General features: G+C 56.1%; 55 protein-coding genes, 2 tRNA genes and 3 rRNA genes (2 of these 60 running past the window's edge). 40 read left to right on the top strand and 20 right to left on the bottom strand.

Annotation, left to right across the window (positions count from 1 at the left end):
- Positions 1-37: the final stretch of a fumarate reductase subunit FrdC gene (frdC, locus tag SP99_RS01920; protein ID WP_025758238.1), read on the top strand. Its footprint begins 359 nt before the window's first position; the window shows 37 of its 396 coding nt (coding positions 360-396); its start codon lies off the left edge, out of view; the stop codon is at positions 35-37.
- Between the two features lie 10 nt (positions 38-47).
- Complete coding sequence (frdD, locus tag SP99_RS01915) at positions 48-407, top strand: fumarate reductase subunit FrdD (protein ID WP_000609653.1); 360 nt, start codon at positions 48-50, stop codon at positions 405-407.
- Between the two features lie 29 nt (positions 408-436).
- Here the strand turns inward: frdD and ampR are convergent, their stop codons facing one another.
- A complete protein-coding gene (gene ampR / locus SP99_RS01910) occupies positions 437-1,312 on the bottom strand; it encodes a LysR family transcriptional regulator AmpR (protein ID WP_047957584.1) in 876 nt (291 codons plus the stop codon).
- A gap of 132 nt (positions 1,313-1,444) precedes the next feature.
- Between ampR and blaACT the strand changes: the two genes are divergently transcribed.
- A complete protein-coding gene (gene blaACT / locus SP99_RS01905; protein ID WP_047957583.1) occupies positions 1,445-2,590 on the top strand; it encodes an ACT family cephalosporin-hydrolyzing class C beta-lactamase in 1,146 nt (381 codons plus the stop codon).
- A gap of 106 nt (positions 2,591-2,696) precedes the next feature.
- On the top strand, positions 2,697-3,227 hold the full coding sequence (locus SP99_RS01900; protein ID WP_047957582.1) for a lipocalin family protein: 531 nt from the start codon (positions 2,697-2,699) through the stop codon (positions 3,225-3,227).
- Here SP99_RS01900 and sugE read toward each other — a convergent pair.
- A complete protein-coding gene (sugE, locus tag SP99_RS01895; protein ID WP_006178944.1) occupies positions 3,224-3,541 on the bottom strand; it encodes a quaternary ammonium compound efflux SMR transporter SugE in 318 nt (105 codons plus the stop codon). The two genes, SP99_RS01900 and sugE, sit on opposite strands and share 4 nt — an antisense overlap.
- Positions 3,542-3,802: 261 nt before the next feature.
- On the opposite strand from sugE, the gene SP99_RS01890 reads away from it, so the two are divergent.
- Positions 3,803-4,402: a helix-turn-helix transcriptional regulator gene (locus tag SP99_RS01890; RefSeq protein WP_025758234.1), complete on the top strand. Its 600-nt coding sequence runs from the start codon at positions 3,803-3,805 to the stop codon at positions 4,400-4,402.
- A 37-nt stretch (positions 4,403-4,439) separates the two neighbouring features.
- Here SP99_RS01890 and ecnB read toward each other — a convergent pair whose 3' ends face one another.
- The 3 genes from ecnB to efp all read right to left on the bottom strand — a co-directional run bounded on the left by ecnB (position 4,440) and on the right by efp (position 5,441).
- Positions 4,440-4,586: a lipoprotein toxin entericidin B gene (ecnB, locus tag SP99_RS01885; RefSeq protein WP_003025482.1), complete on the bottom strand. Its 147-nt coding sequence runs from the start codon at positions 4,584-4,586 to the stop codon at positions 4,440-4,442.
- 108 nt (positions 4,587-4,694) lie between these two features.
- The gene (locus tag SP99_RS01880) at positions 4,695-4,826 is read right to left on the bottom strand and encodes an entericidin A/B family lipoprotein (protein WP_045286609.1); all 132 of its coding nucleotides are present in this window, start codon (positions 4,824-4,826) and stop codon (positions 4,695-4,697) included.
- Positions 4,827-4,874: 48 nt separating this feature from the next.
- The gene (efp, locus tag SP99_RS01875) at positions 4,875-5,441 is read right to left on the bottom strand and encodes an elongation factor P (RefSeq protein WP_025758229.1); all 567 of its coding nucleotides are present in this window, start codon (positions 5,439-5,441) and stop codon (positions 4,875-4,877) included.
- 40 nt (positions 5,442-5,481) lie between these two features.
- On the opposite strand from efp, the gene epmB reads away from it, so the two are divergent.
- Positions 5,482-6,510: an EF-P beta-lysylation protein EpmB gene (epmB, locus tag SP99_RS01870; RefSeq protein ID WP_047957581.1), complete on the top strand. Its 1,029-nt coding sequence runs from the start codon at positions 5,482-5,484 to the stop codon at positions 6,508-6,510.
- A 61-nt stretch (positions 6,511-6,571) separates the two neighbouring features.
- On the opposite strand, the gene SP99_RS01865 is transcribed toward epmB, so the two are convergent.
- From SP99_RS01865 to SP99_RS01855, 3 genes are all read right to left on the bottom strand, one after another.
- Positions 6,572-6,925, bottom strand: a complete 354-nt coding sequence (locus SP99_RS01865; protein WP_025758226.1) for a DUF4156 domain-containing protein — start codon at positions 6,923-6,925, stop codon at positions 6,572-6,574.
- A 134-nt stretch (positions 6,926-7,059) separates the two neighbouring features.
- Complete coding sequence (gene groL, locus SP99_RS01860) at positions 7,060-8,703, bottom strand: chaperonin GroEL (protein WP_025758225.1); 1,644 nt, start codon at positions 8,701-8,703, stop codon at positions 7,060-7,062.
- A 31-nt stretch (positions 8,704-8,734) separates the two neighbouring features.
- The gene (locus SP99_RS01855) at positions 8,735-9,028 is read right to left on the bottom strand and encodes a co-chaperone GroES (protein WP_003855929.1); all 294 of its coding nucleotides are present in this window, start codon (positions 9,026-9,028) and stop codon (positions 8,735-8,737) included.
- 179 nt (positions 9,029-9,207) lie between these two features.
- On the opposite strand from SP99_RS01855, the gene yjeH reads away from it, so the two are divergent.
- Positions 9,208-10,428, top strand: a complete 1,221-nt coding sequence (yjeH, locus tag SP99_RS01850) for an L-methionine/branched-chain amino acid transporter (protein ID WP_047957580.1) — start codon at positions 9,208-9,210, stop codon at positions 10,426-10,428.
- A gap of 36 nt (positions 10,429-10,464) precedes the next feature.
- Here yjeH and SP99_RS01845 read toward each other — a convergent pair whose 3' ends face one another.
- Positions 10,465-10,929, bottom strand: coding sequence for an FxsA family protein (locus SP99_RS01845; RefSeq protein WP_025758222.1), 465 nt, complete (start codon positions 10,927-10,929; stop codon positions 10,465-10,467).
- A 335-nt stretch (positions 10,930-11,264) separates the two neighbouring features.
- Here SP99_RS01845 and aspA point away from each other — a divergent pair, with 335 nt between their 5' ends.
- The 6 genes from aspA (at position 11,265) to SP99_RS01810 (ending at position 17,060) form a co-directional block, all read left to right on the top strand.
- Positions 11,265-12,701, top strand: a complete 1,437-nt coding sequence (gene aspA, locus SP99_RS01835) for an aspartate ammonia-lyase (protein WP_003855923.1) — start codon at positions 11,265-11,267, stop codon at positions 12,699-12,701.
- 116 nt (positions 12,702-12,817) lie between these two features.
- Positions 12,818-14,119 carry an anaerobic C4-dicarboxylate transporter gene (locus SP99_RS01830; RefSeq protein ID WP_013095257.1) on the top strand — a complete coding sequence of 434 codons (1,302 nt, stop codon included), beginning with the start codon at positions 12,818-12,820 and terminating at the stop codon, positions 14,117-14,119.
- 113 nt (positions 14,120-14,232) lie between these two features.
- A complete protein-coding gene (gene cutA / locus SP99_RS01825; RefSeq protein WP_025758221.1) occupies positions 14,233-14,556 on the top strand; it encodes a divalent cation tolerance protein CutA in 324 nt (107 codons plus the stop codon).
- Positions 14,532-16,241 (top strand): protein-disulfide reductase DsbD, encoded by a 1,710-nt coding sequence (locus SP99_RS01820; RefSeq protein WP_047957579.1) that lies wholly within the window; start codon positions 14,532-14,534, stop codon positions 16,239-16,241. The genes cutA and SP99_RS01820 overlap by 25 nt, the downstream gene beginning before the upstream one ends.
- Before the next feature lie 49 nt (positions 16,242-16,290).
- The gene (locus tag SP99_RS01815) at positions 16,291-16,866 is read left to right on the top strand and encodes a transcriptional regulator (protein ID WP_025758219.1); all 576 of its coding nucleotides are present in this window, start codon (positions 16,291-16,293) and stop codon (positions 16,864-16,866) included.
- 118 nt (positions 16,867-16,984) lie between these two features.
- Positions 16,985-17,060 (top strand) — tRNA-Phe (locus SP99_RS01810).
- Between the two features lie 229 nt (positions 17,061-17,289).
- Here SP99_RS01810 and rrf read toward each other — a convergent pair.
- From rrf to SP99_RS01790, 4 genes are all read right to left on the bottom strand, one after another.
- Positions 17,290-17,405 (bottom strand): 5S ribosomal RNA (rrf, locus tag SP99_RS01805).
- A gap of 70 nt (positions 17,406-17,475) precedes the next feature.
- A 23S ribosomal RNA gene (locus SP99_RS01800) occupies positions 17,476-20,379 on the bottom strand.
- Between the two features lie 182 nt (positions 20,380-20,561).
- A tRNA-Glu gene (locus SP99_RS01795) sits at positions 20,562-20,637 on the bottom strand.
- Between the two features lie 85 nt (positions 20,638-20,722).
- Positions 20,723-22,262, bottom strand: a 16S ribosomal RNA gene (locus SP99_RS01790).
- The 16S, 23S and 5S rRNA genes sit together here with 1 tRNA gene alongside, the layout of an rRNA operon.
- A gap of 500 nt (positions 22,263-22,762) precedes the next feature.
- Here SP99_RS01790 and SP99_RS01785 point away from each other — a divergent pair.
- Positions 22,763-23,716 (top strand): nickel/cobalt transporter, encoded by a 954-nt coding sequence (locus tag SP99_RS01785; protein ID WP_047957578.1) that lies wholly within the window; start codon positions 22,763-22,765, stop codon positions 23,714-23,716.
- A 34-nt stretch (positions 23,717-23,750) separates the two neighbouring features.
- Here SP99_RS01785 and proP read toward each other — a convergent pair whose 3' ends face one another.
- The gene (gene proP, locus SP99_RS01780; protein ID WP_045285521.1) at positions 23,751-25,253 is read right to left on the bottom strand and encodes a glycine betaine/L-proline transporter ProP; all 1,503 of its coding nucleotides are present in this window, start codon (positions 25,251-25,253) and stop codon (positions 23,751-23,753) included.
- A gap of 649 nt (positions 25,254-25,902) precedes the next feature.
- Here proP and kdgT point away from each other — a divergent pair.
- Entirely contained in the window at positions 25,903-26,895 is a 993-nt protein-coding gene (gene kdgT / locus SP99_RS01775; RefSeq protein WP_047957577.1) for a 2-keto-3-deoxygluconate transporter, read from the top strand.
- Between the two features lie 64 nt (positions 26,896-26,959).
- Here the strand turns inward: kdgT and SP99_RS01770 are convergent, their stop codons facing one another.
- Together SP99_RS01770 and crfC are read right to left on the bottom strand one after the other, a co-directional pair.
- Positions 26,960-27,835 (bottom strand): diguanylate cyclase regulator RdcB family protein, encoded by an 876-nt coding sequence (locus SP99_RS01770; RefSeq protein WP_047957576.1) that lies wholly within the window; start codon positions 27,833-27,835, stop codon positions 26,960-26,962.
- On the bottom strand, positions 27,832-30,186 hold the full coding sequence (gene crfC / locus SP99_RS01765; protein WP_047957575.1) for a clamp-binding protein CrfC: 2,355 nt from the start codon (positions 30,184-30,186) through the stop codon (positions 27,832-27,834). The genes SP99_RS01770 and crfC overlap by 4 nt, the downstream gene beginning before the upstream one ends.
- A 596-nt stretch (positions 30,187-30,782) precedes the next feature.
- Between crfC and SP99_RS01760 the strand changes: the two genes are divergently transcribed.
- The 16 genes from SP99_RS01760 (at position 30,783) to phnP (ending at position 42,583) form a co-directional block, all read left to right on the top strand.
- A complete protein-coding gene (locus SP99_RS01760; RefSeq protein ID WP_047957574.1) occupies positions 30,783-31,118 on the top strand; it encodes a zinc ribbon domain-containing protein YjdM in 336 nt (111 codons plus the stop codon).
- A 123-nt stretch (positions 31,119-31,241) separates the two neighbouring features.
- Positions 31,242-31,685, top strand: a complete 444-nt coding sequence (gene yjdN / locus SP99_RS01755; RefSeq protein ID WP_047957573.1) for a VOC family metalloprotein YjdN — start codon at positions 31,242-31,244, stop codon at positions 31,683-31,685.
- 173 nt (positions 31,686-31,858) lie between these two features.
- A complete protein-coding gene (phnC, locus tag SP99_RS01750; RefSeq protein ID WP_047957572.1) occupies positions 31,859-32,647 on the top strand; it encodes a phosphonate ABC transporter ATP-binding protein in 789 nt (262 codons plus the stop codon).
- Between the two features lie 24 nt (positions 32,648-32,671).
- Positions 32,672-33,688 (top strand): phosphonate ABC transporter substrate-binding protein, encoded by a 1,017-nt coding sequence (phnD, locus tag SP99_RS01745; protein ID WP_047957571.1) that lies wholly within the window; start codon positions 32,672-32,674, stop codon positions 33,686-33,688.
- A gap of 115 nt (positions 33,689-33,803) precedes the next feature.
- Positions 33,804-34,583, top strand: coding sequence for a phosphonate ABC transporter, permease protein PhnE (gene phnE, locus SP99_RS01740; RefSeq protein WP_008500063.1), 780 nt, complete (start codon positions 33,804-33,806; stop codon positions 34,581-34,583).
- A gap of 20 nt (positions 34,584-34,603) precedes the next feature.
- Positions 34,604-35,329 carry a phosphonate metabolism transcriptional regulator PhnF gene (gene phnF, locus SP99_RS01735; RefSeq protein ID WP_047957570.1) on the top strand — a complete coding sequence of 242 codons (726 nt, stop codon included), beginning with the start codon at positions 34,604-34,606 and terminating at the stop codon, positions 35,327-35,329.
- Positions 35,330-35,782 (top strand): phosphonate C-P lyase system protein PhnG, encoded by a 453-nt coding sequence (gene phnG / locus SP99_RS01730; RefSeq protein WP_047957569.1) that lies wholly within the window; start codon positions 35,330-35,332, stop codon positions 35,780-35,782.
- On the top strand, positions 35,779-36,363 hold the full coding sequence (phnH, locus tag SP99_RS01725) for a phosphonate C-P lyase system protein PhnH (RefSeq protein ID WP_025757892.1): 585 nt from the start codon (positions 35,779-35,781) through the stop codon (positions 36,361-36,363). The genes phnG and phnH overlap by 4 nt, the downstream gene beginning before the upstream one ends.
- Positions 36,363-37,427: a carbon-phosphorus lyase complex subunit gene (locus SP99_RS01720; protein WP_025757891.1), complete on the top strand. Its 1,065-nt coding sequence runs from the start codon at positions 36,363-36,365 to the stop codon at positions 37,425-37,427. Before phnH ends, SP99_RS01720 begins: the two co-directional genes overlap by 1 nt.
- Positions 37,420-38,265 carry an alpha-D-ribose 1-methylphosphonate 5-phosphate C-P-lyase PhnJ gene (gene phnJ / locus SP99_RS01715; RefSeq protein ID WP_045285529.1) on the top strand — a complete coding sequence of 282 codons (846 nt, stop codon included), beginning with the start codon at positions 37,420-37,422 and terminating at the stop codon, positions 38,263-38,265. Before SP99_RS01720 ends, phnJ begins: the two co-directional genes overlap by 8 nt.
- Positions 38,262-39,017 carry a phosphonate C-P lyase system protein PhnK gene (phnK, locus tag SP99_RS01710; protein WP_047957568.1) on the top strand — a complete coding sequence of 252 codons (756 nt, stop codon included), beginning with the start codon at positions 38,262-38,264 and terminating at the stop codon, positions 39,015-39,017. Before phnJ ends, phnK begins: the two co-directional genes overlap by 4 nt.
- A 9-nt stretch (positions 39,018-39,026) precedes the next feature.
- On the top strand, positions 39,027-39,707 hold the full coding sequence (gene phnL / locus SP99_RS01705) for a phosphonate C-P lyase system protein PhnL (RefSeq protein ID WP_047957567.1): 681 nt from the start codon (positions 39,027-39,029) through the stop codon (positions 39,705-39,707).
- On the top strand, positions 39,704-40,840 hold the full coding sequence (phnM, locus tag SP99_RS01700) for an alpha-D-ribose 1-methylphosphonate 5-triphosphate diphosphatase (protein ID WP_047957566.1): 1,137 nt from the start codon (positions 39,704-39,706) through the stop codon (positions 40,838-40,840). The genes phnL and phnM overlap by 4 nt, the downstream gene beginning before the upstream one ends.
- Entirely contained in the window at positions 40,837-41,388 is a 552-nt protein-coding gene (phnN, locus tag SP99_RS01695) for a ribose 1,5-bisphosphokinase (RefSeq protein ID WP_095441883.1), read from the top strand. Before phnM ends, phnN begins: the two co-directional genes overlap by 4 nt.
- Positions 41,381-41,815, top strand: coding sequence for an aminoalkylphosphonate N-acetyltransferase (phnO, locus tag SP99_RS01690; RefSeq protein WP_047957564.1), 435 nt, complete (start codon positions 41,381-41,383; stop codon positions 41,813-41,815). The genes phnN and phnO overlap by 8 nt, the downstream gene beginning before the upstream one ends.
- Before the next feature lie 9 nt (positions 41,816-41,824).
- Complete coding sequence (gene phnP, locus SP99_RS01685; RefSeq protein ID WP_047957563.1) at positions 41,825-42,583, top strand: phosphonate metabolism protein PhnP; 759 nt, start codon at positions 41,825-41,827, stop codon at positions 42,581-42,583.
- 52 nt (positions 42,584-42,635) lie between these two features.
- Here phnP and yjdP read toward each other — a convergent pair whose 3' ends face one another.
- From yjdP to SP99_RS01670, 3 genes are all read right to left on the bottom strand, one after another.
- Positions 42,636-42,959 (bottom strand): DDRRRQL repeat protein YjdP, encoded by a 324-nt coding sequence (gene yjdP / locus SP99_RS01680; protein ID WP_021242926.1) that lies wholly within the window; start codon positions 42,957-42,959, stop codon positions 42,636-42,638.
- Positions 42,960-43,028: 69 nt separating this feature from the next.
- Positions 43,029-43,661, bottom strand: a complete 633-nt coding sequence (locus SP99_RS01675; protein WP_047959752.1) for a GNAT family N-acetyltransferase — start codon at positions 43,659-43,661, stop codon at positions 43,029-43,031.
- Between the two features lie 120 nt (positions 43,662-43,781).
- Entirely contained in the window at positions 43,782-46,058 is a 2,277-nt protein-coding gene (locus SP99_RS01670) for a hybrid sensor histidine kinase/response regulator (RefSeq protein ID WP_047957562.1), read from the bottom strand.
- A gap of 189 nt (positions 46,059-46,247) precedes the next feature.
- Here SP99_RS01670 and SP99_RS01665 point away from each other — a divergent pair, with 189 nt between their 5' ends.
- The 6 genes from SP99_RS01665 (at position 46,248) to SP99_RS01640 (ending at position 52,376) form a co-directional block, all read left to right on the top strand.
- Positions 46,248-47,768, top strand: coding sequence for a sugar ABC transporter ATP-binding protein (locus tag SP99_RS01665; protein WP_047957561.1), 1,521 nt, complete (start codon positions 46,248-46,250; stop codon positions 47,766-47,768).
- Positions 47,765-48,760, top strand: a complete 996-nt coding sequence (locus tag SP99_RS01660; protein WP_047957560.1) for an ABC transporter permease subunit — start codon at positions 47,765-47,767, stop codon at positions 48,758-48,760. Before SP99_RS01665 ends, SP99_RS01660 begins: the two co-directional genes overlap by 4 nt.
- A 30-nt stretch (positions 48,761-48,790) precedes the next feature.
- A complete protein-coding gene (locus tag SP99_RS01655) occupies positions 48,791-49,732 on the top strand; it encodes an ABC transporter substrate-binding protein (protein WP_025757875.1) in 942 nt (313 codons plus the stop codon).
- A gap of 82 nt (positions 49,733-49,814) precedes the next feature.
- Complete coding sequence (locus SP99_RS01650) at positions 49,815-50,501, top strand: D-lyxose/D-mannose isomerase (RefSeq protein WP_047957559.1); 687 nt, start codon at positions 49,815-49,817, stop codon at positions 50,499-50,501.
- 10 nt (positions 50,502-50,511) lie between these two features.
- A complete protein-coding gene (locus tag SP99_RS01645; RefSeq protein WP_047957558.1) occupies positions 50,512-51,372 on the top strand; it encodes a ketose 1,6-bisphosphate aldolase in 861 nt (286 codons plus the stop codon).
- Entirely contained in the window at positions 51,369-52,376 is a 1,008-nt protein-coding gene (locus tag SP99_RS01640) for a carbohydrate kinase family protein (RefSeq protein ID WP_156167782.1), read from the top strand. Before SP99_RS01645 ends, SP99_RS01640 begins: the two co-directional genes overlap by 4 nt.
- Here SP99_RS01640 and SP99_RS01635 read toward each other — a convergent pair.
- Complete coding sequence (locus tag SP99_RS01635) at positions 52,373-53,104, bottom strand: response regulator (RefSeq protein ID WP_047957556.1); 732 nt, start codon at positions 53,102-53,104, stop codon at positions 52,373-52,375. The genes SP99_RS01640 and SP99_RS01635 overlap by 4 nt on opposite strands.
- 257 nt (positions 53,105-53,361) lie before the next feature.
- Here SP99_RS01635 and fdhF point away from each other — a divergent pair, with 257 nt between their 5' ends.
- The 3 genes from fdhF to SP99_RS01615 all read left to right on the top strand — a co-directional run.
- Complete coding sequence (gene fdhF, locus SP99_RS01625) at positions 53,362-55,509, top strand: formate dehydrogenase subunit alpha (RefSeq protein WP_082137882.1); 2,148 nt, start codon at positions 53,362-53,364, stop codon at positions 55,507-55,509.
- Positions 55,510-55,833: 324 nt separating this feature from the next.
- Positions 55,834-55,986, top strand: a complete 153-nt coding sequence (locus SP99_RS01620) for a Hok/Gef family protein (RefSeq protein WP_028015189.1) — start codon at positions 55,834-55,836, stop codon at positions 55,984-55,986.
- A 121-nt stretch (positions 55,987-56,107) separates the two neighbouring features.
- Positions 56,108-56,273, top strand: the beginning of a protein-coding gene (locus tag SP99_RS01615) for a tetratricopeptide repeat protein (protein ID WP_047957554.1). 509 nt of this gene lie beyond the right edge of the window; 166 of the gene's 675 nt are visible here — the first part of the coding sequence; its start codon is at positions 56,108-56,110; the stop codon falls past the right edge of the window.

Here is a 56,273-nt window from a genome sequence, read left to right as displayed (position 1 = left end):
CACTGTGGTCATTCTGTTTGTCGCACTGTTCTGGTAAGGAGACTACTGTGATCAATCCAAATCCAAAACGTTCTGACGAGCCGGTTTTCTGGGGTCTGTTTGGCGCAGGCGGCATGTGGAGTGCCATCATCGCTCCCGTCATCATCCTGCTGGTGGGCATTATGCTGCCACTGGGGCTGTTTCCGGGCGATGCGCTGAGCTACGAACGCGTCCTGGCGTTCGCGAGCAGCTTTATCGGTCGCGTGTTCATCTTCCTGATGATCGTCCTGCCGCTGTGGTGTGGACTGCACCGTATTCACCATGCGATGCATGACCTGAAAATCCATGTTCCGAGCGGCAAATGGGTGTTCTACGGTCTGGCGACCATCCTGACCGTAGTGACGCTGATTGCCGTGGTCACGATCTGACTCCTCTGGCCCGCCGTCCGGCGGGCCTGTTATTTCTGCATTTTCCCCACCAGCCACTGGGTAAACTCACACATTGCCGGGGTTTCGGCTCGTGACTGCAGCCTCGTGAGCCAGTAACTGCCGAGGTCAATCTGCGTCGTAAAAGGTTGTACAATGCGCTCGCTGTTAAGCAGATGGGTAAACATATTAACAGGGGCAATAGCAATACCGGTGCCTGCCTGCGCGGCTTCCAGCATGGTCACTGACGAATCAAACACCATCACGCGGTGCGTTGGTGAAGGAGAGTTTTCTCCTGCCGCCTGCATCCAGGCGCTCCACTCATCGCGCCGGTAAGAGCGCAGCAGGGTAAACTTCAGGATATCGGCCGGGGTCTGCAACGCGGCAGCGATGTCAGGCGTGCAAAGCGGCGCCAGCGGCGCAGAACAAAGAAACGTCGCTTCCGTACCGTGCCACGCTCCCCCGCCATAACGGATGGTGTAATCAAGCCCTTCGGCTGCCGGATCGACGCGATTGTTGTGAGTCGAAAGTTGAAGATCAATATGCGGATAGCAGCGGCGAAAATCGTCCAGCTGCGACAATAACATTCCGGTGGCAAACGTCCCCACCACGCCAATTTTCAGCTTCTCCTGCGCCCGATGGCTGGCAAAACGATCCAGCATACCGGCGATACGGTCGAACGAATCATTCAGTACCGGCAGCAGGTTCTCGCCTTCTGTGGTCAACATCAGCCCGCGCGAAACGCGGACAAACAGCTGGCAGTTCAGATGCTGCTCCAGCGCCTTCACATGCTGGCTGATCGCGGAATGGGTGACATTCAGTTCGATAGCGGCATGCGTAAAACTAAGGTGCCTGGCGGCAGCTTCGAACGCCCGAAGCGAATTGAGGGGAAGATAGCTGCGTGTCATGGTCTCGTCCGTTAGAAAAATTAACATCTAATGCTAAATTTAACCGTTTGTCAGCCACAGTCAAATCCAACAGACTACAGTGGTCTGACGGGCCCGGACACTCCCCTGAACTGCGATTATGGAAGATAACTGATGATGAAAAAATCCCTAAGTTGTGCCCTGCTGCTCACTGTTGCCTGCTCTGCCTTCGCCGCCCCCATGTCAGAAAAACAGCTGGCTAAAGTGGTGGAGCGTGCCGTTACGCCGCTGATGAACGCGCAGGCTATTCCGGGTATGGCGGTGGCGGTAATTTATCAGGGCCAGCCGCACTACTTTACCTTCGGCAAAGCGGATGTCGCGGCGAATAAACCTGTTACGCCTCAAACTTTGTTCGAGCTGGGCTCTATAAGTAAAACCTTCACCGGCGTATTGGGTGGCGATGCGATTGCCCGCGGTGAAATCTCGCTGGGCGATCCAGTGACAAGGTACTGGCCTGAGCTGACAGGAAAACAGTGGCAGGGCATTCGCATGCTGGATCTGGCAACCTATACCGCAGGGGGGTTGCCGTTACAGGTACCGGATGACGTCACTGATAACGCCTCTCTGCTGCGCTTTTATCAAAACTGGCAGCCGCAGTGGAAGCCGGGCACCACGCGTCTTTATGCCAACGCCAGCATCGGTCTTTTTGGTGCTCTCGCGGTTAAACCTTCCGACATGAGTTTTGAAGAAGCCATGACGAAGCGGGTCTTTAAGCCGCTCAGGCTCGACCATACGTGGATTAACGTACCAAAAGCGGAAGAGACGCATTACGCCTGGGGATACCGTGACGGTAAAGCGGTACACGTTTCTCCAGGGATGCTGGACGCTGAAGCCTATGGCATAAAAACCAACGTGAAAGATATGGCGAGCTGGGTGATGGCAAACATGGCTCCTGATGCCCTTCAGGATAGCTCTCTCAAACAAGGGATTGCCCTGGCGCAATCCCGCTACTGGTGCGTAGGTGCCATGTATCAGGGGTTAGGCTGGGAAATGCTGAACTGGCCGGTCGATGCCAAAACCGTGGTCGGGGGCAGCGACAATAAGGTGGCGCTGGCACCGTTGCCTGCCAGAGAAGTCAATCCCCCGGTACCGCCGGTTAAGGCCTCCTGGGTACACAAAACGGGCTCAACCGGTGGGTTTGGGAGCTACGTGGCATTTATTCCTGAAAAACAGCTCGGCATTGTGATGCTGGCGAATAAAAGCTATCCGAATCCGGCACGCGTTGAGACGGCATACCGTATTCTCGACGCGCTGCAGTAAAACATTGCCGGGTGGCGACTTCGCCACCCGGTGAAACACACCGCACAATCCGCCGCATTTTTCCTGCTGTCATCTACACTTAACAAAAAACAGTAAGGAAACTCCTATGCGCATTCTGCCTGTTATCGCCGCGGTGACAGCCGCGTTTTTAGTGGTTGCCTGCAGTTCCCCTACCCCGCCTCCCGGCGTAACCGTCGTTACGCCTTTTGATGCACAACGCTTCCTCGGAACATGGTATGAAATCGCGCGTCTCGACCATCGGTTTGAGCAGGGCTTAGAGAAGGTTACGGCGCATTACAGCCCGCTGGATGATGGCGGTATTCAGGTGATCAACCGTGGCTATAATCCCGACAGAGAGATGTGGCAACAGTCGGTTGGGAAAGCGTACTTCACCGGCGACCCGCGAAGAGCCGCGCTCAAAGTCTCGTTCTTTGGACCCTTCTATGGCGGGTATAACGTGATCGCCCTCGACAGAGAGTATCGCCATGCCCTGGTCTGCGGGCCAGATCGCAACTACCTGTGGATACTCTCCCGCACGCCAACGATTTCATCGGCGATGAAACAGCAGATGCTGGACGTCGCGACCCGGCAAGGGTTTGATGTGTCAAAACTCATCTGGGTAAAACAACCCCATTAATGGGTGCTGAGTTTCAGCCCAATGATCCCGGCAACAATCAGCGCGAGGCTGGCAATACGTGCCAGACTCGCTGACTCACCGAGCAGCAGGATCCCCGTGATGGCAGCGCCAACCGCACCAATGCCCGTCCAGACGGCATACGCGGTCCCCACAGGCAGCGATCGCATCGCCCAGGACAACAATACAATGCTCACTATCATCGCGGTCACAGTAATGACGCTGGGCGTCAGGCGGGTAAAGCCGTGGGTGTATTTGAGGCCAATCGCCCATACCACTTCGAGCAGACCGGCAATGAAAAGAATGATCCAGGACATTTCAGGCACCTTAACTTAATGCAAGTTGGGGCCGTCCCCGGTGAAAGAAACGCTTACGGGTCGTCCCGTAAGGCAGAGATTACGCCCCCTATTGTGGTTAGCGAGCGATTTTTTTTCAATCCCTTTTTGCTGAACACGTTAAGGCAAGAAATAGCCGCAGTATGGCGCGTAGTTCCGGCATTTAGCACTCATCCGACTTCTCTATGATGATATGCTTTCTGATGGCAGGAAGCCAAACCACTAGCCGACTGCGAATAAAATATGTTCAAAATTCTTTTGATTGACCGTTGTCACTTCACCCGCGCGGGGTTTGAAGCATGGCTCAATCATTCCGGTTTGTTCCCGGGACACTATGTTGTGACCGGCCTGAATAATTTATTCCTGGCCAGGGAGCATATTCTGCAATGGAAACCCACGCTGGTTATCGCTGACCTGTACGGCTTCAGGCAGGAGATTCACCATTTTCAGCAGCTCTCTTCTTTGCTTAACGCCAGTGAACGGTTACCGTTTATTTTGCTGCAATCGGGCGAGGACAGCGGCATGACAGACTGGCTCGGGCAGTTCCCGGTATGGTCGTCGTTGCTGAAAAACGCCAGTCTTGAAGAGGTAGCTACGGCCATCAACGATGCATTAATCTCGCGCGCAAGCGCCGACAGACCAACGATGGCGGCTCCCTTGCTGACCCGACAGGAAGAGAAAGTACTGACGTTATGGATGGATGGCGCCAGCAATCAGAAGATTGCCGCTCACCTGAGTATCAACGGCAAAACGGTCTATACCTATAAACGCAATATTCGTATGAAGTTGCATATGGATACGCGTTTTTCACCGTTTTTATCCCTGCAGGAATCGGAAAGCTGACGGTACGAAACCCGTGTGGTCCCGTACCGTTTATGCATTACTGCTGAGCTTTTGTTGCCGCACCAGAGATTGCGCTACCACCTTCAGAAATATCCTGACCGACGCCGCGCGTGGTATTACAGGCTGTTAATACTGAAGAAAGTACCAGGACTGAAAAGATCGCTGCAATTGTCTTCTTAACCATAATATCTTCCTTTTATAGCCAAAGTTGTTTTGTGTATAGCAACTTAAGAATAGACAAGATCCCGCCACTTGACGGAAAAGGAAGCATTTTTAGGAAAATTAGACGAACTTAGCTGGCGGCGTGCGAAATGATATGACCGAGATCCTGGATGTCTTGTCCCATGCCACGCGTGGTGTTGCAGCCGGAAAGCAATACAGCGGAGAGCGCTAACAGAAGCAGAATTTTAACGGTACGTTTCATCATCCCTGCCTGCAAAAAACAGGCGCAGCGGGCGCTGCGCCCTTATGATTACTTCACGCGTGATACGTATTCGCCGGAGCGGGTATCCACTTTGATCACTTCGCCAGTCTGTACGAACAGAGGAACCTTAACCACAGCGCCGGTAGACAGCGTTGCTGGTTTACCGCCGGTACCTGCGGTGTCACCTTTCAGGCCTGGATCGGTTTCAACGATTTCCAGCTCAACAAAGTTAGGTGGAGTCACTGCGATAGGCTGGCCGTTCCACAGGGTAACGATGCACTCAGCCTGATCCAGCAGCCATTTGGCATTGTCGCCAATGGCTTTCGCGTCAGCAGACAGCTGCTCGAAGGTTTCGTTGTTCATGAAGTGCCAGAACTCACCGTCGTTGTACAGGTAAGTCAGGTTCATATCAACAACATCAGCGCCTTCTGCGGAGTCAGTAGACTTGAAGGTTTTCTCAACACGGGTACCGGTCAGCAGGCGGCGCAGCTTAACGCGTGCGAATGCCTGGCCTTTACCTGGTTTAACGAATTCGCTGGCTTCAACCGCGTACGGTTCGCCGTCCATCATGATTTTAAGACCAGCACGAAAATCGTTGCTATAGTACGTTGCCATAAGGCCCTCTAAATTTGTTAACTGGTAGCTAAGCCACAAAATGGCGCATATTGTAACCCTAAACACCCCGTCCAGAGAAGATTGGTTATCGCAACTTGCCGATGTAATCACCAGTCCTGATGAATTGCTGCGTCTTTTAGACCTCGATCAGCACCCAGAGTTGCTTGCAGGCCGGGAGGCTAAGCGCCTCTTTGCCCTGCGCGTTCCCCGCGCGTTTGTTGCCAGAATGGAGAAAGGCAACCCAGACGATCCTTTGTTAAAACAGACGCTTACTTCTCAGGATGAGTTCATTACCGCGCCGGGCTACAGTACCGATCCGCTGGAAGAACAGAACAGCGTGGTGCCAGGTTTATTGCACAAATACCTCAACCGCGCCCTGCTGCTGGTAAAAGGCGGCTGTGCGGTAAATTGTCGTTATTGCTTCCGTCGCCACTTCCCGTATGCCGAAAACCAGGGCAATAAACGCAACTGGCAGGTCGCGCTGGACTATATCACCGCCCATCCGGAGCTGGATGAGATTATTTTTTCCGGTGGCGACCCGCTGATGGCGAAAGATCATGAGCTGGACTGGCTACTGACTCAGCTTGAAGCCATCCCGCACATTAAGCGTCTGCGCATTCACAGCCGTTTACCGATTGTCATTCCGGCACGTGTCACTGACGCTCTGGTGGCGCGACTGGAGCAGTCCCGGTTGCAGGTGCTGCTGGTAAATCATATTAACCACGCCAATGAAATTGACGATGCATTTCGCACGGCGATGTCACGTCTGCGTAAGGCGGGGGTAACGCTGTTGAACCAGAGCGTTCTGCTGCGTGGCGTGAACGATAGCGCCCGCGTGCTGGCAGACCTGAGCAATGCCCTGTTTGATGCAGGCGTGTTGCCCTATTACCTGCACGTGCTGGATCGCGTTCAGGGCGCAGCCCATTTCATGGTGACGGATGAAGAGGCCCGGCAGATCGTGCGTGAACTGCTAACGCTGGTGTCAGGCTATATGGTGCCGAAGCTGGCACGTGAGATTGGCGGTGAGCCGAGCAAGACGCCGCTGGATTTGCAGCTAAGGCAGAGCTAAAAAGGCAGGTGGCGCTACGCTTACCTGCCCTACAGGTGCTAAGGGAGAGAGTAGAAGGCGATCAGTTCGGGCACTTGTAGACCTGGCCGCTCATCTGGCTGGCCGTGGGCACGAAGCTGGACAGCATTCCCTGCGTTGGGCTGCTCACGCCGTAAATCACGTTCCCGCCCATTGCCGCAGCCTGGTTACGCAGGGCATTCGCCGCACCGCGCATTGAACCGCCCTCTTCGCCATGCTGGCCTGACATCCAGTTACTTTGCTCCCCGGTTGCCGTGCCTAACAGCTGGCATTCGTTGCCCGGCTTATCTTCTACAAAGCGAACACCCTGGCCCGCTGCCGACAGCTCATTGCTGGAACTACAACCTGCCAGCAGCAACGCTGCCCCTACGATCCCTGCACAGACTTTTACGCGCATGTTATTCCTCGTTTTCAATAAGCTGGACAGTAGTTGTCCGTGTGTAAATCTTATACCTAAAAGATGACCAAAAGAAAAACCCCCGAGCATTTCTGCCCGGGGGTTTTTCACATTCTAAGCGGTAAAGCGCACGATTACATCATGCCGCCCATACCGCCCATGCCGCCCATACCTGCAGCACCTAAGTCTGGTGCGTCGCCTTTAGGCAGGTCGGTCACCATGCACTCGGTAGTGATCATCAGGCCCGCTACAGATGCCGCGTACTGCAGAGCAGAACGGGTCACTTTAGTTGGGTCCAGGATACCGAAGTCGATCATGTTGCCGTATTCTTCAGTGGCTGCGTTGTAACCGTAGTTACCTTCGCCCGCTTTCACTTTGTTCGCCACGACTGATGGCTCTTCACCGGCGTTGGACACGATCTGACGCAGAGGAGCTTCCATTGCGCGCAGCGCAACTTTGATACCCACGTTCTGATCTTCGTTCTGCGCAGTCAGGCCAGCCAGTTTCGCGGCAACGCGCACCAGCGCAACACCACCACCCGCAACAACGCCTTCTTCTACCGCAGCACGGGTCGCGTGCAGGGCATCGTCAACGCGCGCTTTCTTCTCTTTCATTTCAACTTCGGTCGCAGCACCTACTTTGATTACCGCAACACCGCCTGCCAGTTTCGCTACGCGCTCCTGCAGTTTTTCACGGTCGTAATCGGAAGTCGCTTCTTCGATCTGCTTACGGATCTGACCCACACGGCCCTGAATAGCGGCTTCTTCACCCACGCCATCGATGATGGTGGTGGTGTCTTTGTTGATCACAACGCGTTTTGCCTGGCCCAGGTCTTCCAGGGTCGCTTTTTCCAGCTCCATACCGATCTCTTCAGAGATTACGGTACCGCCGGTCAGGGTAGCGATATCCTGCAGCATCGCTTTACGGCGATCGCCGAAGCCAGGTGCTTTAACCGCAGCCACTTTCACGATGCCGCGCATGGTGTTGACCACCAGCGTTGCCAGCGCTTCGCCTTCAACATCTTCAGCGATGATAACCAGCGGTTTGCCTGCTTTTGCAACGGCTTCCAGCACTGGCAGCATTTCACGGATGTTGGAGATTTTCTTGTCAGCCAGCAGGATGAACGGGCTTTCCAGCTCAACAGCGCCAGTTTCAGGCTTGTTGATGAAGTATGGAGACAGGTAACCGCGGTCGAACTGCATACCTTCAACCACGTCCAGTTCGTCTTCCAGACCGGTACCGTCTTCAACGGTGATAACGCCTTCTTTACCGACTTTGTCCATCGCTTCTGCGATCAGTTTACCTACGGTTTCGTCGGAGTTAGCGGAGATAGTACCTACCTGAGCAATGGCTTTAGAGTCAGAGCACGGTACGGACAGCGCTTTCAGTTCTTCAACAGCAGCAGCGACAGCTTTGTCGATACCACGTTTCAGATCCATTGGGTTCATGCCTGCCGCAACGGCTTTCAGACCTTCGGTGATGATCGCCTGCGCCAGTACGGTCGCGGTGGTGGTACCGTCGCCTGCAGCGTCGTTCGCTTTAGAGGCAACTTCTTTCACCATCTGCGCACCCATGTTTTCGAACTTGTCTTCCAGCTCGATTTCACGTGCAACAGACACACCATCTTTAGTGATGGTTGGCGCGCCGAAGGATTTATCCAGCACTACGTTGCGGCCTTTTGGGCCCAGGGTCACTTTAACTGCATCTGCCAGTACGTTTACGCCGCGGAGCATTTTTACACGAGCGTCGTTACCGAATTTTACGTCTTTAGCTGCCATGTTCTTATTTCCTCAAATTCTCGTGCGTAAATTACGCTTCAACAATTGCCAGAATGTCGCTCTCGGACATGATCAACACTTCTTCATTGTCGATCTTCTCGGATTTCACGCCGTAGCCATCGTTGAAAATTACGATGTCACCAACTTTAACGTCCAGTGGCTGCACAGTTCCGTTTTCCAGGATGCGGCCCTTACCGACAGCGATGATTTCGCCACGCGTTGATTTGGCTGCTGCAGAACCGGTCAGAACGATACCGCCAGCAGACTTGGTTTCAACTTCTTTACGTTTGACGATCACACGATCATGTAACGGACGAATACTCATTGATAGCTCTCCTTTGAGAAAGTCATTATCAGTTATGGATGACGCCGGCCCGCATGCGGTTTTCCGACTAGTGCCCTGAGAGATGGGGATAGCTTTTTACCCCTTCAAGGGGGAGTTGAAAAAAAAATTTGCGAAAGTGTTACCATCGCCTCTCTTTTAGTATTGGCTGGGCGATGTCAATGAGTGGACTCAAGCAGGAACTGGGGCTGGCGCAAGGCGTTGGCCTGCTCTCAACCTCCTTGTTAGGAACAGGCGTGTTCGCCGTACCCGCGCTGGCGGCACTGGTAGCCGGCAATAACAGTCTGTGGGCGTGGCCCGTTCTGATTGTGCTGGTTTTCCCGATTGCCATTGTGTTTGCCATCCTGGGGCGGCATTTCCCCAGCGCGGGCGGCGTGGCGCATTTTGTCGGGCTGGCCTTTGGCCCGCGACTGGAGCGTGTGACCGGCTGGCTGTTTCTCTCCGTCATTCCGGTTGGGCTGCCTGCGGCGTTGCATATTGCGACCGGCTTTGGCCAGGCGCTGTTTGGCTGGCATGACGAGCAACTGCTGCTGGCCGAACTGGGTACGCTGGCTATCGTCTGGTGGGTGGGTTCACGCGGAGCCAGCTCCAGCGCCAACCTGCAGACACTGGTTGCGGTGCTGATTGTCGCGCTCGTTGCCGCTATCTGGTGGGCTGGCGATATCACCGTAAAAGAGATTCCCTTCCCGGCCGTGACGGACGTCAATCACTCACAGCTTTTTGCCGCGCTCTCCGTCATGTTCTGGTGTTTTGTCGGTCTGGAAGCCTTTGCCCATCTGGCGTCGGAATTTAAGCAGCCTGAACGTGATTTTCCCCGCGCGCTGATGATAGGCCTGCTGCTGGCAGGCACGGTCTACTGGGCTTGTACCGTGCTGGTGTTGCACTTCAACGCTTTCGGAGCGGATCTCGCCGCCGCGGCATCACTGCCGGGTATCGTGGTTGAACTGTTTGGCGTGAAGGCGCTGTGGATCGCCTGCGTTATTGGCTATCTGGCCTGTTTTGCCAGCCTGAATATTTACATCCAGAGCTTTGCCCGTCTGGTGTGGTCACAGGCGCGCGAGAAGCCCCGGAGCCGCCTTGCGCGTCTGTCTAAACGTCAGCTTCCCTTGAATGCTCTGAATGCCGTGCTGGGCTGCTGCGTGGTGAGTACGCTGTGCATTTACGCACTGAAGATCAATCTGGACGCGCTCATCGTCTACGCCAACGGTATTTTCATCATGATCTATCTGCTGTGCATGCTGGCGGGTTGTCGTCTGATGAGCGGTCGCTATAAAGCCCTGGCCGCGGTGGGAGGTATGCTTTGCCTGCTGTTACTGGCGATGGTGGGATGGAAAAGTCTGTACGCCATTATCATGCTGGCGGGGCTGTGGCTGGTGCTTTAACAGGCCCGGTAAGCGAAGCGCCACCGGGCAACAAAATCACCGATCGTCTTTGTGATCTAAACGGTCGTGTTGTTCATCCTTACGCTGATACTCCCCTTCAAAGGTATCCCCTGGCCCGGTACTAAAACCACCGCCCGGCATACGGCTAAAGCGCAGATGCGGCAGCAGCTTCATGGTCAGGTGCTTTTGCACTGGCGGCAGAAGCAGCAGAAGGCCGAGGAAGTCGGTGAAGAATCCCGGCAGGATCAGCAGCAGACCGGCAATAATCAGCGATACGCTTTTGATCATCTCTGCTGCCGGGCTTTCGCCTGCGGCCATCTTCTGCTGCATTATCAGGAAATTTTTGAAGCCCTGGTTACGCACCAGCGACATGCCGATGACGGAGGTGAAAATCACCAGAATCAGGGTCAGCAGGACGCCCAGCACATGGGCGACCTGGATGAAAATGGAAATCTCAATGTAAACATAGAGAAAGAAAGCGATAAACGGTATCCAGCGCACTGGCATCTCCTGTGTGGCAGAGGCCATCAAGCCCCTGTCTGAATGTGTTCGCGACGCGCGTTTGTATGAGATGGTGACGGTTAGCGAAAATTCAATCAGTTTGCACGGATATTTTTTTTGGAAATATTAAAGCGGTGACTCATTTCACAGATTAATAATTATCATGGAATCGGGTCGATAATAAGTGATCCAGATTACGGCAATTCGCTATCATCAGCATATGATCTCGGGCATCTGGCTGATTGAGGGAATAATCGTCGGCCAGAAAATATTCAAAACCACATAAATACTGTGTGTTTAGTACAATCCATCGGCAGCTTGAAAAGAAGGTTCACATGTTAAACAACATTCGTATCGAAGAAGACTTGTTGGGTACCAGGGAAGTTCCAGCGGATGCCTACTACGGTGTTCACACTCTGAGAGCGATTGAAAACTTCTACATCAGCAACAGCAAAATCAGCGACATCCCTGAGTTTGTCCGTGGCATGGTGATGGTGAAGAAAGCCGCAGCACTGGCCAACAAAGAGCTGCAAACCATTCCTAAAAGCGCGGCAAATGCGATTATCGCGGCCTGCGATGAAGTGCTGAACAACGGCAAATGCATGGACCAGTTCCCGGTTGACGTCTATCAGGGCGGCGCGGGCACCTCCGTCAACATGAATACCAACGAAGTACTGGCAAACATTGGCCTGGAGCTGATGGGTCACCAGAAAGGTGAATACCAGTACCTGAACCCGAACGACCACGTGAACAAATGCCAGTCCACCAACGACGCCTACCCTACCGGCTTCCGTATCGCGGTGTATGCCTCTGTGGTGAAACTGGTGGACGCGATCAACCAGCTGGGCGATGGCTTCCAGCGCAAAGCGGTTGAGTTCCAGGATATCCTGAAAATGGGTCGTACCCAGCTGCAGGACGCGGTGCCAATGACCCTCGGTCAGGAGTTCCACGCGTTTAACGTGCTGCTGAACGAAGAAACTAAAAACCTGCTGCGCACCTCCGAACTGCTGCTGGAAGTGAACCTGGGCGCCACCGCCATCGGTACACGTCTGAACACCCCGGACGGCTATCAGCAGCTGGCGGTACAGAAGCTGGCGGAAGTCTCTAACCTGCCGGTGGTGCCTGCAGAAGACCTGATTGAAGCCACCTCAGACTGCGGCGCCTACGTCATGGTACACAGTGCCCTGAAACGTCTGGCGGTGAAACTGTCCAAAATTTGTAATGACCTGCGCCTGCTCTCTTCCGGCCCGCGCGCTGGCCTGAACGAAATCAACCTGCCAGAACTGCAGGCGGGTTCCTCCATCATGCCGGCCAAAGTAAACCCGGTAGTGCCAGAAGTGGTGAACCAGGTGTGCTTCAAAGTCATCGGTAACGATACGACCGTGACCATGGCCTCCGAAGCGGGTCAGCTGCAGCTGAACGTAATGGAGCCAGTGATTGGTCAGGCGATGTTCGAATCCATCCACATCCTGACTAACGCCTGCTACAACCTGCTGGAAAAATGCATTAACGGCATCACAGCGAATAAAGAAGTCTGTGAAGGTTATGTTTATAACTCCATCGGGATCGTCACTTACCTCAACCCGTTCATCGGTCACCACAACGGCGACATCGTCGGTAAGATTTGTGCCGAAACCGGTAAGAGCGTGCGTGAAGTGGTGCTGGAGCGCGGGCTGTTGACCGAAGCCGAGCTGGACGATATCTTCTCGGCCCAGAATCTGATGCACCCGGCATATAAAGCGAAACGATATACCGATGAAAGCGAACAGTAACCGTTCAGGCTAAGCTTCCGAAAGGCACGTCACTTGTGACGTGCCTTTTTTCTTTTTAGGCGTTACCAAAATACAACAATTCAATATCAACTTGTTAATAAGCAAGGCAGGTCCTTATGTTTGGAGCAGAACTCGTCATCGTCCTGTTGGCGATTTATTTGGGAGCAAGACTCGGGGGTATCGGCATCGGTTTTGCCGGCGGTCTCGGGGTGCTCGTTCTTACCCTTATCTTTCAGATTAAACCCGGCGCTATCCCGTTTGACGTTATCGAAATCATCATGGCCGTTATTGCCGCTATCGCCGCCATGCAGGTGGCTGGCGGCATGGACTATCTGGTCAGTCTGGCGGAGCGTATGCTGCGCCGTCATCCAAAATACATTACCTTCCTTGCCCCGCTGGTGACCTGGTTTATGACCATTCTCGCCGGTACTGGCCACACCGCCTTCTCCACGCTGCCGGTGATTACCGAAGTGGCAAAAGAGCAGGGCATTCGTCCGTCTCGCCCACTCTCTATTGCGGTGGTGGCGTCCCAGATTGCGATAACCGCCTCGCCTATTTCCGCGGCGGTGGTGTTCTTTGCCGGTATCCTGGAACCCATGGGCGTGAGCTACCTGACACTGCTGGCGATCTGTATTCCGGTAACGCTGATTGCGGTGATGATCACCGCTGTGCTGTGTAACTTCCTTGGCGCTGAACTGAAAGACGATCCGGTTTATCAGGAACGCCTTGCCAAGGGTGAAGTGAGCCTGCGCGGCAGCCAGGTCTTCAAGCTGAAGCCGCACGCAAAACGTTCTGTGGTGCTGTTCCTGATCGGTATCGTCGCCGTCATGTTCTACGCGACCGCCATCAGTGACACCGTAGGTCTGATCCAGAACCCGGTCCTGCCGCGTAACGAAGCGATCGTTGTATTCATGCTGACCATCGCCACGCTGATTAGCATCACCTGTAAAATTGATACCAGCGAAGTGCTGAACGCCAGCACCTTCAAATCCGGTATGAGCGCCTGTGTGTGCGTGCTGGGTGTAGCCTGGCTGGGTGATACCTTCGTGAAAGCGCACATCAGTGATATCCAGACCGTCGCTGGCGACCTGCTGCACAACTATCCGTGGCTGCTGGCGGTCGTGCTGTTCTTTGCTGCCACCCTGCTTTACTCTCAGGCGGCGACCACCAAAGCGCTGATGCCTGCGGCACTGATGCTGGGCGTAACGCCGTTAACCGCCATCGCCTCGTTTGCTGCCGTCTCTGCCCTGTTCGTGCTGCCAACCTACCCAACCCTGCTGGCGGCGGTAGAGATGGATGACACCGGCTCTACCCGTATCGGTAAGTACGTGTTTAACCATGCATTCCTGATCCCAGGTGTGGTCGCGATTACGCTGTGCGTCATCCTCGGCTTTATCATCGGGGGCGTGGTGCTGTAAACCGTTGCGGGTTGTAAAAATAGTTAAAATTGGGCCGCTCTGCGGCCCGTTTCATTAATGACCTATTGTCTTGCGTGATATAGTGAAGCCTTTCGTGATGAGGAGGTCGACTTATGAACACGCCTGATGCTGTTGTCGTACTGTGTACCGCCCCTGATGAAGCTTCCGCCCAGGATCTCGCCGCCAAAGTGCTGGCCGAAAAACTGGCCGCCTGTGTAACACTCCTTCCCGGTGCCACTTCCCTTTACTACTGGGAGGGCAAACTGGAGCAGGAGTACGAAGTCCAGATGTTGCTCAAAACCAATCAGGCGAATCAGCAGGCACTGCTCGACTGCCTCAAATCTCATCATCCTTACCAAACTCCGGAGCTGCTGGTATTGCCCGTGCTCCACGGTGATAACGACTATCTCTCATGGCTCAACGCTTCCTTACGCTGATCCTGCTGCTGTGCAGCACATCAGTCTTTGCCGGGTTGTTTGACGCGCCCGGCCGTTCGAACTTCATTCCGGCCGATCAGGCGTTTGTTTTTGATTTTCAACAAAACCAGCACGACCTGACCCTCACCTGGCAGGTGAAAGAGGGCTATTATCTCTACCGCAAGCAGGTAAGCATTACCCCTGCCCAGGCAAACGTAGGGGCTTTACAACTGCCTGCTGGCGAGTGGCACAAGGACGAGTTTTACGGCAAGAGTGAGATCTACCGCCAGCGCTTAAGCGTGCCTGTTACCGTGAATCAGGCGGATAAAGGCGCGACCCTGACGGTGACCTATCAGGGCTGTGCGGATGCCGGATTCTGCTATCCGCCAGAAACGAAGATCGTTCCGCTCAGCGAAGTGAAGGCGGCGGCTGCCTTTTCCCCTCTCCCCTCTGGGGAGAGGGCCAGGGTGAGGGGAGAAGGCGAAGCCGCGTCAGACCTTCCATTCTCAGCGCTTTGGGCCTTACTGATTGGCATTGGCATTGCCTTTACTCCCTGCGTACTGCCGATGTATCCGCTTATCTCCGGCATCGTGCTGGGGGGTAAGCAACGCCTTTCCACCGCACGCGCCCTGCTGTTGGCCTTTATTTATGTGCAGGGGATGGCGTTAACCTATACCGCCCTTGGCCTTGTGGTTGCCGCTGCGGGGTTACAGTTCCAGGCCGCCCTTCAGCACCCTTACGTGCTGATTGGCTTGTCGGTTGTCTTCATCCTGCTGGCATTGTCGATGTTCGGCCTGTTTACCCTGCAGCTGCCGTCGGCGCTGCAAACCCGTCTAACGTTGATGAGTAACCGTCAGCAAGGGGGGTCGGCAGGTGGCGTGTTTGTCATGGGGGCCATCGCCGGATTAATTTGCTCTCCCTGTACCACCGCCCCGCTGAGCGCCATCCTGCTCTATATCGCCCAGAGCGGTAATATGTGGCTTGGGGGCGGAACACTTTATCTCTATGCGCTGGGCATGGGCCTGCCGCTGGTGCTGGTGACAGTATTTGGCAACCGCCTGCTGCCAAAGAGCGGCCCGTGGATGGAGACGGTGAAAACCGCGTTTGGCTTTGTCATTCTCGCGCTGCCCGTTTTCCTTCTCGAACGCATCATCGGTGACGTCTGGGGTATGCGCCTGTGGGCGATGCTCGGTGTGACCTTCTTTGCCTGGGCGTTTATCGTCAGCCTGGGGGCGAAAAAAGCGTGGATGCGCCTGGTGCAAATTCTTCTTCTCGCGGCCGCGCTGGTGAGCGTACGCCCGCTGCAGGACTGGGCGTTTGGTTCACCCGTGGGTCAGACGCAGGCGCATCTAAACTTCACCCAGATTAAGAACGTGGAAGAACTCAACAGCGCCCTGGCGGAGGCGAAAGGTAAACCGGTGATGCTCGATCTCTATGCAGACTGGTGTGTCGCCTGCAAAGAGTTTGAAAAATACACCTTTAGCGATCCACAGGTGCAACGCGGGCTGAATGAGACGCTGCTGCTCCAGGCAAACGTCACCGCCAACAGTGCGCAGGACAAGGCGCTGTTGAAACACCTTAACGTTCTTGGTCTGCCCACCATTTTGTTCTTCAATGAACAGGGGGAAGAGCAGCCAGAACAGCGTGTCACCGGGTTTATGGATGCAACGGCATTCAGCGCGCATTTGCGCAATCGCCAACCGTAAACAACACTTTAGACGGGACAAACCGTTGGGAATAGCGGAGGAGAAAACCGTGCAACGCGAAGACGTACTGGGACAAGCCCTGCAATTACTTGAGATTCAAGGGATCGCCAGCACCACGCTTGAGATGGTAGCCGACCGTATCGATTACCCCGTAGATGAACTTAAGCGCTTCTGGCCGGATAAAGAGGCACTGCTTTATGATGCCCTGCGCTATCTCAGCCAGCAGGTTGATGTCTGGCGCAGGCAGCTGATGCTGAATGAAGAGCTGACCGCGGAACAAAAGTTGCTGGCGCGCTATACGGCCCTGACCGAATGCGTCAGCAACAACCGCTATCCGGGTTGTCTGTTCATCGCCGCCTGTACCTATTTCCCCGATCCTGGTCACCCTATCCATCAGTTGGCGGATCAGCAAAAACGGGCAGCGCATGACTTCACTCACGAGCTGCTGACCCGTCTGGAAGTGGATGACCCGGCAATGGTAGCTAAACAGATGGAGCTGGTGCTGGAAGGCTGCCTGAGCCGTATGCTGGTGAACCGTAGCCAGGCCGATGTGGATACGGCCCACCGCCTGGCGGAAGATATTCTGCGCTTTGCCCAGTGCCGAATGGGTGGGGCGTTGACGTAAGTGTAGTTTAGCTTTTTGCTGCAGAAGCCAGCACATTGCCGTAAAGTTAAGCAGTTGAACCGTTTTTCCCGAAATAGTGTTGACGCCCGGTCGCGATTACGGTTTAATGCGCTCCGTTGCCCGGATAGCTCAGTCGGTAGAGCAGGGGATTGAAAATCCCCGTGTCCTTGGTTCGATTCCGAGTCCGGGCACCACTATTTAAAGAACCCAGCCTATGGCTGGGTTTTTGCTTTTCTGCGTTTATAAATCCCTTCTTTAGTATTCTTGTTTCTCTTTGCTGTGCGATCCATACCCGGTGGCGCTGCGCTTACCGGGCCGGCAGGTTTCGTCGGCCGGATAAGGCGAAGCCGTCATCCGACGTGTTTTCTAACGCCCAAAGCAAAAAACCCCGCACCTTACGGTACGGGGTTCTTCTTGATTGATGCCTGGCAGTTCCCTACTCTCACATGGGGAGACCCCACACTACCATCGGCGCTACGGCGTTTCACTTCTGAGTTCGGCATGGGGTCAGGTGGGACCACCGCGCTAAAGCCGCCAGGCAAATTCTGTTTAATCTGTATCAAAGCTGAATCTTGTGTCGTCTCTTCGCCAAAACATCTTCGGCGTTGTAAGGTTAAGCCTCACGGTTCATTAGTATCGGTTAGCTCAACGCATCGCTGCGCTTACACACCCGACCTATCAACGTCGTCGTCTTCAACGTTCCTTCAGGAGCCTTAAAGGCTCAGGGAGAACTCATCTCGGGGCAAGTTTCGTGCTTAGATGCTTTCAGCACTTATCTCTTCCGCATTTAGCTACCGGGCAGTGCCATTGGCATGACAACCCGAACACCAGTGATGCGTCCACTCCGGTCCTCTCGTACTAGGAGCAGCCCCCCTCAATTCTCCAGCGCCCACGGCAGATAGGGACCGAACTGTCTCACGACGTTCTAAACCCAGCTCGCGTACCACTTTAAATGGCGAACAGCCATACCCTTGGGACCTACTTCAGCCCCAGGATGTGATGAGCCGACATCGAGGTGCCAAACACCGCCGTCGATATGAACTCTTGGGCGGTATCAGCCTGTTATCCCCGGAGTACCTTTTATCCGTTGAGCGATGGCCCTTCCATTCAGAACCACCGGATCACTATGACCTGCTTTCGCACCTGCTCGAGCCGTCACTCTCGCAGTCAAGCTAGCTTATGCCATTGCACTAACCTCCTGATGTCCGACCAGGATTAGCTAACCTTCGTGCTCCTCCGTTACTCTTTGGGAGGAGACCGCCCCAGTCAAACTACCCACCAGACACTGTCCGCAACCCGGATTACGGGTCTACGTTAGAACACCAGCCATTAAAGGGTGGTATTTCAAGGACGGCTCCATGCAGACTGGCGTCCACACTTCAAAGCCTCCCACCTATCCTACACATCAAGGACCAGTGTTCAGTGTCAAGCTATAGTAAAGGTTCACGGGGTCTTTCCGTCTTGCCGCGGGTACACTGCATCTTCACAGCGAGTTCAATTTCACTGAGTCTCGGGTGGAGACAGCCTGGCCATCATTACGCCATTCGTGCAGGTCGGAACTTACCCGACAAGGAATTTCGCTACCTTAGGACCGTTATAGTTACGGCCGCCGTTTACCGGGGCTTCGATCAAGAGCTTCGCGTTGCCGCTAACCCCATCAATTAACCTTCCGGCACCGGGCAGGCGTCACACCGTATACGTCCACTTTCGTGTTTGCACAGTGCTGTGTTTTTAATAAACAGTTGCAGCCAGCTGGTATCTTCGACTGATTTCAGCTCCACCCGCAGGGGCTTCACCTACATATCAGCGTGCCTTCTCCCGAAGTTACGGCACCATTTTGCCTAGTTCCTTCACCCGAGTTCTCTCAAGCGCCTTGGTATTCTCTACCTGACCACCTGTGTCGGTTTGGGGTACGATTTGATGTTACCTGATGCTTAGAGGCTTTTCCTGGAAGCAGGGCATTTGTTACTTCAGCACCGTAGTGCCTCGTCATCACACCTCAGCGTTAAAAAACGACCGGATTTACCTAATCGTTCCGCCTACATGCTTAAACCGGGACAACCGTCGCCCGGCTAACATAGCCTTCTCCGTCCCCCCTTCGCAGTAACACCAAGTACAGGAATATTAACCTGTTTCCCATCGACTACGCCTTTCGGCCTCGCCTTAGGGGTCGACTCACCCTGCCCCGATTAACGTTGGACAGGAACCCTTGGTCTTCCGGCGAGCGGGCTTTTCACCCGCTTTATCGTTACTTATGTCAGCATTCGCACTTCTGATACCTCCAGCAACCCTCACAGGCCACCTTCAACGGCTTACAGAACGCTCCCCTACCCAACAACACATAGTGTCGCTGCCGCAGCTTCGGTGCATGGTTTAGCCCCGTTACATCTTCCGCGCAGGCCGACTCGACCAGTGAGCTATTACGCTTTCTTTAAATGATGGCTGCTTCTAAGCCAACATCCTGGCTGTCTGTGCCTTCCCACATCGTTTCCCACTTAACCATGACTTTGGGACCTTAGCTGGCGGTCTGGGTTGTTTCCCTCTTCACGACGGACGTTAGCACCCGCCGTGTGTCTCCCGTGATAACATTCTTCGGTATTCGTAGTTTGCATCGGGTTGGTAAGCCGGGATGGCCCCCTAGCCGAAACAGTGCTCTACCCCCGAAGATGAGTTCACGAGGCGCTACCTAAATAGCTTTCGGGGAGAACCAGCTATCTCCCGGTTTGATTGGCCTTTCACCCCCAGCCACAAGTCATCCGCTAATTTTTCAACATTAGTCGGTTCGGTCCTCCAGTTAGTGTTACCCAACCTTCAACCTGCCCATGGCTAGATCACCGGGTTTCGGGTCTATACCCTGCAACTTAACGCCCAGTTAAGACTCGGTTTCCCTTCGGCTCCCCTATACGGTTAACCTTGCTACAGAATATAAGTCGCTGACCCATTATACAAAAGGTACGCAGTCACACCCGAAGGTGCTCCCACTGCTTGTACGTACACGGTTTCAGGTTCTTTTTCACTCCCCTCGCCGGGGTTCTTTTCGCCTTTCCCTCACGGTACTGGTTCACTATCGGTCAGTCAGGAGTATTTAGCCTTGGAGGATGGTCCCCCCATATTCAGACAGGATACCACGTGTCCCGCCCTACTCTTCGAGTTCACAGCCTGTGCATTTTCGTGTACGGGACTATCACCCTGTACCGTCGGACTTTCCAGACCGTTCCACTAACACACAAGCTGATTCAGACTCTGGGCTGCTCCCCGTTCGCTCGCCGCTACTGGGGGAATCTCGGTTGATTTCTTTTCCTCGGGGTACTTAGATGTTTCAGTTCCCCCGGTTCGCCTCGTTAACCTATGTATTCAGTTAACGATAGTGTGTCGGAACACACTGGGTTTCCCCATTCGGACATCGCCGGGTCAAAGGTTCATATCACCTCGCCGGCGCTTTTCGCAGATTAGCACGTCCTTCATCGCCTCTGACTGCCAGGGCATCCACCGTGTACGCTTAGTCGCTTAACCTCACAACCCGAAGATGTTTCACTTCTGATTGCGAAAATTTGAGAGACTCGAACACACATAACATGTGTGTCGTTTCAATTTTCAGCTTGATCCAGATTTTTAAAGAGCAAATATCTCAAACGTGACTCGTAAGTCAGTTTTGAGATATGACGGCAGGTGACTTTCACTCACGAACCAGCAAGTGGCGTCCCCTAGGGGATTCGAACCCCTGTTACCGCCGTGAAAGGGCGGTGTCCTGGGCCTCTAGACGAAGGGGACGTGTCAGTCTCAATCGCAAGACGCCTTGCTATTTACTTTTCATCAGACAATCTGTGTGAGCACTACAAAGGCAGGTTCTTTAAGGTAAGGAGGTGATCCAACCGCAGGTTCCCCTACGGTTACCTTGTTACGACTTCACCCCAGTCATGAATCACAAAGTGGTAAGCGCCCTCCCGAAGGTTAAGCTACCTACTTCTTTTGCAACCCACTCCCATGGTGTGACGGGCGGTGTGTACAAGGCCCGGGAACGTATTCACCGTAGCATTCTGATCTACGATTACTAGCGATTCCGACTTCATGGAGTCGAGTTGCAGACTCCAATCCGGACTACGACGCACTTTATGAGGTCCGCTTGCTCTCGCGAGGTCGCTTCTCTTTGTATGCGCCATTGTAGCACGTGTGTAGCCCTACTCGTAAGGGCCATGATGACTTGACGTCATCCCCACCTTCCTCCAGTTTATCACTGGCAGTCTCCTTTGAGTTCCCGGCCTAACCGCTGGCAACAAAGGATAAGGGTTGCGCTCGTTGCGGGACTTAACCCAACATTTCACAACACGAGCTGACGACAGCCATGCAGCACCTGTCTCAGAGTTCCCGAAGGCACCAAAGCATCTCTGCTAAGTTCTCTGGATGTCAAGAGTAGGTAAGGTTCTTCGCGTTGCATCGAATTAAACCACATGCTCCACCGCTTGTGCGGGCCCCCGTCAATTCATTTGAGTTTTAACCTTGCGGCCGTACTCCCCAGGCGGTCGACTTAACGCGTTAGCTCCGGAAGCCACGCCTCAAGGGCACAACCTCCAAGTCGACATCGTTTACGGCGTGGACTACCAGGGTATCTAATCCTGTTTGCTCCCCACGCTTTCGCACCTGAGCGTCAGTCTTTGACCAGGGGGCCGCCTTCGCCACCGGTATTCCTCCAGATCTCTACGCATTTCACCGCTACACCTGGAATTCTACCCCCCTCTACAAGACTCTAGCCTGCCAGTTTCGAATGCAGTTCCCAGGTTGAGCCCGGGGATTTCACATCCGACTTGACAGACCGCCTGCGTGCGCTTTACGCCCAGTAATTCCGATTAACGCTTGCACCCTCCGTATTACCGCGGCTGCTGGCACGGAGTTAGCCGGTGCTTCTTCTGCGGGTAACGTCAATTGCTGAGGTTATTAACCTCAACACCTTCCTCCCCGCTGAAAGTACTTTACAACCCGAAGGCCTTCTTCATACACGCGGCATGGCTGCATCAGGCTTGCGCCCATTGTGCAATATTCCCCACTGCTGCCTCCCGTAGGAGTCTGGACCGTGTCTCAGTTCCAGTGTGGCTGGTCATCCTCTCAGACCAGCTAGGGATCGTCGCCTAGGTGAGCCGTTACCCCACCTACTAGCTAATCCCATCTGGGCACATCTGATGGCAAGAGGCCCGAAGGTCCCCCTCTTTGGTCTTGCGACGTTATGCGGTATTAGCTACCGTTTCCAGTAGTTATCCCCCTCCATCAGGCAGTTTCCCAGACATTACTCACCCGTCCGCCACTCGTCACCCGAGAGCAAGCTCTCTGTGCTACCGTTCGACTTGCATGTGTTAGGCCTGCCGCCAGCGTTCAATCTGAGCCATGATCAAACTCTTCAATTTAAAAGTTTGATGCTCATTGAATTAAACTTCGTAATGAATTACGTGTTCACTCGTTGAGACTTGGTATTCATTTTTCGTCTTTCGACGTTAAGAATCCATGTCACTTTGAGTGCCCACACAGATTGTCTGATAAATTGTTAAAGAGCAGTTGCAACGCGGCTTTCGCTCACCGTTGCGAGGTGGCGTATATTACGCTTTCCTCTTTCAGAGTCAACCCGTTATTGCAGGATTTTTTCTCTTCAACCGACCGGGCTGTTTGTGAAGTGATTCACATCCGCCGTGTCGATGGAGGCGCATTATAGGGAGTTACCGAGCGACCGCAACCGAAAAGTTGCAAAAAAATGACTGACTGCTGCATTCCCCAGCAAAACCCCGCCTTATACCCTTTTATGCACAAAGTTATCCACAATCATAAACGGATCCCGATGCGATCCCACGAATTGAACAGGAAGATCAACTATACTAGCGGCAAATACTCTCCTCTGTGCAGGCTCATCCTCATGACCACACAACGCCTCGCCCGTGACTGGCGTCTCCCTACAGCGGGGTTGATGCTGCTGGCGATCCTCTTTGCCGGATTTACCCTGCATAGCCACTGGAACGCTTTTATCCAGTGGTGTCTTGCCACGCAAATTACGCTGCACCGTTATCTGGTGATGTATCTGCTGCAGCTTAATAACCACCAGTACAGCGGCGGATTATGGTTACTAACGGGGGCTTTCCTTTATGGCGTTCTGCACGCCATTGGTCCCGGACACGGAAAGTTCATCGTGACGACCTACCTGACGACAAATAAAGAAAGCGAGCTGGCCGCCCGGGTCATCCCCTTCCTGGGTAGCCTGATGCAAGGCGTCAGCGCCATACTGTTTGTCTTTATTCTGGCTGTCGGGTTTAACCTTGCGTCCGGGGATATCAGTACCAGCCGCTGGTATGTTGAGAAGATAAGCGCTGTGCTTATTGGCGCATTTGGGGCCTTCGTCATTTACCAGGCGCTGAAGAGCCTGCGCCCGCGCAGGATGACGGTGTCCGCCATTAAGCCTCTTCATCAGCATGATGAACACTGTGGCTGCGGCCATCACGGTGTAGGCGCAGACCTGACGCAGGGCGACTGGAAAACCCGTCTGGGGGTGATCCTGGCGATCGGCGCGCGTCCGTGTAGCGGGGCAATCATGATCCTGATGTTCTCGAACGCGCTGGGCATAGTCACCTGGGGAATGGCCGCGGTCATGACCATGTCGCTGGGCACAGCGCTGTCGATTATGGGGCTTTCACTGGCTGTACGTTACGCCCGTGAACGCACGGTGACCTGGTTCGGAGAAAGCACGTCATTAAGATGGCTGGTGCCGGCAGTCAAAATAGCCGGAGGGATAGCCCTGATCCTGTTCGCGACGGTGCTGTTCCTGACGGTGATCCCCATAAGCGCCAATGGCGACTACATCGCCGCAGGATGCTAATAAAAGAAAAACCCGCCAGCGGCGGGTTTTTTTATTACTCGTTGATGCGTGGATGCTGGTCCACCAGTCGGGAGCGTTTCTTCTGCAGTTCTTCAATCTCTGCGTCAATATCCTCGATCTTCTGCTCTACGCTATCGTAGTGCTCACGGAGGATCTCTTTCGCTTCCTGTATATCCGATGCCGCAGGCGTTGCGCCTTTCAGAGGTCGATTCGCGGTCTCCTTCATGGTAAGACCCGTAATCAAACCAATCACCGCGATCACCATCAGGTAATAAGCTGGCATCATCAGGTTCTGCGTGCTCTCCACCAGTGAAGCGGCAAGCGTCGGGGTCAGACCGGCAATCAGTACCGAGATATTAAAGGCCGCAGCCAGCGCACTGTAGCGAATGTGCGTCGGGAACATCGCAGGCAATGTTGAGGCCATCACCCCGATAAAGCAGTTAAGGATCACCGCCAACATCAGCAAACCGGCAAAAATCAGCCCCAGGACATTACTGTTGATCAGAATAAATGCCGGGATGGCGAGGGCAAACAGCGCAACGCTTCCCAGAATAATGAACGGTCGACGACCAAAGCGGTCACTCAACAGGCCCATAATCGGCTGCACAAACAGCATACCCACCATGATGGCGATAATGATCAGCACACCGTGATCTTCCGAGTAATGCAGGTTATGCGACAGATAGCTCGGCATGTAGGTCAGCAGCATGTAATAGGTCACGTTGGTGGAGATCACCAGACCGATACAGACCAGCAGGCTCCGCCAGTGCTTAGTGGCGATCTCTTTGAACGACACCTTCGGACCATCCTGCAGCCCTTCGCGATCGCCCTGCTCAAGCTTATCAACGTGCTGCTGGAACGCAGGCGTCTCTTCAAGCGCATGACGGAGATAGAGGCCAATGATCCCCAGCGGCAGCGCCAGGAAGAATGGAATACGCCAGCCCCAGTCGAGGAAGTTCTCTTCCCCCACCACGGTTGAAATCAGTACCACCACGCCCGCGCCCAGAACAAACCCGGCAATCGAGCCGAAGTCCAGCCAGCTTCCCATAAACCCGCGCTTACGGTCCGGGGAGTATTCAGCAACAAAGATCGATGCCCCGGTATATTCCCCCCCTACCGAGAAGCCCTGCGCCATCTTACAAATCAGCAGCAGAATCGGTGCCCAGATGCCGATGGAGGCATAAGACGGGATAAGGCCGATACAGAATGTACTGATCGACATAATGACGATGGTAATGGCCAGGATCTTCTGGCGACCATATTTATCGCCGAGCATACCGAAAAACAGACCGCCCAGCGGACGGATCAGGAAGGGAACGGAGAACGTACCCAGGGCGGCAATCATCTGCAGGCTGGGGTCGGCACCGGGGAAAAATACTTTACCTAACGCGTAGGCCACAAAGCCGTAGACACCAAAATCGAACCATTCCATCGCATTACCGAGCGAGGCTGCGGTAATGGCTTTACGCAGTTTTGCGTCATCAATAATGGTGACGTCGCGAAGCGTAATGGGTTTAATCTTTTTCCTTCTCAGCATAGCTATCCTCGTTGACTCGGCCCTGTCTGTTTCACAGTCCAGTTTGCGTTCTGTGAACCATGGGATCCGCTCCATGCGAATCGCCTTATTCAAGCGTAGCAGGTTTACTTACATTGACGTTTTACGTCGATACAACCGAACCTGTTGACGCCTGTCTGGGCAGTTAATGACCTTTTTACCCTACCAGCGTTTATATTTGTGATCAACTTCACACATATTTCTGTGCTCGGTCAACCCACGCTAATTTTTGTCAAGGAGCGCAAATAGGCACTTTCTCAGTCCGCCTGAAAAGCAGCCTCACACACGTTATTAATCCCTTCTCATCAAAAAAACGAACCCCATTAATTCATACCCAACTCACATAATTTTCCATCGTCAGGAATCTGCCCTTAGCTTTGCATTGAATATGTGACAAAGATAACTAAAACGATGTTTTATTTTCATTGAATCGATATTCCAATGATCGCATGATAAATCCGAACATAACGTTTTATCTCTTTTCGGCTGAGGTTACGCGAGCGTACTCAGTTCATTTTGTTGCCGGGCCATTAAAAACACGATCGCGGACACAAACGGCAACAGATTGAATTTAATGACTAATTTTTAACACCTATCACCCGCCATGCGGGATCAGATGTGAGGTTTGTCTATGAAGATTAAAGCCACGATAGAACGCATACCTGGCGGTATGATGCTGGTTCCGCTGGTACTGGGAGCCATCCTGAATACCCTGGCTCCTGATACCGGGGCTTATTTCGGTGGTTTTACAAAAGGAATGATTACGGGTACGGTTCCCATTCTTGCCGTCTGGTTTTTTTGTATTGGCGCATCCATTAATTTGCGGGCGACGGGTACGGTATTACGGAAATCCGGTACGCTGGTGATAACCAAAATAGCGGTTGCCTGGAGTGTGGCAATGATATGCGCGATGTTCATTCCGGAGAATGGAATTCAGAACGGATTCTTTGCCGGTTTATCGGTGCTGGCGATTGTCTCCGCGATGGATATGACCAACGGCGGGTTGTACGCCAGCCTGATGAACCAGTACGGGACGAAAGAAGAGTCTGGTGCCTTTGTCCTGATGTCTCTGGAGTCCGGCCCGCTGGTGACGATGCTTATACTGGGCTCTGCAGGCCTGGCCTCTTTTGAACCCCACCATTTTGTCGGCGCGATCCTGCCTTTCCTGGTCGGTTTCGCACTGGGCAATCTGGACCACGATCTGCGTGATTTCTTCAGCAAAGCCACGCCGGTGCTGATCCCGTTCTTCGGCTTCGCGCTGGGGAATACCATCAACCTGAAGGTCATTCTCGATACCGGACTGCTGGGTATTGTGCTGGGTGTTGCCGTGATCGTCATCACCGGTATTCCGCTGGTGATTGCTGACCGCGTTATCGGGGGAGGAAACGGTACGGCGGGCGTCGCCGCCTCTTCAGCCGCAGGCGCAGCCGTCGCCAATCCGGTGATTATTGCCCAGATTAACCCGGCTTTCGAACCGGTGGCCGCTTCCGCGACAGCACTGGTTGCCGCCAGCGTGATTGTCACTGCGATTCTGGTGCCCATCATCACCGCGCTGTATGCGAAACGCTACGCAAGTGTCCCGGAACAGGACATCGAACGAAAAGCGGTAGAACTCCGCCATTAACACACCGCACCAGGCCATCCCCTCTCCCCTCCGGGGAGAGGGTCAGGGTGAGGGGGTAAAGAATTCACCCAAAAATCTCGTCCACCATCCCGTCCACCAGCCGTTTTGCTGAACAGAGCCTCGGCATCCCCAGCGCGACGGTCTGCCAGTTCTGCGTCACTGACCAGCTCACCGGATGTTTATCCGCCTGACACCAGTCCCCCAGCCAGCCCAGCATGTCTTTATGATCGATTAAGCCCGGAGACGCCGGTGTTGTCAGCCACTGGTGATAGAAATGGCGGGTCGTGGGAGAGGCATTAATCCCCTGTGCCAGATAGTTTGCCGCCATACTGCGCAGGTTATCCTTGAGCATGGCCGCCACATCTTCGTTAGCGAGGCGGCAGGCGTCGCCAAATGGCCCCCAGCAAAGCTCTTTCAGGACGATAAAACAGCGACCAGCCAGCGACCAGCCATCATAGTGCCCGGCCCGCCAGCGGGTAAAAATCTGCTCGCTGTGCTCACCCGCCTGCACCGTTAGCCCGCGCTGGGTCAGGGCCTTTTCTTTATAAGCTGCCCGTTGGGTAAAATGAGTAGAAAGTTCGGCGTACTGCTGCATCAGCCCCGGTGCCTGCTGGGCACGCGGATGAGCCTGCTGGCGCAGCGCCATCAGCTTCTCCGCCATCAGCGTCAGGGCGAGATGGCCCGGGTCCAGCATGCCGGCCAGTTTTTCCGCCAGGCCGAGACGCAGCGCCGCATTTTCATTGAGCATCCCCGCCATCGCCCACGGGCGTAGCCGGGTACGGGTCATAATTTCCTGCGTCAACCGCTCACGAAACTGCAGCTGTTGTGGTCCAGGGTGGGGATGACGCGCTGCGTCTACCCCCTGCACCAGATCGACCATAAATTTTGGATGAATACACTCCAGCGTTCGCCCGGGGCCATCCAGTAGTGGTGTTGTCATGGTTGCTCTGCCGCGAATAGAGTTTGAATATCATCGCGTAACAGTCGGGTATCTTCCTGAATCCACGTCGCAGTAGTGATACTTTGCTTCAACAACTGGCAGAGCGCTCGGGTTGAATGCTCATTTTGTTGGCGCACTGCGAGGCTATCACGCAAGCTTTCCTGTAACCCGGTCAGGCACAACGAAAATTCTGCAAAGAACGTTGCCATTCCTGCCGTAACAGAGACATCGACCTGCGCGGACAAAGCTTTACGTATTTGTTCACAAAACTGCTCAATATGTTGCTTAACTTTTTCATGAAGCTGTGCAATGTCGATAACATAGCGCGTGCGCGTTTCCACATAATCATCCCAGCCCCAGCCCGGATTATTGAGCCAGCGAGAGACCGTTTCACGCATACCGCCCCCGCCGGATGGCTGACCTGCCTGGCTGTCATCCTGGGCAATGGCATCGTTAAACAGTGCCTGCGTATTAAAGTTGAGCTGGCTCGCCTGAAACGCCGGGAAACTGATCCGCGCCCGAAAACCCGCATGGCTCAGGTGCTCTTTGATACGCGTTTCAATGGGACGCATCGCTTCATTCAGGGACCTCGCCAGCGTCGACTCCAGCTGATCGAAGCGTAACGCCAGTTCCCGGCCGATCTTCCTCTGCGCATCCAGCATGATAAGCTCGCAGGAAGAGCGGATTTTACTCAGCGCGATCTGCGCCTGCCCCTCGTCGTCCAGCACCAGCTGCTTCAGCTCGTGCGGCTCGTCAATACGGTGATTCAACCCGTCGATACCGGCTAACTCAAGAATATGGTGCGCGCTGAATACATCACCCATCGCCTGATGCAGCGCCGTTTTTTGCGACACCATAAAGTCCGCGGTAGCGTTTAGCGCCTGCTCAACCTCATGTTTCACCTCATCGCTCACCACGCGCTGACGGGTCTGCAGAAGCGCCATGTCCTCTTCCAGGCGTGCGATATTGAGTTCCAGCGCCTCAAAGGCTACCGTCAGCCCCTGATAGCGGAAGTCGAGATACTCCCGGGCATTTTGGGCGTAGTTGAGCAACTTATGCGAGGCCGAACGCAGAGCGAATAGCGAGGCATTAGCATAGGCGGCGTAAATCAGCTTGCGGATCGGTTGTTCAAAGAGCGAATCTTCCCAGAGCAAATCGGCAGAATGACGAACATGATCAATATCGTCCAGGTCCGCCGTGCGCCAGCGACGTCCCAGCGCCGCTTCGGCAAAATCCTGCACCCACGGTTGCTCCTGATGATCCGGCAGTTGCCCGTGCGTATTCATCTCGTTGCGAGCGCGGTTCGCCAGATACGCCCACATGGACGAAACGGGGTAGATTTGGCCGGGCGAAATATTGCCTTTCATTAAGGTACCGGAGATCATCGCCCGGACCTGTTCTTCATCGTCGCTGTTACGATCTTTCTGATCGAATTTATTGACCAGCGCATACAGCGGCACGGATTTACCCGCCGCGGAAATCGCCTGACGGACCTCTTCATCTGATATGGATTTAAGCTGGGTATAATCCATCACCGCCAGCACCGCCGACGCGCGGGACAACTGTTCGCTGAGCATTTTTTGCAGATGCGGTTGTCCGGCCTCATTAGGCCCGGGCGTATCGAGCAGCGTCAGTTGCCCGAGATGTGCATCCAGCCCCGCGAGATGCACGAACTCCACTTCAATCACCGGGATATGTTCGATAGCCGCATATTCAGAGAACGGAAATTCGACCCCTAACGCTTGGGAGAGCCTCACCAGATCGTTAAGGCTTTTCAGACAATGGAAGATCGGCTGTGCCCCCAGGTGATGCTTCTCAAAGGCTTCCCCTTTTTCAATACGCTCCAGCAGCGTATTCATGTCTTTATCAATTTCCAGACGCTGGGCCAGCTTCGCGCGATCGTAATCGCAAAGCTTTTTCTGCAGCAGTTGGATCAGTTCATCGATAGGCGAGGCGTGTGAGAAATGCAGCACCGGCTCCTTCTGACCCGGCGTATGGCGAATCAACGTCGGAAGCGCCGTCATGGGACGATTGCGGTTAGGCAATACTTCGGTACCCACAATTGCATTAATGGTGGTCGATTTGCCCGCTTTCATGGTGCCGACAATCGCCAGGACCATTTCCAGCCGGGTTATTTTTCGTAATTCATTATTCAGCATCGCCTGCTGCGCATCGACACCGCGCGCACTAAAATGCAAAGGTAAAACGTTGTTCTTTTCACCCGTGATGGCAGCCGTTGTGCTTTCCAGCATCGCAGTCGGCATTGATTTCAACGTATCAAGATTTTGCAGAGCAAGCTGTAACAAACGCTCAGCTTCCTGGCTTAATTCAAAAATGGTCTGTGTGTGCATGATAAAAGCCTTTCCTTAACGCAAATTTATTACTTTTATTAAGCCACTGGTTTTAATTATGTTGTTCAGGCTTATATGATTACGTGTGGAAAACATGTTCGCCGAAATATAACTGATTGAAGATAATCAGGAATAATTCACTATCCTTGCATGGCGTGTAGAACTCTTCTCCAGGCCTGATAGCCAAAAGAAAAAAGCGTAGCCCATTTTTAAGAAACTTCAGGATATATCACCATTATTTACCCACCTAAAAAGAGAGGTAATGTTCTACAGCCATAAGATATGTATGGCAGCAAAGTCCGGAGATAAATAACAATGTGTTGCTTCACCTTATCCGAAATGGAGGTGCGTAGCAATTTGCTGCAATAAAATATTCGATATATTTCGCGCCATTTCTTCCCAACGTGTTAATGACGTCAGCATCGCTTAACTGACTGACATAAAGTGTCACTCCCGACACGCTTGTGGCATTTTTTTTAATTCACAATATCACCGACAACCGTGTGGATTTGCGTTATACTTGCCGCCTTTTTCGGCACGCTGCCGTCATTTTGCTGGCACTTTCCAGCGCGTTTACACTTTCTGAGGATACCGATATGCAACTCCCACACTGCCCGAAATGCAATTCTGAATACACCTATGAAGATAATGGCATGTACATCTGCCCGGAATGCGCGCACGAATGGAATGATGCCGAGCCAGCACAGGACGCCGATGCGCTTGTTGTAAAAGATGCGAACGGCAATCTGCTGGCGGACGGCGACAGTGTTACCGTCATTAAAGATCTGAAGGTTAAAGGCAGCTCCTCCATGCTGAAGATCGGCACCAAAGTGAAGAATATCCGTCTGGTTGAAGGCGATCATAATATCGACTGTAAAATTGACGGTTTTGGCCCGATGAAACTGAAATCGGAGTTTGTGAAAAAGAACTGATTTTTCACCTCCAGGACCGGTAAGCGCAGCGCCACCGGGCGCTTTTGCTGGATGCGCTACGCTTATCCGGCCTACTAAAAAAGAACTAAACTTAATGGGCTTTTCTTACGTGAGGTAAAGATTATGCCGTTAAGTCCCTACATCTCTTTCGCCGGCAACTGTGCAGAGGCCACTGCCTTTTATCAGCAAGCCGTCGGCGCGGAGCTCCTCTACAAGATCACTTTCGGCGAAATGCCAAAAAGCGATAACAGCGAAGAAGGTTGCCCGTCCGGTATGCAATTTCCGGATTCGGCTATCGCCCACTCCAACGTCCGCATTGCGGGCAGCGATATCATGATGAGCGACGGGATGCCGCCCGGCAGCAACGCGCAGTATGCCGGTTTTACGCTGGTTCTCGACACCCAGGACGTCAATGAAGGCAAACGCTGGTTCGACAACCTTGCCGCAGGCGGCAATGTCGATATGCCCTGGCAGGAAACCTTCTGGGCTCACGGTTTCGGTAAAGTCACCGACAAATACGGCGTGCCGTGGATGATTAATGTCGTGAAGCAACACCAAACGTCGTAGGCCGGATAAGCGCAGCGCAGCCGGCAACAGCGTCCGGTGGCGCTGCGCTGACCGGGCCTACAGTGACTGTCATCGCTTTCACTTCAACTCTTCAAACTCCCGCAACCTGCACTTAACCCAAATGTCACATTGATGCGCCAGCATGAGGCCACATTTATCGTGAGGCCCAGCACATGCAAACCGTCATCCGCGTCGAGAAACTGAGCAAGACCTTCAATCACAACAAGGCTCTGCACGCCGTTGATCTCACCGTCCGGCAGGGCGAGATGGTGGCGCTGCTGGGGCCATCCGGTTCAGGTAAATCCACCCTTCTGCGCCATTTAAGCGGGCTTATTACCGGCGATAACACGCCGGAAAGCCACGTCGAGCTGCTGGGTAATACCGTACAGCGCGCCGGTCGTCTGGCGAGCGATATCCGCAAGAGCCGCGCCCGGACCGGCTACATCTTCCAGCAGTTCAACCTGGTAAACCGCCTGACGGTGCTGGAGAACGTGCTGATTGGTGCACTCGGCAGCACCCCGTTCTGGCGCACCTGTCTGCGCTGGTTCTCTCCGTCCCAGAAGCAGGAAGCCTTACAGGCGCTGACCCGCGTCGGCATGGCGCATTTCGCCCACCAGCGCGTCTCCACCCTGTCCGGTGGACAACAGCAGCGCGTCGCCATCGCCCGCGCCCTGATGCAGAAAGCGCACATCATTCTCGCTGACGAACCCATCGCCTCGCTGGACCCGGAGTCCGCCCGCATCGTGATGGAGACCCTGTACGACATTAACCAGAACGACGGCATCACCGTGGTGGTCACGCTGCATCAGGTGGATTACGCCCTGCGCTACTGCCAACGCATCGTCGCCCTGCGTCAGGGACACGTGTTCTTTGATGGCGCGAGCCATCAGTTTGATAACGACCGTTTTGACCATCTCTACCGCAGCATGAACCGCGTCGAAGAGAACGCGCAGGCTGCTTAATTAAACCCGATCCGAGGAAAGTACATGAGCTACAAAGCCGTTGCCGCGCTGGCCTTTACCAGCATGTTCAGCATCAGCACCCTGTTAAGCCCAGCGTATGCACAGGAGCAGGAAAAAGAGCTGAACTTCGGCATTATTTCGACGGAATCACAGCAGAACCTGAAACCTCAGTGGGAACCGTTCCTGAAAGATATGGAAACCAAACTGGGGATCAAAGTGAACGCCTTCTTCGCCCCGGACTACGCGGGCATCATCCAGGGGATGCGCTTTAACAAAGTGGACATCGCCTGGTACGGCAACCTCTCCGCCATGGAAGCGGTGGATCGCGCCAACGGTCAGGTCTTTGCCCAGACCGTCGCGGCAGATGGCTCCCCGGGCTACTGGAGCGTGCTGATCGTGAACAAAGACAGCCCAATCAACAACCTTAACGACATGCTTGCCAAACGCAAAGAGCTGACCTTTGGCAATGGCGATCCCAACTCCACCTCAGGCTACCTTGTCCCTGGCTACTACGTCTTCGCCAAAAACAACGCCTCCGCCAGCGACTTCAAACGCACGGTAAACGCCAGCCATGAAACCAACGCCCTGGCCGTGGCCAACAAGCAGGTGGATGTCGCGACCAACAACACCGAGAACCTCGACAAACTGAAGACCTCAGCACCGGACAAGCTGAAAGAGATCAAGGTTATCTGGAAATCACCGCTCATCCCCGGTGACCCGATTGTCTGGCGTAAAAACCTGTCTGAAAGCACCAAGGACAAGGTGTACGACTTCTTTATGACCTACGGCAAAACGCCGGAAGAGAAAGCGGTTCTGACGCGTCTGGGCTGGGCTCCGTTCCGCCCGTCCAGCGACCTGCAGCTGGTCCCGATTCGCCAGCTGGCGCTGTTTAAAGAGATGCAGGGCGTGAAGGATAACAAGGGGCTGAAGGACGAGGAGAAGACCAGCAAAGTGGCTGCGATTCAGGCCCAGCTGGAAGACCTGGACCGCCTGACCGCCGCGCTCGGCGCGATGACCAGCGTGAATAAAGCGGTGCAGTAACACAAGTTCCCTATCCCTTGAGGGAGAGGGTTAGGGTGAGGGGGAAATGCGCACGCTGATGCCCTCACCCCGGCCCTCTCCCAGAGGGAGAGGGAGAACAGATTAAGGAGCCAACATGCAAACCATCACCCTCCCGCCGCCGAAGCGCAGCTGGTTCTCGCTGATAAGCTGGGCCATCCTGCTGGCGGTGCTGGTTATCTCCTGGAAGGGCGCGGAAATGGACCCGCTGCTGCTCTTCAAAGACGCGGGCAATATGGCGACCTTCGCCGCCGATTTCTTCCCGCCGGACTTCAGTCAGTGGCAGGACTACCTCAGTGAAATGGCGGTCACCCTGCAAATTGCCGTCTGGGGCACCGCCCTGGCCGTCATTCTTTCCATTCCCTTTGGCCTGATGAGCGCCGAGAACATCGTGCCGTGGTGGGTCTACCAGCCCATGCGTCGCCTGATGGACGCCTGTCGCGCCATCAACGAGATGGTCTTCGCGATGCTTTTCGTGGTCGCCGTCGGTCTGGGACCGTTCGCGGGCGTGATGGCGCTGTTCATCCACACCACCGGCGTGCTCTCCAAGCTGCTTTCTGAGGCGGTCGAAGCCATCGAGCCCGGTCCGGTGGAAGGTATCCGCGCGACCGGTGCCAACAAAATCGAAGAGATCCTCTACGGCGTCCTGCCGCAGGTGATGCCGCTGTTGATCTCCTACTCCCTGTACCGGTTTGAGTCCAACGTCCGCTCCGCCACCGTCGTCGGCATGGTCGGCGCAGGCGGGATTGGCGTCACCCTGTGGGAAGCGATTCGCGGTTTCCAGTTCCAGCAAACCTGCGCCCTGATGGTGCTCATCATCGTCACCGTCAGCCTGCTGGATTTCCTCTCTCAACGTTTGCGTAAGCACTTTATCTGAGAAGCGAGGCGTTGTTTTTTATGCACTTATCCAGACATCCGACCAGTTACCCCACCCGCTGGCAAGAGATTGCGGCAAAGCTCGAAGTGGAGCTGCGCACGCACTACCGCTGCGGAGACTACCTGCCTGCGGAACAGCAGCTTGCCGACCGCTATGAAGTGAACCGCCACACCCTGCGCCGCGCCATTGATCAACTGGTTGAGCGCGGCTGGGTCCAGCGCCGTCAGGGCATCGGTGTGCTGGTGCTGATGCGCCCGTTCGACTACCCGCTAAACGCCCAGGCGCGCTTTAGCCAGAACCTGCTGGACCAGGGCAGCCACCCGACCAGTGAAAAACTGCTCTCGGTATTGCGTCCGGCCTCCAGCCACGTGGCGGACGCGCTGGGGATTCAGGAGGGCGATAACGTTATCCACCTGCGCACCTTGCGCCGGGTTAACGGTGTCGCGGTCTGCCAGATAGATCACTACTTCGCGGACCTCGCCCTCTGGCCAGTGCTGCAACATTTCACCAGTGGCTCGCTGCATGACTTTCTGCAGGAAGCGACAGGCATCACGCTGAAACGCACTCAGACGCGCATCAGCGCCCGTCGGGCGCAGGCGAAAGAGAGCAAGGTGCTGGAGATCCCCAATATGGCCCCGCTGCTCTGCGTGCGCACCCTCAACCATCGCGACGGTGAGATCAACGCAACGGAATACTCCGTCAGCCTGACCCGCGCCGACATGATCGAATTCACCATGGAGCACTGAATGCACTTCGACACTGCCACCCGACAGCGCTGGATGCGCGTACTTGCCCACAGTCAGCCCGCCGCGCTGGCTGCCCGCATGCACGCCCTTAGCCTGGCGCCTGAATACGACATCCTCCGCGCCCCGGAGATCGGCCTCGTTCAGATCCAGGCGCGGATGGGCGGTACCGGCGAGCGCTTCTTCGCCGGGGATGCCACCCTCACCCGCGCCGCAATCCGCCTGAACAACGGCACGCTGGGGTACAGCTACGTGCTGGGGCGCGATAAAGCCCACGCCGAGCGCTGCGCGGTGATCGATGCGCTTTTACAGGAACAACCGCATTTCCAGACCCTGATGGAAACCCTTATTGCCCCGCTGGAGGCTGATCGCTCCGCACGCATTGCCGCACGTCAGGCCGAAGTCAATACCAGCCGGGTCGACTTCTTTACGCTCGTTCGCGGAGACAACGCATGACGCTTCAACCTGCTTTTACCCTGGCCGTCCAGGATGCCCAACACAGTTTTCGTCGCCTGCTGAAAGCCATGAGCGAGCCGGGTGTGATCGTCTCGCTGCATCAGCTCTCTCAGGGCTGGCTGCCGTTAAACCTGGCGACCACCAGCGTGCTGCTGACGCTTGCCGACAACGACACCCCGGTGTGGCTCTCAGGCGTCCTGTCCAACGACATCGCCAGCCAGAACCTGCGTTTTCACACCAGCGCCCCGCTGGTTGAACAGCCGCGCCAGGCGGTCTTTGCCGTGGCCGACGAGCAAATCAGCCATGAACAGCTCAATGACCTGAGTGAAGGCAGCGCGGTAGCCCCGGAGACCAGCGCCACCCTGATCTTGCAGGTCTCCAGCCTGAGCGGCGGGCGCATGCTGCGCCTGACCGGCGCGGGGATCGCGGAAGAACGCATGGTCGCGCCGCAGTTGCCGGAGTGCATTATTCATGAGCTGACCGAGCGCCCGCACCCGTTCCCGCTGGGTATTGATCTGATTCTGACCTGCGGTGAGCGCCTGCTGGCGATCCCTCGGACCACCCATGTGGAGGTGTGCTGATGTACGTGGCAGTCAAAGGGGGCGAAAAGGCCATCGCCGCCGCCCATGCGCTACAGGCGCACAGACGACGGGGCGATGAACAGCTTCCCGAGCTGAGCGTCGCCCAGATTGAGCAGCAGCTTAACCTCGCCGTTGACCGGGTGATGACCGAAGGCGGCATCGCTGACCGCGAGCTGGCGGCGCTGGCGCTAAAGCAGGCCAGCGGCGACAACGTCGAGGCCATCTTCCTGCTGCGTGCTTACCGCACTACGCTCGCGAAGCTGGCGGTAAGTGAACCCATCAACACGGCGGAGATGCGCCTGGAGCGCCGCATTTCAGCGGTGTACAAAGACATCCCCGGCGGTCAGCGGCTGGGCCCTACCTATGACTACACCCATCGCCTGCTGGATTTTACCCTGCTGGCGAACGGCGACGTGCCGCCGCTCAGCACCTCTGATGCCGAACAAGAACCGTCTCCGCACGTCTTCAGCCTGCTGGCGAAACAAGGCCTGGCGAAGGCGGAGGAAGACTCAGGCGCTCAGCCGGATGACATCACCCGCACGCCGCCGGTTTACCCGTGCTCCAGATCGTCCCGCCTGCAGCAGCTGATGCGCGGCGACGAAGGCTATCTGCTGGCGCTGGCTTACTCCACCCAGCGCGGTTACGGGCGCAACCACCCGTTTGCGGCTGAGATTCGCAGCGGTTATATCGACGTTGAAATCGTGCCGGAAGAGCTGGGTTTTGCGGTGAACGTCGGCGAACTGCTGATGACCGAGTGTGAAATGGTGAACGGTTTTGTCGCGCCTGAAAATGAAGACCCGCATTTTACCCGCGGCTACGGGCTGGTGTTTGGCCTCGGCGAGCGCAAAGCCATGGCAATGGCGCTGGTTGACCGCGCCCTGCAGGCGCCGGACTACGGCGAGCAGATTGCAGGCCCGGCGCAGGACGAAGAGTTTGTGCTGGCCCATGCCGATAACGTTGAAGCCGCTGGCTTCGTCTCGCACCTCAAACTGCCGCACTACGTCGATTTCCAGGCCGAACTGGAACTGCTGAAACGCCTGCAACGGGAGCGCAAACATGGCTAACTTAAGCGGCTACAACTTTGCCTATCTGGATGAGCAAACCAAACGCATGATCCGCCGCGCCATCCTCAAAGCGGTCGCCATTCCGGGCTATCAGGTGCCGTTCGGCGGTCGCGAAATGCCGATGCCTTACGGCTGGGGCACCGGCGGTATCCAGCTTACCGCCAGCGTGATCGGCGAAGCAGACGTGCTGAAAGTGATCGACCAGGGCGCAGACGACACCACCAACGCAGTGTCGATCCGCAACTTCTTTCAGCGGGTAACGGGCGTCGCGACCACCGAAAAAACCGAAGACGCAACGCTGATCCAGACTCGTCACCGCATTCCGGAAACCCCGCTCACGGAAGATCAGATTTTGATTTTCCAGGTACCCATCCCGGAGCCGCTGCGCTTTATCGAGCCGCGCGAAACGGAAACCCGCACCATGCACGCCCTGGAAGAGTACGGCGTGATGCAGGTGAAGCTGTACGAAGATATCGCACGCTTCGGCCATATCGCCACCACCTACGCCTATCCGGTGAAGGTCAACGGGCGCTACGTCATGGACCCGTCGCCGATCCCGAAGTTCGACAACCCGAAGATGGACATGATGCCTGCCCTGCAGCTGTTCGGTGCCGGGCGTGAAAAACGCATCTACGCCGTCCCGCCTTACACCCGGGTGGAGAGTCTCGATTTCGACGACCACCCGTTCACGGTGCAGGAGTGGGACGAGCCGTGTGCCATCTGCGGCTCGAAACACAGCTATCTGGATGAAGTGGTGCTCGATGACACAGGCAAACGGATGTTTGTCTGCTCCGACACCGATTACTGCCGCCAACAGAGCGAGGCGAAAAGCCAATGAAACCGCTGCTTTCGGTTAACAACCTGACCCACCTGTATGCGCCGGGTAAAGGCTTCAGCGACGTGTCGTTCGACCTCTGGCCGGGCGAAGTGCTGGGGATTGTCGGTGAATCCGGCTCCGGCAAAACGACGCTGCTGAAATCCATCTCCGCGCGCCTGGCACCGCAACACGGCGACATTTTGTATGAAGGCACGTCGCTGTACGGCATGAGCGAGGCCGAACGCCGCCGCCTGCTGCGCACCGAGTGGGGGGTGGTGCATCAGCATCCGATGGACGGCCTGCGCCGTCAGGTCTCGGCAGGGGGCAACATCGGCGAACGGCTGATGGCCACCGGCGCCCGCCACTACGGCAACATTCGGACCACGGCGCAGCGCTGGCTGGAGGACGTTGAAATCCCCGCCTCGCGCATTGATGACCTGCCCGGCACCTTCTCCGGCGGCATGCAGCAGCGTCTGCAGATCGCCCGCAACCTGGTCACCCACCCAAAGCTGGTGTTTATGGACGAGCCCACCGGCGGGCTGGACGTCTCCGTGCAGGCGCGCCTGCTCGATCTGCTGCGTGGTCTGGTGGTAGAGCTGAACCTGGGGGTGGTGATTGTCACCCATGATTTAGGCGTGGCGCGCCTGCTGGCGGACCGTCTGCTGGTGATGAAGCAGGGCCAGGTGGTGGAAAGTGGGTTAACCGACCGCGTGCTCGACGATCCCCACCATCCGTACACCCAGCTACTGGTGTCGTCCGTGTTGCAGAACTAAGAGGCCAACATGATCCACGTACAAAACGTAAGTAAGACCTTTGTGCTACACCAGCAAAACAGCGTGCGCCTGCCGGTGCTGCAAAATGCCTCTCTGGAGGTTAATCGCGGCGAATGCGTGGTGCTGCACGGCCATTCCGGCAGCGGGAAATCGACCCTGCTACGCTCCCTGTATGCCAACTATCTGCCCGACGAAGGCCATATCCATGTTCGCCACAATGATGAATGGATCGACCTGGTGCTGGCCCCCGCGCGACAGGTGCTGGAGGTGCGCCGCTCGACGATCGGCTGGGTGAGCCAGTTCCTTCGGGTGATCCCGCGGATCTCCGCCCTGGACGTGGTCATGCAGCCGCTGCTGGATCTCGGCGTACCGCGTGAAACCTGTGCTGCCAAAGCGACCAGCCTGCTGACGCGCCTCAATGTGCCCGAGCGCCTGTGGCACCTTGCCCCGTCAACCTTTTCCGGCGGTGAGCAGCAGCGCGTCAACATTGCCCGCGGCTTTATTGTCGACTACCCGATATTGCTTCTGGATGAACCCACCGCCTCGCTCGACGCTAAAAACTGCGCAGCCGTCGTCGAGCTGATCGAGCAGGCTAAATCCCGCGGGGCGGCGATCGTCGGGATCTTCCACGACGAAAGCGTTCGCACCCGCGTTGCCGACAGACTGCACCCGATGGGGACAAACGCATGATTATCAATAACGTCAGGCTGGTGCTGGAAAATGAAGTCGTTGGTGGATCGATCGAGGTGCAGGATGGCGTCATCCGCGCGTTTGCCGAAACCCAGAGCCGCTCACCCGAGGCGATGGACGGTGAAGGCGGCTGGCTGCTGCCGGGGCTGATTGAGCTGCATACCGATAATCTGGACAAATTTTTCACCCCACGTCCGAAGGTGGACTGGCCCGCGCATTCGGCCATGAGCAGCCACGACGCGCTGATGGTCGCCAGCGGTATCACCACCGTGCTGGACGCGGTGGCGATTGGCGACGTCCGCGACGGCGGCGATCGCCTGGAAAACCTGGAGAAGATGATCAATGCCGTGGAAGAGACGCAAAAACGCGGCCTCAACCGCGCCGAGCATCGCCTGCATCTGCGCTGCGAACTGCCGCACCACACGACCCTGCCGCTGTTTGAAAAGCTGGTCGGCCGCGAACCGGTGTCGCTGGTTTCCCTGATGGACCACTCGCCGGGGCAGCGCCAGTTCGCCAATATTGAGAAGTATCGCGAATACTATCAGGGCAAATATTCTCTCAACGACGTGGAGATGGCCCGCTACGAAGAAGAGCAACTGGCGCTTGCGGCGCGCTGGTCACAGCCGAACCGTCTCTCCATTGCCGCAATGTGCCGGGAGCGCAACATCGCGCTGGCCAGCCATGACGACGCCACGCACGATCACGTTCTTGAATCCCACCAACTGGGTAGCGTGATCGCCGAATTTCCCACCACGTTTGAAGCGGCAGAAGCCTCCCGCAAGCACGGCATGAACGTCCTGATGGGCGCGCCAAATATCGTGCGCGGCGGCTCGCATTCCGGCAACGTCGCGGCAAGCAAGCTCGCCACTCTTGGCCTGCTGGATATCCTCTCGTCCGACTATTATCCCGCCAGCCTGCTGGATGCGGCATTCCGGGTAGCAGACGACGAGGGCAACGGCTTTACGCTACCGCAGGCAATTCGCCTGGTGACGAAAAACCCGGCCAGCGCGCTCGGTCTTCAGGATCGCGGCGAGATCGCCGAGGGTAAACGCGCGGATCTGGTGCTGGCCCACCGCAAGGGCGAGCACATCCATATCGACCACGTCTGGCGTCAGGGAAAAAGGGTGTTCTGATGGGAAGACTCATCTGGTTAATGGGGCCGTCCGGCTCCGGTAAGGACAGCCTGCTGTCCGCCCTGCGGCAACGGGAACACCCGCAGCTGCTGGTGGCGCACCGCTACATTACCCGCGCGGCCAACGCCGGAAGTGAAAATCATATCGCCCTGAGCGAACAGGAGTTTTTCACCCGCGCCGGGCAAAATCTGCTGGCGCTGAGCTGGCACGCCAACGGCTACTACTACGGGATTGGCATTGAGATCGACCTGTGGCTGCATGCGGGGTTCGACGTGCTGGTCAACGGCTCCCGTGCCCACCTGGCTCAGGCCCGCGCACGCTACGCCTCGGCCCTGCTGCCGGTCTGTCTGCAGGTTTCACCGGAGGTGCTGCGCAGCCGGCTGCAAAGCCGTGGACGCGAAAGCGAAAAAGAGATCGCGCAGCGTCTGGCGCGTGCGGCGCGCTATACCCCATCGGACTGTCATATCCTCAACAACGACGGAAGTTTGCTACAGTCAGTCGATACCTTTTTATCGCTTATCCGTCAGAAGGAGAGACAGCATGCCTGACTGTACGCTTCGCCCCGCCACCGCCGACGATGCGCAAATCGTCTACGCGTTAATCTGCGAACTGAAACAGGCCGAGTTTGATCACCAGGCGTTTCACGCGGGCTATCTTGCCAATCTGCAGGATCACAACATGCGCTACCAGCTTGCCGAGATGGACGGTCAGGTCATCGGCATGATCGGTCTGCACATGCAGTTTCACCTCCATCACGCCCGCTGGATCGGCGAGATCCAGGAGCTGGTCGTCATGCCGCAGGCGCGCGGGCTGAAGGTGGGCAGTCAGCTGCTCGCCTGGGCTGAAGAGGTGGCACGGCAGGCTGGCGCAGAGTTGACCGAACTCTCCACCAGCGTGAAGCGCACCGACGCGCACCGTTTTTATGTTCGTGAAGGGTATACGCAGAGCCATTTTCGATTCACCAAAGTGCTGTAGAGGTGCGTTATGAGTCTGACTATCACGTTAACAGGAACCGGAAGCGCGCAACTCGTGCCGGTCTTTGGCTGCGACTGCGCGGCGTGCCGCCGGGCACGCCTGCAGGACAACTATCGCCGTCGCCCGTGCAGCGCGGTGGTCAAATTTAACGATGCCGTCACCCTGCTGGATGCCGGTATTCCTCATCTCATGGACGACTGGCCGGCAGGCAGCTTTCAGCAGTTTTTGCTGACCCATTACCATATGGATCACGTTCAGGGGTTATTCCCGCTTCGCTGGGGCGTTGGCGCGACGATTCCGGTTTACGGTCCGCCAGATGAAGCCGGGTGTGACGATCTGTTTAAACACCCGGGGATTCTGGACTTCAGCCACACGGTTGAGCCGTTTGTGATGTTTGAACTTCAGGGCCTGCGGGTCACGCCGCTGCCGCTCAACCATTCGAAACTGACCTTCGGCTATCTGCTGGAATCGGCCCACAGCCGCGTGGCCTGGCTGTCCGACACCGCCGGGCTGCCGGAAAAAACGGTGAAGTTCCTGCTTAACAATCAGCCGCAGACCATGATTATCGACTGCAGCCACGAACCGCGCGACGAGACGCCGCGAAACCATTGCGACTTAAATACGGTGATTGCGTTAAACGAAGTGATTGGCTGCCCGCAGGTGATCCTGACGCATATCAGCCATCAGTTTGACGTGTGGATGATGAATAACCCGCTGCCGCAGGGCATAGAAGCGGGGTATGACGGGATGGTGTTGGTGCTGGATTAGATTTTCTCCCTCTCCCGTGGGAGAGGGTTGGGGTGAGGGCAACAGGCCGCACTTAGCCGCGATCGTAATCGTCTTCTAACCTGCGCTCATCCTCTTCCAGACGGCGTCTGTCGTCATCCAGCTGGCGCTGACGCTCGTCTAAACGGCGGCGTCTGTCTTCGAGCTGCCGACGGCGATCGTCATACTGACGGCTATCCATGCGACGGTTATCGTCATAACGATCGTCATCATCGTTGCTGCGGCTGCTGCTGGGGTTATAGGCGTCGTTGATTGCCTGTTGAATATTGCCAATAGCATCATCAACGATATCGGCATGCGCCAGTTGGCTGGTGAGTGACAGCAGACCAAATAACAGAGCGGTAGAGTAACGTTTCATAAGGCCAGACTCGCAGGTGAACTGGCCTTACGGTAATGAACAGCAGGGTGTGGGGGTAGCGGAGGAATCTCAAATTCTGTTGTGAGCGGGAGCTTCCATCAGTTGATTCGCACGCTGTTTATTTTCTGCTACAAGTACAATGCCATAACATTTTTGATCCGGCGAATGGCTCCAGATACGATCTTCGGGGATACACCCTCCGTCATAGATAACCTTGCTACCATCATACGGCCAAAATGCGCCCTGCTCGGTATCGAGAACAAATACAGCGATTTGGTCAGACTCGCGGGCAATTTTCTGCCAGAGCATCTTCCCACCCTCATATTGTTCAAAGTCGCTGACAAGCGTCACGCCACACTGTAATACCAGGGCTTCATACAGGCGAGTTGCCAGTCCCTTGTCACGCTCGGCGGGATCAACGCAGATACCTTCTACCTGAATAACGTTGGCATCTTCCCAACAGCGCTCGACGGCAATGATATCTTCACCCAAATGCGTTTTACGTTGTAAATCCAGGGCAGCAACAACCCGATGCCGGGGCACACCATCGAAGGTTTCGATATCCGCTTCAATAATAGCTGCACGAGGCGTCTGGCTATCAAAAATGACGTGTAGCACTCGCCCGGAAAGCTCAAACTCATCAACGAGTTTAAACGATCTGGCAACTGTGCTCGGGCTGTATGTTGTAGGCATCACGATCATTTGTGAGTCCCCCCTTGTGAGTACCGGCATAATTCCTTTTATATCCCAATCTGCTCAATTTTGCGCAGATTAACATCACCGGCTTTAACGATGCTCTTGATGAAATCCTAAACAGGGCGTTTAAAAACATATTTTCCGCAGCGCCTGCGCCAGCTGCGCCTGGGTAAACGGTTTACGCAGTAGCTGAACGTCCGGAAGCTGAGGATTATGCGTGGGCCGTAAATCCTGCCCGCTGATCAGCAGCACCGGAAGCTGCGGATAGTGGCTGCGCACATGGTTAATCACCTCGGCCCCGCTCAGGCTTCCGGGCAACATCAGGTCGCTGATAAACATGCCAATATCTTCTGACGCCGCCAGCATGCTCAGCGCCTGCTCGCCGTTGTCTGCTTCCAGCGTCAGATAGCCCAGCTGATGCAGCTGTTCGCACAGGGTCTGGCGCACATCGGCCTCATCTTCCAGCACCAGCACCAGCCGCTCGTTATCGACGGAGGCGGTGGCAGAGAGGGTTTCATCTTCAGGTACCACGGGCAGCGTCGAGCGCGGAAGGTGAAGCCGCACGGTCGTCCCCTGCCCCGGAGCGCTCTCGATCTCCACACGACCGCCCGACTGACGCACAAAACCGTAGACCATCGACAGGCCTAGCCCGCTTCCGCTCCCGGTCTGTTTGGTGGTGAAAAACGGTTCAAACACCCGGGATTTCACCTCCTGCGACATGCCGCAGCCGCGGTCAATGACCTCCAGCGCCACCATATCCTGCCTGCGTCCGTCGCTGCGGGTGACGCGCTGATTCCAGGTGCGGATTTTAATCACCCCGCTTTGCCCTTCCATCGCATCACGGGCGTTCATCACCAGGTTGATGATGGCGTTCTCCAGCTGGCTGACGTCTATCCAGGCGGGCCACGCCGGGGATTGCGCTTCAATCTCCAGCGTCAGGGTGGCAGGCAAAGAGTGGCGCATCAGCTCTTTGAGGTTCTCCAGCAGCGGGCGCATCTCAACCGCATGTGGCGTCAGGGATTGTTTACGGGAGAACGCCAGCAGACGCTGCGTCAGCAAGGCGCCACGCTCGGCAGCCTTCAGCGCCCGGGTAATTCGCGGCGCGTCTTTTGCGTCAGGATCGGTGAGTTCAAGGCTGCCGATGATCACCGCCAGCAGGTTGTTAAAATCATGCGCCAGCCCGCCCGTCAGCTGTCCGACGGCTTTCATTTTCTGACTGTGCAGCAGCGCCTCCTCCAGCCCCTGACGCTCAATGCGGTCGATCTCCATCTGGGTGGTTTTCTCTTTCAGCAGACGCGTGGTGTGCTCAAGCGAGGCGGTGTTGCGGGCAAAAACGTTGAACGCACGCGCCAGCTCTCCCAGCTCATCGCGCCGCTGCAGGGCGGGGACGGAGACATCCTGTTCGCCGTGAGCCAGTCGCGACATCGCCCGGGAAATCGCCGTCAGGTTGGAGGCCAGATTGCGGTAGATATACCAGCAGGCGCACCCGGTGAGGATCAACGCCAGCACGGCGAAAATGCTAATAAACACGCTGATGGATTGCAGTTCATGATGGCTCTGGGCCGTGCGAAGCCGGGAGGCCTGCGCGACCTGTTCTACGTACTGATTGATGTCGCTGTTGAGGATCGCCACCAGCGCCTTGATGTTAAACATATACCAGTTGATCGCCAGATCGCTCTCTTCCAGCTGCGTCGACAGCGGGGCGAGCCTGCGCAGCTCGTCGTTGAAATCGGGCAGCACAACGTTCACGACAGGCTGCGTTGCGCGTCGCGGCAGGGGCGCGGTGACGGCGTCCAGCTGCTGTATCGTGGCGCGCGGCGAGGGGGTATCGATGGCGGCGATAATCAGCCTGTCCATTTCCGCGAGCTGCTGCGCATCCGGTACGTTGCTGCCAAACCGCCGGTTAATGTCCTGCAGGTGGCGTAAATAGCTCTGGCTTTGATAAAGCGAACTGAGGAGCGCGTTACGTTGCAGATGGCGTCGCTGTCCGCGCTCGAGCATGCCCGTCACGCTCTGCTGTAATTCATTGCTTCGTTGAATAATACGCGCCACCAGCCCCGGCTCTTGCTGCGCTAAAGGGGCCTCCGCCAGCTGCTCCAGCGAGCGGCGAAGCGCCATTTGCGTCTGCTTCAGCCGCTCGGCTTCGCCTTTATATTCCAGCGCCCCCACCACCTGCGAGAGCCGTACCGCCGCCGTCGCCACGCTGGCGGTATCACGGGCGAGGTTCATGCTGCCGGTCATGTCATCCAGCGTTTGCTGCTGCACCTGCTCCTGAATCTGGCTGGCATGCCGGAAACCGAGCACCGCCACGCCACTCACCATCAGCGTCACGGCGACCACCAGCAGATTGAAAATCAGCAGACGACCGCGGGCACTGGCGAAGAACGGGGGGCGTGATGGCATGGGTTTGGACTCCTCTGCGGTTGGATGTCCCCTCACCCTGGCCCTCTCCCCAAAGGGGAGAGGGCCAGGGTGAGGGCTGGGGTGAGGGTAAAAATATTCATAACTATGACAAATATGAACAGCTTCTGACATTTTGCATTTACGCACCTGTGATGAAGTGCAGATATCAACATTCACAGGAGATCCGCCATGAGCAGAACCCCGGTACTGGAGATGCGCCGCATTGCCAAAACGTTTGGCAATTTTCACGCGCTCAAGGGTGTGGATTTGACGGTCTTTCCCGGTGAGATCCATGCGCTGATGGGTGAAAACGGCGCGGGAAAAAGCACGCTGATGAAAATCCTCGCCGGGGCGTATACTGCCACCGGCGGTGAGATCCTGATCGACGGTCAGCCGTTTCACATTAAAGGGCCGAAAGATGCGCTGGCCGCCGGTATTACCCTGATTTATCAGGAGATGCAGCTCGCGCCGAATCTGACCGTCGCCGAGAATATCTTCCTTGGCAGCGAGCTGTCGCGCGGCGGGATGGTCCAGCGCAAAGAGATGGCCGCCCAGGCCCAGGCGGTCATCGATCGTCTGGGCGCCCAGTTCAGCGCCACCGATCGGGTGATGAAGCTGACCATCGCCGAGCAGCAGCAGGTGGAAATCGCCCGCGCGCTGCACCGCAACAGCCGCATTCTGGTGATGGATGAACCCACCGCAGCCCTCTCCTCGCGCGAAACCCATCGCCTGTTTGAACTGATTTTGCGTCTGCGCGATGAAGGAATGGCGATCATCTATATCAGTCACCGCATGGCGGAAGTGTATGAGCTCTCTGACCGCGTCAGCGTGCTGCGCGACGGGCAGTACGTCGGCAGCCTGACGCGCGACAAGCTGAACGCCTCCGAGCTGGTGAAGATGATGGTAGGCCGCCCGTTAAGCGATCTGTTCAACAAAGAGCGGGATATCCCGCTCGGCAGCCCGCGTCTCAACGTGCACCACCTCACTGACGGTAAAAAAGTCCAGCCCTGTAGCCTGCAGGTGCGTTCCGGGGAAATTGTCGGCCTGGCGGGTCTTGTCGGTGCCGGACGCTCCGAGCTGGCGCAGCTGATCTTCGGCGTGCGTAAAGCCACGGGGGGCATGATTGAGGTCGACGGCGAGCCGGTGGTGATCCACTCCCCACGCGCAGCCATCGAAAACGGCATCGGTTTTCTTACCGAGAACCGCAAGGAGCAGGGGCTGTTTCTGGAGCTGGCGGCGCAGGAGAACATCACCATGGCGACGCTGGAGCGCGATGCCACCTTCGGCATGCTTAACCGCAAAAAAGCGCAGTCCATCTCCGATGATGCCATTACCCTGCTGAACATCCGCGTGCCCCATTCTCAGGTGCGCGCCGGTGGGCTGTCGGGCGGTAATCAGCAAAAACTGCTCATCTCCCGCTGGGTGGCCATTGGCCCGCGTATTTTGATTCTGGACGAACCGACGCGCGGCGTGGACGTCGGTGCAAAAAGTGAGATCTACCGCATCATGAACCAGATGGCGCGCAAGGGCGTGGCCATTTTGATGATCTCCAGCGAGCTGCCGGAAGTGGTGGGGATGAGCGACCGGGTGTACGTGATGCGCGAAGGCAGCATTGCGGGCGAGCTCCACGGGCACGACATCTCTCAGGAAAACATCATGACGCTGGCAACCGGCGTGAATGACACTCATCATCAGGCGGTATCACTATGACAACTCCTACCCATCCGCAGCAGGTGGCGAAATCGGCCTCCACAAAAAAAATGCTGATGAGCGATCTGATGCAAACGGTCGGTATCTTACCGATTCTCATCCTGATCGTCGCGGTATTTGGCGTTATTGCGCCTAACTTCTTCACGGAAAGCAACCTGCTCAACATAACCCGTCAGGCGTCGATCAACATCGTGCTGGCGGCAGGCATGACCTTCATTATTTTAACCGGCGGGATTGACCTCTCCGTGGGCTCGATTCTGGGCACCACGGCGGTGGCCGCGATGGTGGTGTCGCTGATCCCGGAATTCGCCGGGCTGTCTATTCCCGCCGCGCTGATGCTTGGCATGGTGCTGGGCCTGTTCAACGGCGCGCTGGTGGCCTTTGCCGGGCTACCGCCGTTTATCGTCACGCTTGGCACCTATACAGCACTGCGCGGGGCGGCGTATCTGCTGGCCGACGGCACGACCGTCATTAACTCAAACATCAACTTTGAGTGGATAGGTAATAACTACCTCGGCCCCGTGCCGTGGCTGGTGGTGATCGCCCTGGCGGTGATTGTGGTGTGCTGGTTTATCCTGCGCCGCACCACGCTCGGCGTGCACATCTATGCCGTGGGCGGCAACATGCAGGCGGCGCGCTTAACGGGCATTAAGGTCTGGCTGGTGCTGCTGTTCGTGTATGGCATGAGCGGCCTGCTCTCCGGATTAGGCGGCGTGATGAGTGCGTCGCGCCTCTATAGCGCCAACGGCAACCTGGGCATGGGCTACGAGCTGGATGCCATTGCCGCCGTGATCCTCGGCGGGACCAGCTTCGTCGGCGGGATCGGCACGATCACCGGCACGCTGGTCGGTGCATTGATCATCGCCACGCTCAACAACGGCATGACGCTGATGGGCGTCTCCTACTTCTGGCAACTGGTGATCAAAGGGGCGGTGATCATCATTGCGGTGCTGATCGACAAATACCGTACCCGACACCATCAAAGTGCATAACAACAATACCCTACGTATGAGGAAGACAAGATGCGTTTGAAACCGTTAGTGACCGCGCTCTGTGCTGGCGCGCTGCTTGCCGCAACGCCGTTTGCGCAGGCGAAAGATCTGAAATCCATCGGCGTGACGGTGGGCGACCTGGCTAACCCGTTCTTCGTGCAGATCACCAAAGGTGCCGAGCTGGAAGCGCGCAAGCTGGCGGGCGATAACGTCAAAGTCACGCTGGTCTCCAGCGGGTACGATCTGGGCCAGCAGGTGGCGCAGATCGACAACTTTATTGCCGCCAAAGTGGACATGATCATCCTTAACGCCGCAGATTCCAAAGGGATCGGCCCGGCGGTGAAACGCGCGAAAGACGCCGGGATCGTGGTCGTTGCGGTTGACGTCGCAGCGGAAGGGGCCGATGCGACGATCACCTCCGATAACACCCAGGCGGGCGAAATGGCCTGTAAGTACATTACTGACCGCCTGAACGGCAAAGGCAACGTGGTGATCATCAACGGGCCACCGGTCTCTGCGGTGCAAAACCGCGTGGAAGGTTGCCAGACAGAGTTCAAAAAGCATCCGGATATCAAGGTGCTCTCGGATAACCAGAACGCCAAAGGCAGTCGCGAAGGCGGCCTGGAAGTCATGACCTCCCTGCTGGCGGCGAATCCGAAGATCGACGGCGTCTTCGCTATTAACGATCCCACCGCGATCGGTGCCGATCTGGCGGCAAAACAGGCGCAGCGCAACGAGTTCTTTATCGTCGGCGTGGATGGCAGCCCGGACGGTGAAGAAGCCCTGAAGCGGGAAAACTCCCTGTTTGTCGCGACCCCGGCGCAAGATCCGCAGGTGATGGCGGCAAAAGCGGTGGAGATCGGCTATGACATATTACAGGGCAAACCTGCGCCGAAAGCGCCTGTGCTGATCCCGGTGACGATGATCGATAAAAAGAACGTCGGCTCGTATAAGGGGTGGACGGTTAAATAACCCCCCCTCACCCTAACCCTCTCCCCGGAGGGGAGAGGGCTGGGGTGAGGGGTACGTTTTGCACATAATCGAAGGAGTCCCCATGAAACGCTCCGACATCAATGAAATCCTCGGCCACACGCGACAGTTCTTCTCCATGCACGACGTACACCTCCCACCGTTTGCCAGCTTTCCGCCCACGAAATGGCAACAGCTCGATCGCGCCGTCTGGCGGGAAGTGTTTGACCTTAAGCTCGGCTGGGACGTGACGGCGTTCGGTGGCAACAACTTTGCCGCACAGGGGCTCACGCTGTTTACCCTGCGCAATGGCTCACCGAACGGCATGCCCTATGAAAAAAGCTATGCCGAAAAAATCATGCACGTGCGCGACGGCCAGGTCACGCCGATGCACTTTCACTGGCGTAAACGCGAAGACATCATCAACCGGGGCGGCGGCAATCTGATCGTGGAATTGTGGAACGCCGGCGCGCATGAAGAGACGGAAAACACCGACGTGACGGTCACCGTCGACGGTTGCCGCCAGACCCACGCGCCCGGCAGCCAGTTGCGCCTCACCCCAGGGGAGAGCATCTGCCTGACACCCGGTCTTTACCACAGTTTCTGGGGCGAGCGCGGCTTCGGCGACGTGCTGGTCGGGGAAGTGTCATCGGTCAATGACGATGAACACGACAACCACTTTTTACAGCCCGTTGCCCGCTATAACAATATTGAAGAAGACGAACCGGCGGTGCTGGTGCTGTGCAACGAGTACAACCTGTTTCGGATATAAGGGGTAAATGATGCCACTGATTTCGCTTGCCGACGGTCTTGCCCACGCCAGACAGCACCACTATGCGCTGGGCGCGTTTAACGTGCTCGACTCCCATTTTCTGCGCGGGCTGTTCGCCGCCGCAAAGCAGGAACGCTCGCCTTTTATCATCAACATCGCCGAAGTGCACTTTAAGTACGTGTCGCTGGATTCGCTTGTCGAAGCGGTTAAGTTTGAGGCCGCTCGCCATGATATTCCCGTGGTGCTCAACCTCGACCATGGCCTGCATTTTGACGCCGTCGTGCGCGCCCTGCGCTTAGGGTTCAGCTCCGTGATGTTCGATGGCTCAACGCTGAGCTACGAGGAAAACATCCGCCAGACGCGGGAAGTGGTGAAGATGTGCCATGCTGTGGGCGTCTCGGTGGAGGCTGAGCTTGGCGCAGTCGGTGGCGATGAAGGCGGCGCGCTTTACGGGCATGCGGATGAAGCCTGTTTTACCGACCCACTGCGGGCGCGGGAATTTGTCGATTCAACCGGCATTGACGCACTGGCGGTCGCTATTGGCAACGCGCACGGCAAATACAGGGGCGAGCCGAAACTCGATTTCCCGCGCCTGGACGCCATTCGCCAGCAGACGGGGCTGCCGCTGGTGCTGCACGGCGGCTCCGGCATTAGCGATGCCGATTTTCGTCGCGCCATCGAGTTGGGTATTCATAAAATCAATTTTTACACCGGCATGTCGCAGGCCGCGCTCGCCGCCGTGGCTCAGCGCATGGCCAACCGTCAGCCGCTGTACGATGAGTTTGCCGAGCTGCTGCTGAGTATAGAAGAGGCGATTACCGATACGGTCGCCGAACAGATGCGCATCTTCGGCAGCGCGGGGCAGGCATAATGGAACGTAAGGGCATCATCGCCGCAGGCAATATGCTGGTGGACCACGTCCACCAGATCGTGCAATGGCCGGAGCGCGGCTGGCTGGCGGAAATCACCCACAGCGAACGTTCCACCGGCGGTGCGCCGCTGAACGTCCTGCTGACGCTGGCAAAAATGCACGTTGGTCTGCCGCTGCAGGCGGTGGGCCTGATTGGCGAAGACAGCGACGGAGACTACATTCTGGCGATGCTCGACCAGTATCACGTCAACCGCCAGCGCGTGCAGCGCACCACCTTTGCCCCGACCTCCATGTCGCAGGTGATGACCGATCCCAGCGGACAACGCACCTTTTTCCACTCCCCAGGAGCCAACCGCCTGCTGGATCTGCCTGCCTTCGACCGTCTTGACGGATCGATGAAAATTTTCCATCTCGGCTATCTTTTGCTTCTCGACAGCCTGGATATGCCGGATGACGAATTTGGCACCCGCAGCGCGCGGCTGCTGGCGCAAATGCGCGACCAGGGGTATGAAACCTCGCTTGACCTGGTCTCCCGCAAGGGCGACCCGCGCTATCAGCCGCTGGTGCTCCCTGCCCTGCGCCATCTGGATTATCTGGTGATTAACGAACTGGAAGCCGGCGAGTTTAGCGGCCTGACAATGCGTGACGAAAACGACGCCCCGCATATTGCCCATATCGCCGAAGCCGCCGCGCAGCTGCTGGCAGCGGGCGTTCGCCAGCGGGTGGTCATCCACTGCCCGGAAGGCGCATGGGGAGAAACGCCGGGTGAAAAAGGACGCTGGATCCCCTCCTGGATGCTGGAACAGGAAGAAATCATCGGCAGCGTCGGCGCGGGCGATGCCTTTTGCGCGGGCTTTTTATATGGCTGCCATGAATCGCTGCCGCTGACGGAGAGTATTTATCTGGCGCATGCCTGCGCGCGGGCCAGCCTGCTGGCCGCGAACGCCATTGACGGTGCGAAAACGCTGGCCGAGCTGCAGCTGTTTATCAAAGAGCATCGTTAGGCTGCTTTCTCGCTATGGGACACATCGCTGGCAAACACGTAACCCAACCCACGAATGGTTTTGATCAGGGCGGGCTGGTGCGGGTTAACCTCGATCTTCCGGCGCAGGCGCATGATCAACACGTCGATCGTACGATCGAACACATCAGCACTTTCGCTGTGGGTCAGCTCAAGCAGCCGATCGCGGCTCAGTACCCGACGGGCATTTTGCGTAAGGGCCAGCAGCAGGCCGTACTCGCCCTGGGTTAAGGGCACGGTATTACGCTGCGGATCGCTGAGCTCACAGCGGGTGGTGTCGAGCGTCCAGCCATTAAAGGTAATCCCCGCGACGGGCGCCGCGGGGGGTTCTGCCGCCAGCACGCCCGTACGGCGCAGCACCGCTTTCACCCGGGCGACCACCACACGCGGGTTAAACGGTTTGCCAATATAATCATCGGCCCCCATCTCCAGCCCCACCACCACATCTGACTCACTGCCCAGTCCGGTTAACATCACAACCGGCAGCGCCGGACGCTGCTTTTGCAGCTGCAGCAGAACCTGCAGGCCGTTGATATCCGGCAACATCATGTCCAGCAGGACAAGCGCGATATTCGGCTCCTGCTGCACCTGGCGCAGTGCATCCTGGCCGTTATGGCAGACCAGCACGCTAAAGACGTGTTCGCTGAGTACATCCTGAAGCAGTTCACAGACTGCCGTATCGTCATCAACCACCAGAATCGCCGGTTTCATCGTATGCTTCCGTCAGGAGATTATGTTAAGTCTGAACTATTCTGCCGTCGGCTCCAGTCAAATGGTTTTTTCAGTGACGGAAATTCAACCCATGTCACATCCGCTGCTCTGTCGACACGTCAATTTTGACGATTCGCTGTTTCTGGTCAGCGTTTTCGTCGCCAGCAGGCCGTAAAGTCTGGGCATACCCACACTAAAAACATGGCATAGAAGCTGCATAATGGGGTGCGAATGATTCGATTAACTGGAGCAGACTGATGAAAAAAGTCGTCACGGTTTGCCCTTATTGTGCCTCAGGTTGCAAGATCCACCTGGTGGTCGATAACGGCAAAATCGTCCGGGCGGAGGCCGCACAGGGGAAAACCAACCAGGGCACGCTCTGCCTGAAAGGTTACTACGGCTGGGATTTTATTAACGATACCCAAATCCTCACCCCGCGCCTGAAAACCCCCATGATCCGCCGCGAGCGCGGCGGCAAGCTGGAAGCCGTCTCGTGGAATGAGGCGCTGGACTACGTTGCCACCCGCCTGAGCGCCATCAAGGCCAAGTATGGTCCGGATGCGATTCAGACCACCGGCTCCTCACGCGGAACGGGGAATGAAACTAACTATGTGATGCAAAAATTCGCGCGCGCCGTTATTGGTACCAATAACGTCGACTGCTGCGCTCGCGTCTGACACGGCCCATCGGTTGCAGGTCTGCACCAGTCGGTCGGTAACGGCGCAATGAGTAACGCGATCAATGAGATAGATAACACCGATCTGGTGTTTATTTTCGGCTATAACCCGGCGGATTCTCACCCTATCGTCGCGAACCACGTTATCCGCGCGAAGCAGAATGGGGCGAAAATTATCGTCTGCGATCCGCGCAAAATTGAAACCGCGCGCATTGCGGATATGCACATTGCGTTGAAAAACGGCTCGAACATCGCGCTGTTGAACGCCATGGGGCACGTCATTATTGAGGAGAATCTGTACGACCAGGCGTTTGTTGCGACCCGTACGGAAGGCTTTGAAGAGTATCGGAAAATTGTCGAAGGCTATACGCCAGAATCGGTCGAAGCGATAACCGGCGTCAGCGCGCAAGAAATCCGCCAGGCGGCAAGAATGTATGCCGGGGCGAAAACCGCCGCCATTCTGTGGGGTATGGGCGTGACCCAGTTCTACCAGGGTGTGGAAACCGTGCGTTCCCTGACCAGCCTCGCCATGCTCACTGGCAATCTTGGCAAAGCGCATGTTGGCGTGAACCCGGTACGTGGACAGAATAACGTCCAGGGCGCCTGTGATATGGGGGCGCTGCCGGATACCTATCCGGGCTATCAGTATGTGAAATTCCCGGAAAACCGCGCCAAATTCGCGAAGGCCTGGGGCGTGGAAAGTTTGCCTGAGCACACCGGATACCGCATCAGCGAGCTGCCGCACCGGGCGGCGCATGGCGAAGTGCGTGCGGCCTATATCATGGGTGAAGACCCTCTCCAGACCGATGCCGAGCTCTCTGCGGTACGCAAAGGGTTTGAGGATCTGGAGCTGGTGATTGTCCAGGATATCTTTATGACCAAAACCGCGGCGGCGGCGGATGTGATTTTACCGTCAACCTCCTGGGGCGAGCATGAAGGTGTCTACACGGCGGCAGACCGCGGATTCCAGCGCTTCTTTAAAGCGGTCGAACCGAAGTGGGATCTGAAAACGGACTGGCAGATCATCAGCGAGATCGCCACCCGCATGGGTTACCCGATGCACTACAACAACACCCAGGAGATCTGGGACGAGTTGCGTCATCTCTGCCCGGATTTCACCGGCGCGACCTATGAAAAAATGGGTGAGCTGGGGTACATCCAGTGGCCTTGCCGCGATGAGTCAGCGTCCGACCAGGGGACGTCGTATCTCTTTAAAGAGAAATTCGACACCCCGAACGGGCTGGCGCAGTTCTTCACCTGCGACTGGGTCGCACCGATCGATAAACTCACCGATGAGTATCCGATGGTGCTCTCCACCGTGCGTGAAGTGGGCCACTACTCCTGCCGTTCGATGACCGGCAACTGCGCCGCGCTGGCGGCGCTGGCGGATGAGCCGGGTTATGCGCAAATCAACACCGCCGACGCGGAACGCCTTGGTATCGAGGACGACGCGCTGGTGTGGGTGAACTCGCGCAAAGGGCGGATCATCACCCGGGCGCAGGTCAGTGACCGACCCAACAAAGGGGCGGTGTACATGACCTACCAGTGGTGGATAGGTGCCTGTAACGAGCTGGTGACGGAAAACCTCAGCCCGATAACCAAAACGCCGGAGTATAAATACTGCGCCGTTCGCGTGGAGCCGATTGCGGATCAACACGCGGCTGAACAGTATGTGATTGACGAATATAACAAGCTGAAAGCCCGACTACGCGAAAGCGCAATGGGTTGAAGCCGTTAATTGAACGTTGAATAAAGGGAGTGAAATATTCGCTCCCTTTTTATTTCCGCTTAATTCATTAAAAATATCGATTATCATTCTGGAAAGTAGCTCGCAGAAATAATGTAATTTACGCCGAATAGAATTACATCTTTGCATTTTAATTCAGGGAGATAAGATGTACGACGGGTGCTTAAGACTTTCTGTCTTGAGCATTAGTGAGGGACGGAAAGTAGAAAGCCCCGGGAAATTTTCATTTACCCGAGGCTACTCTCCCTCAACTACCAACAAGTTGAGAGTAGCCTCTTATTCTTTTTTTGACAAGGAGTAAAAGGCATGACGCCATTAAAAACTGCGTTAGGCATCGTTTTTATTATTTGCCTGACGATAGTGATCTTTACCTTTATTACTCGCGGTAGGCTTTGCGAGTTTTCAATAAAGAGTGAACATCAGGAGGTGGCGGCAAAATTAGCCTGTGTAGCAGGCTAACCTCTGCGGGCGGAACAACGGTTCCGCCCGGCTTGCAGGATGCTGAGGTCTTAATGCACCCATTCTTTTCTTTTGCGCCCGCGATTATACTGCGCGGCGTGTACCCAGATGATAAGCATCCATGAAACCCATTTTTCTGTTGTTAGTGTTTTTAACGTCCTTCGCCCGCGCGGATGAGATAGGCAGCCAGTACCAGAAACAGGCAGAAGCCGGCGATGCCCGTGCCCAGTATTATCTTGCCGATACGTACTTCAGCTCCGGCGACAGCAAGCAGTCTGCGCTGTGGG

This window comes from Enterobacter sp. BIDMC92 (assembly GCF_001030225.1).
GTDB lineage: Bacteria > Pseudomonadota > Gammaproteobacteria > Enterobacterales > Enterobacteriaceae > Enterobacter > Enterobacter sichuanensis.
Note: the sequence above shows the minus strand (reverse complement) of the source record. Positions and strands in the feature narration are given on the sequence as shown.

What these genes read in the sequence shown, in the direction of transcription:
- yjdP (WP_021242926.1), bottom strand. Translation starts at nt 42,959, where the DNA reads ATGAAACGTTACTCTACCGCTCTGTTATTTGGTCTGCTGTCACTCACC.
- SP99_RS01785 (WP_047957578.1), top strand. Translation starts at nt 22,763, where the DNA reads ATGACCACACAACGCCTCGCCCGTGACTGGCGTCTCCCTACAGCGGGG.
- crfC (WP_047957575.1), bottom strand. Translation starts at nt 30,186, where the DNA reads ATGCACACACAGACCATTTTTGAATTAAGCCAGGAAGCTGAGCGTTTG.
- phnM (WP_047957566.1), top strand. Translation starts at nt 39,704, where the DNA reads ATGATTATCAATAACGTCAGGCTGGTGCTGGAAAATGAAGTCGTTGGT.
- phnE (WP_008500063.1), top strand. Translation starts at nt 33,804, where the DNA reads ATGCAAACCATCACCCTCCCGCCGCCGAAGCGCAGCTGGTTCTCGCTG.
- SP99_RS01830 (WP_013095257.1), top strand. Translation starts at nt 12,818, where the DNA reads ATGTTTGGAGCAGAACTCGTCATCGTCCTGTTGGCGATTTATTTGGGA.
- cutA (WP_025758221.1), top strand. Translation starts at nt 14,233, where the DNA reads ATGAACACGCCTGATGCTGTTGTCGTACTGTGTACCGCCCCTGATGAA.
- blaACT (WP_047957583.1), top strand. Translation starts at nt 1,445, where the DNA reads ATGATGAAAAAATCCCTAAGTTGTGCCCTGCTGCTCACTGTTGCCTGC.
- phnH (WP_025757892.1), top strand. Translation starts at nt 35,779, where the DNA reads ATGACGCTTCAACCTGCTTTTACCCTGGCCGTCCAGGATGCCCAACAC.
- phnK (WP_047957568.1), top strand. Translation starts at nt 38,262, where the DNA reads ATGAAACCGCTGCTTTCGGTTAACAACCTGACCCACCTGTATGCGCCG.
- phnO (WP_047957564.1), top strand. Translation starts at nt 41,381, where the DNA reads ATGCCTGACTGTACGCTTCGCCCCGCCACCGCCGACGATGCGCAAATC.
- efp (WP_025758229.1), bottom strand. Translation starts at nt 5,441, where the DNA reads ATGGCAACGTACTATAGCAACGATTTTCGTGCTGGTCTTAAAATCATG.
- sugE (WP_006178944.1), bottom strand. Translation starts at nt 3,541, where the DNA reads ATGTCCTGGATCATTCTTTTCATTGCCGGTCTGCTCGAAGTGGTATGG.
- SP99_RS01660 (WP_047957560.1), top strand. Translation starts at nt 47,765, where the DNA reads ATGACAACTCCTACCCATCCGCAGCAGGTGGCGAAATCGGCCTCCACA.
- SP99_RS01865 (WP_025758226.1), bottom strand. Translation starts at nt 6,925, where the DNA reads ATGCGCGTAAAAGTCTGTGCAGGGATCGTAGGGGCAGCGTTGCTGCTG.
- groL (WP_025758225.1), bottom strand. Translation starts at nt 8,703, where the DNA reads ATGGCAGCTAAAGACGTAAAATTCGGTAACGACGCTCGTGTAAAAATG.
- SP99_RS01820 (WP_047957579.1), top strand. Translation starts at nt 14,532, where the DNA reads ATGGCTCAACGCTTCCTTACGCTGATCCTGCTGCTGTGCAGCACATCA.
- aspA (WP_003855923.1), top strand. Translation starts at nt 11,265, where the DNA reads ATGTTAAACAACATTCGTATCGAAGAAGACTTGTTGGGTACCAGGGAA.
- proP (WP_045285521.1), bottom strand. Translation starts at nt 25,253, where the DNA reads ATGCTGAGAAGGAAAAAGATTAAACCCATTACGCTTCGCGACGTCACC.
- SP99_RS01670 (WP_047957562.1), bottom strand. Translation starts at nt 46,058, where the DNA reads ATGCCATCACGCCCCCCGTTCTTCGCCAGTGCCCGCGGTCGTCTGCTG.
- SP99_RS01675 (WP_047959752.1), bottom strand. Translation starts at nt 43,661, where the DNA reads ATGATCGTGATGCCTACAACATACAGCCCGAGCACAGTTGCCAGATCG.
- SP99_RS01760 (WP_047957574.1), top strand. Translation starts at nt 30,783, where the DNA reads ATGCAACTCCCACACTGCCCGAAATGCAATTCTGAATACACCTATGAA.
- SP99_RS01620 (WP_028015189.1), top strand. Translation starts at nt 55,834, where the DNA reads ATGACGCCATTAAAAACTGCGTTAGGCATCGTTTTTATTATTTGCCTG.
- SP99_RS01770 (WP_047957576.1), bottom strand. Translation starts at nt 27,835, where the DNA reads ATGACAACACCACTACTGGATGGCCCCGGGCGAACGCTGGAGTGTATT.
- SP99_RS01890 (WP_025758234.1), top strand. Translation starts at nt 3,803, where the DNA reads ATGTTCAAAATTCTTTTGATTGACCGTTGTCACTTCACCCGCGCGGGG.
- epmB (WP_047957581.1), top strand. Translation starts at nt 5,482, where the DNA reads ATGGCGCATATTGTAACCCTAAACACCCCGTCCAGAGAAGATTGGTTA.
- phnF (WP_047957570.1), top strand. Translation starts at nt 34,604, where the DNA reads ATGCACTTATCCAGACATCCGACCAGTTACCCCACCCGCTGGCAAGAG.
- yjeH (WP_047957580.1), top strand. Translation starts at nt 9,208, where the DNA reads ATGAGTGGACTCAAGCAGGAACTGGGGCTGGCGCAAGGCGTTGGCCTG.
- SP99_RS01880 (WP_045286609.1), bottom strand. Translation starts at nt 4,826, where the DNA reads ATGAAACGTACCGTTAAAATTCTGCTTCTGTTAGCGCTCTCCGCTGTA.
- SP99_RS01665 (WP_047957561.1), top strand. Translation starts at nt 46,248, where the DNA reads ATGAGCAGAACCCCGGTACTGGAGATGCGCCGCATTGCCAAAACGTTT.
- phnD (WP_047957571.1), top strand. Translation starts at nt 32,672, where the DNA reads ATGAGCTACAAAGCCGTTGCCGCGCTGGCCTTTACCAGCATGTTCAGC.
- phnC (WP_047957572.1), top strand. Translation starts at nt 31,859, where the DNA reads ATGCAAACCGTCATCCGCGTCGAGAAACTGAGCAAGACCTTCAATCAC.
- SP99_RS01645 (WP_047957558.1), top strand. Translation starts at nt 50,512, where the DNA reads ATGCCACTGATTTCGCTTGCCGACGGTCTTGCCCACGCCAGACAGCAC.
- ecnB (WP_003025482.1), bottom strand. Translation starts at nt 4,586, where the DNA reads ATGGTTAAGAAGACAATTGCAGCGATCTTTTCAGTCCTGGTACTTTCT.
- phnG (WP_047957569.1), top strand. Translation starts at nt 35,330, where the DNA reads ATGCACTTCGACACTGCCACCCGACAGCGCTGGATGCGCGTACTTGCC.
- phnJ (WP_045285529.1), top strand. Translation starts at nt 37,420, where the DNA reads ATGGCTAACTTAAGCGGCTACAACTTTGCCTATCTGGATGAGCAAACC.
- kdgT (WP_047957577.1), top strand. Translation starts at nt 25,903, where the DNA reads ATGAAGATTAAAGCCACGATAGAACGCATACCTGGCGGTATGATGCTG.
- SP99_RS01900 (WP_047957582.1), top strand. Translation starts at nt 2,697, where the DNA reads ATGCGCATTCTGCCTGTTATCGCCGCGGTGACAGCCGCGTTTTTAGTG.
- SP99_RS01655 (WP_025757875.1), top strand. Translation starts at nt 48,791, where the DNA reads ATGCGTTTGAAACCGTTAGTGACCGCGCTCTGTGCTGGCGCGCTGCTT.
- phnL (WP_047957567.1), top strand. Translation starts at nt 39,027, where the DNA reads ATGATCCACGTACAAAACGTAAGTAAGACCTTTGTGCTACACCAGCAA.
- phnP (WP_047957563.1), top strand. Translation starts at nt 41,825, where the DNA reads ATGAGTCTGACTATCACGTTAACAGGAACCGGAAGCGCGCAACTCGTG.
- SP99_RS01855 (WP_003855929.1), bottom strand. Translation starts at nt 9,028, where the DNA reads ATGAGTATTCGTCCGTTACATGATCGTGTGATCGTCAAACGTAAAGAA.
- SP99_RS01650 (WP_047957559.1), top strand. Translation starts at nt 49,815, where the DNA reads ATGAAACGCTCCGACATCAATGAAATCCTCGGCCACACGCGACAGTTC.
- ampR (WP_047957584.1), bottom strand. Translation starts at nt 1,312, where the DNA reads ATGACACGCAGCTATCTTCCCCTCAATTCGCTTCGGGCGTTCGAAGCT.
- SP99_RS01720 (WP_025757891.1), top strand. Translation starts at nt 36,363, where the DNA reads ATGTACGTGGCAGTCAAAGGGGGCGAAAAGGCCATCGCCGCCGCCCAT.
- yjdN (WP_047957573.1), top strand. Translation starts at nt 31,242, where the DNA reads ATGCCGTTAAGTCCCTACATCTCTTTCGCCGGCAACTGTGCAGAGGCC.
- SP99_RS01635 (WP_047957556.1), bottom strand. Translation starts at nt 53,104, where the DNA reads ATGAAACCGGCGATTCTGGTGGTTGATGACGATACGGCAGTCTGTGAA.